This is a genomic window from Myxococcus sp. NMCA1 (genome assembly GCF_026810205.1).
Lineage (GTDB): Bacteria > Myxococcota > Myxococcia > Myxococcales > Myxococcaceae > Myxococcus > Myxococcus xanthus_A.
On record NZ_CP113950.1, the window covers coordinates 518,851 to 573,261 of the forward strand.

A 54,411-nucleotide genomic window follows, 5' to 3' on the forward strand; every position below is an offset into this window, starting at 1 on the left:
TGTCCGCGCTTCTGGAGGATGCGGGCTTCGCGGTCGTCACCGCCGGCTCCTATTCGGAGGCCGCGGGATTATTGAACCGGCCTCGCGCGTATGACGCCGTGCTGTTGGACCAGAGCCTGGGTGACGGCTTTGGGACGGGGCTGATTCCGCTGGTGCGCCACCACATGCCGAAGACCAAGGTCGTCTTCGTCACCGGTCATGACGGGAAGATAGACATGCCGGTGGACGCCGTCTTCCGCAAGGGCGGCCACTTCGACGACCTGCTGGCCTTCCTTTTCAAGCTGTTGCCCCAGCGCCCGCTGGGTGCCTGAACGCGAGGTTCCAGAATGCTGCTCCCTTCCGTTTCCGAGCGCTCCGCTCTCACCCGACGGCGGGAGCAGCTGGCGAAAGTCCTGGGGAGCGCAGCCGCGCTGCTGGCATCGAGCCGCCCCCGCCCGCGCAACTACGCCGCCGACCAGTTCCCCTTTCGCGCGTCGAGCCACTTCCTCTACCTCTTCGGGCTCGCGGCGCCGGACGGCGTGGGCCTGTATGACGGCCAGGGCTGGACGCTGTACCTGCCCGAGCCCGGTCCCGACGACGCGCTGTGGGACGGCGCGGTGCCCGGCTTTGCTGAAATCGCGGAGCGGACGGGCTGCCCCGTGCGCTCGCGCGCCGAGCTGCCCGCGGCGCTGAAGGGCCGCGACGTGGCGGCGCTGCCCACGCCGGACCTGGAGACGTGCCTGGACGTGGCCGCGCTGCTGGGCCGCGAGGTGCGTCCCGGCCACCTGGCGGCGGTGGACGTGCCGCTGGCGGACGCGATGATTGCGCTGCGGCTTCGCCATGACGACGCCGCGCAGGCGCAGTTGCGTCAGGCCGCGGAAGTCACGGTGCTGGCCCACGTGGCGGGCATGCGCGCCACGCGGCCGGGCATCCTGGAGGCCGCGGTGCGCGCCGCGATGGAGGCGGAGTTCGTCTCACGCGACGTGCGGCCGGCGTATCAGCCCATCGTCACCGTGCACGGCGAGGTGCTGCACAACCTGCGCTATGACCACACGCTGCGCGAGGGAGACCTGTTGCTGGCGGACGTGGGCGGTGAGAGCCCCGCCGGCTTCGCCTGTGACGTGACGCGCACGTGGCCGGTGACGGGGCGCTTCAGCACGACGCAGCGCGAGCTGTACGACGTCGTGCTGCGCATGCAGAAGGCCAGCATCGACGTCGTCCGCCCGGGGACGCGCTACCGCGACGTGCACCTGGCCGCGCACCGGGAGATGGCGCGAGGCCTTGTGGCGCTGGGCATCCTCCGTGGAGACCCGGAGGAGCTGGTGGTGGACGGCGTCACCGCGCTCTTCTTCCCGCACGGCGTGGGCCACCTGCTGGGCCTGGACGTGCATGACATGGAGGATTTGGGAGACCGGGCGGGCTATGCGCCGGGACGCACGCGCTCGCCGGAGTTCGGCCACCGCTCGCTGCGGTTGGACAGGGATTTGGAGCCCGGCATGGCGGTGACGATTGAGCCGGGCATGTACCAGGTGCCCGCCATCCTGTCGGACGCGCGGCTCATGGCGCGCGCGAAGGACAGGCTCCAGCGCGACGTGCTGGCGCGCTACGCGGACGTGCGCGGCATCCGCATCGAGGACGACGTGCTCGTCACGCCGGATGGCCACGAAGTGCTCACCGCCGCCATCCCCAGGGAGGCCTCGGACATCGAGGCCGTCATGACCAGCTCTGCCCGTCCAGCTCCGGGAAGGTGACCTGGCACTGGCCGGGATTCACGCCGTCCACGCGCGCGTAGCCATTCTTGTTGAGGGTGCCTTCGCGCGTGCTCCCATCCGGGAGCGTCACCAGGTAGCGCGCGTGGGGGATGGGGTTGCCCTCCTCGTCCTTCAGCTCGATGGCCAGCCACGTCTGTTCCTCGACGGGGGATTCCTCGGACGTCTGCGGCGGTGGTTCCGGCCAGGGCGTGGGGAGCAACACCGGACGCGCCATGGGGAGGGCCACCAGCTCGCCATGCACGAAGGCCTCGGTGAGCCGCTGCTGGAGGCGTTGCTCGTACCGGCCGCGCTCCAGGCCGGACAGCCCCAGCGGGCGGCTGCCTCCGAGCGCTTCGTACATCGCATACAGCGTGTGCGCGGCGGGGGTGGCAAGCCAGCGCTTCAAGGCGGCGCTGACGAAGACGTCGGGGACGGGCGCGTGCGGATGTTTCAGCCGCTCCAGGTCGACCGACGGTACGACGAGCCAGTCTTCCCCCTGGGCCGGCAGTCGCCACCGGCGCTCACCGTGCAAGAGCTGCATCATGACGGCCTCCCTGTCTCGGAGTGTATCAGGATGCGCGCTCTGAGTAGGAGGCGCTGCGATGTGGGGTGCGCGGCGCCTGACGTCGCGCATCGGGGTGTGGAGTGTGGAACGTCCCGATGGGACGCAGGGGCAGGGTTACTGCGGCGATGCGGTTTCCGAGGTCTGGACGTCGTTCGGCGGAACCGGGCTGCTGTGCGCGAACACCATGAGCCACTTTCCGTCGCGGCGCTGCCACACGTCGGTGAAGTACACCCTGTCGGTGACCTCGCTGCCGTCCGTCATGCGCAGGTGCGAGCGCTGGATGCCGGCCAGCACGCCCGTGTCACCGAAGACGTGGGCCTTCATTTTTTCGGCTTCGACGGACGTGATGTGACCGGGGATTTCGGCGATGCCCACGACGAACGCGTCACGGTTCATCTCCGCGCCGTCCGCGCCGCGATAGATGAAGTCTTCGGTCGTGAGCGACTTGATGGCCTCCAGGTCCTTCGTCTGGATGGCGCGCATGACGTGGCCTTCGAGCTCCGTCAGCGTGCGCGTGTCGTCGGTGGACGTCGTGCTCATGGGTGACTGACTCCGGGTGGAAACATGGCCGCACGCAGAGGCGGCCAGCAGGGTGGATGCAGGAGTGCTTGATACATGAGGTGTCGTGAGTACAACGCGCATGCACGCGTGCGGAATGAATTTCCAGAGCGCGAAGTTGCGGGGCCGCGTGCGCCATCCGCCGTGAGTTGACCCGGTGAAGCTGTGGACAGGCGCGGTGCCTCCAGGGGGCACAGCGTTCAAGGACGAACAGTGGGGGGTGGCGCGACGAGGACCGGTTCCTACGTTGCACGCCCAGTCGAAGTCAGGGCCGGTGAGTGCAGCGCGGGCGAGGGAGGGCGTGTGGACGAGCTTCTTTCCGGAGCTGAAGGGCAGTTCCGTACTCAGGGCAAAGGCACTCCAGGTGCGTTGGAGCCGCGCGGCACGGTGAGCGTGAGCGAGGCGCTTGAGGGAGACCTCGACGCGTATCTCGACCGTGAGCTTCTCGAGGCGTGTGAAGACGACGCGGTCGTGGAAGACACTGCACCCGTGACGGATGTTTCCGCGAGCATGCGCGCGCTGCTCGCACTCGCGGAGGAGGAGACGGAGTGGCTGGAGCACCTGCCGCCGTCCATCTCGCACGCGCTGGACGTGTTGCCTGAGCCCACGGTGGAGATTCCCGAGTGGATGCGCACTTCGCCTGGTGCGAAGACTGTGACGTCCCTGGGCGCCTTGTTGCCGCCGCGTGCGGAGAATGTGCTGGCGCGTGCGCCGGATGCGTCCATGTGGGGTGATGCGCCGACGCATGCGCACCTGGAATCCGCGCGGTGGCGCGGTGCGAGCGCGACCGAGACAGGCCATGTCCTGGGACTTCGCCCCGGGGCGTTGATGGGCGCGGCGGCCGTGGGTGCGCTGACGGCGAGCCTGCTGCTGGTCGCGGGACTCTCCGTGCGCGGAGATTTCACGAGGACGCAGGCGAGCGTCGATGATGCCATCCGGCGCACGGCGCACGGCGCTGTCCTTGGCGCGAGCGGTGACACCCAGGCGGGCCTGTCCTCGGCTGGCGCTGGCGCCGCGATGAGCGCCGCCGCCCCGTCAGGGGACGCCATTGGAGCGAGCACGTCCACGGAGACCGCCGTGAGCGGTTCATCGCCGGACGCGGCGCTCGCTGCCTCATCGCACGTCTCCAGTGCTGCGTCGTCCGTGGCTGTCTCCAGCACGCAGCCGGGCCTTGGCTCGGCGCTTCGTCTTCAGGACGCGGCGAAGGGACTGCACGCCTCCGTGCATTCCTCGGAGCCGGCGCGAACCCCGGGCACGCCCGTGGCGGAGTCGCTCGCGGTGGTGAGCCCCGCGCCCATCAAGCGCATTGCCCTCGCGAAGACGGACGCGGCGTCGGCCCTACCGCCTGCTCCCGTCGAACTCGACTTTGGAGACACGGGTGCGGAAGGCACCGCGTCCCAGGACGCCATCGCGACTTCACCGGGTGATGTCGCCGCGGAGGCCGTGGAGGAGGACACGTCGGAGAAGGGGCCGTACGCGGACCTCGATGAGGCCTTCGCGCGCGAGCTGGGCTTCACGGAAGACGCGGACGCGGAGGTCGCGAAGGCGGAGGCGCCCGCGCGCACCGTCTACGTGCCGCCCGCGGTGGACGTGAAGGAGCACCTCACGCCGGAGGACGTGAAGCAGGTGGTGCTGACGAACCAGCCCGCCATCACCGCGTGCCTGCGCTCACACGCGCAGGGCTCGCCGATGGAGGCCGGTGGCCGCTTCGTGGTGCAGTGGTCGGTGCTCCCCAGCGGTGAGACGCTCAACGTGTCCATGGACACCGCCGCGCTGCGCGCCACGCCGCTGTCGCGCTGCATCGAGGACGTGGTGCGCCGTTGGAAGTTCCCGGTGCACCAGGTGCGGATGCAGGAGCCCATCCGCTTCCCCTTCATCTTCTGAGGCGCGGGCGGACCGCTGGCTTCTATGCTTCCTCTTGGAATGCCAGCGCCCAAGCCGCCGGAGCCCACGGAGTTGCACGTCTGCCACCGCTGCCTCGTGCGGCTGGAGGCAAGCGCCGGTGGCGTGGACCTGCCACGCCGGCTGCGGGAGGCCCTGGCGGGACGGGGCCTCGCCGAGCGGACGCGGGTGATTGCGTCAGGCTGCCTGGGGGAGTGTCCCCGGGGCCTCGTGAGTGTGCTGGTGCTCCCGGACAGTGGCTCCGGGGCGCACGTTCAGCTCATCGACCCCGCGAAGGACGGAGCGGACCTGGCCGAGCACGTCGACCGGTTGCCTGGTGTGCAAGACGGGCCCCCGCGAGTTGGGCGGCCTTGAGCAGCGCTTCCACCATGGGCGCGCAGCTCGCCTCGCCCTTGCCGGCGATGGCGTAGGCCGTGCCGTGGTCGGGAGACGTGCGCGGCACGGGCAGGCCCAGCGTCACGTTCACCGTGCGCTCGAAGTCCAGCGCCTTGGCCGGGATGAGCCCCTGGTCGTGGTACATGGCCAGCACCGCGTCGTAGCGCGCGCCTACCTGGTCTGGCTTCGCGAAGAGCCCGTCCGCGGGGATGGGCCCATGCGCGTCCACCCGGGCCGCGCGGGCCTTGCGGATGGCGGGGCCAATCACCTCCACCTCTTCGCGTCCCAGCAGTCCACCTTCGCCCGCGTGCGGGTTGAGCCCCAGCACGGCGATGCGCGGCTTGTGGCCCACCACCGGCTCCAGGCCGCGCGACAGCAGCTTGAGCTGCGCCGTCAGTCCGTCCACGGTGAGCAGGCGCGGCAGGTCCGCCAGGGGAACGTGGTTGGTGGCGAGCGCCACGCGCACGCGAGGCCCATCCATCAGCATCATCACGTCCACGCCGAAGGCCTCCGCCAGCACCTCGGTGTGGCCCATGAAGGGGATGCCCGCGCGGGAAATCTGCTCCTTCGACACGGGCGCGGTGCACAGCGCGTCCACGCGTCCGGCCCGCATCGCGTCGATGGCCGCCGTCACGAAGGCGTACTGCGCGCGGCCGCCCTCGCGCGAGGGCTTTCCGGGCACGCGGTCCTTCTCCGCGAGCCGCGTCACCTCCACCACGGTGGGGCCTTCCACGCGGCCCAGGGCGGAGGGCTCCACGCGGGCATAGCGGCGGAGGGCGGGGAAGCGCGCCAGCGTGGGCCCGTCCCCGAAGATGACGGGGACGAGCACCTTGCGCACGGAGGGCTTCGTCAGGGCCGCGGCCGTCACCTCCGGCCCGATGCCCGACACGTCCCCCAGGGAGATTCCGACGAGCGGAAGGCCCACGGCGGCTACAGCTTCACGTCGACGTTGGCCTTCTGCCGCAGTTCCTGCACGTACTGGTCGAGGAACTTCTCCGTCTTCTCCTGGAGCAGCTTGCCCTCCAGCTTGGAGCGCATCTCCTCGTAGGACTCGGCGGCCACCGAGCGGCGCTCCTCCACCTTCAGCACGTGCCAGCCGAAGTTGGTGCGCACCGGCTCACTGACGCCGCCCTCGGGGAGGCCGAACGCGGCCTTCTCGAAGGCCGCGACCATGACGCCACGCTTGAACCAGCCCAGGTCACCGCCGTCCGCGGCGCTGGGGCCTTCGCTGCGGGCGCGGGCCAACGAGGCGAAGTCCATGCCCGGCCGGCGCGCTTCCGTGGCGATGGCCTCCGCCCGCTTCTTGGCGGCTTCCACCTGCTCCGCCGTGGCCTTGGCGTCCACCTGCACCAGGATGTGGCGCGCGTGGACCTCCGAGTCACCGCTCTCCATGCGCGTGTACTGCGTGTACGCGGCCTTGAGGTCCTCCTCGGTGATTTTCACCTGGGGACCCACCTTCATGCGCAGCAGGCGGTCACGCAGGATGCGCTTGCGCATCATGTCCCGGTAGGTGGCCATGGTGAGGCCTTCACCCAGCAGGAGCTGCTCGAACTGCGCGGGGTCGGTGATGTTGTTCTGCTGGCGCACGTCCGCCACCAGCTCATCCACCTCCGCCTCGGTGGCGGTGATGCCCAGCTGCGCGATTTCGGACTCCATCAGCTTCTCGCCGATGAGGGTGTCCAGGGCCGTCTTCATCAACTGCAGCCGCTGCTCGCCGCGCTTGCGCGGATCCGGGTCGTTGACGCGGGCCATCTCCGGCGCCGCGCGCTGCTGCACCTCGGACAGCGCGATGATGTCGCGGTTCACCACCGCGGCCACCTTGTCCACCAGCTCCGCGTGCGCCACGCCGCCGCTGCCCAGGAGCGCCACCGCCGCGATTGCCGCCACCAGCTTCTTCATTCCCGCCATCCTTCCGTACCGCCCCGGGCGCGTCCAACCGCCGCCCCGGTCTTCGATTCCGTCGTCACTCCGCCGTCGCCTGCTGGGGCGCTGGACGCCCGCGGATGGCCTGCAACGTGGCCTCGTTCACCTGGACCTGCGCCTTCTGCCGCAGCTCCTGTTCGAACGTCTCCTGCGCCTGCGACCGCTTCTGCTCCAGCAGCTTGCCCTCCACCAGCGCACGTACTTCCGCGAACTCCCGCTTGCGCGCCGGCTTGCGCTCCAGCACGCGGAACAGGTGGAAGCCGTACTCGGTGGACACCACGTCCGAAACCTGCCCCACCCCCAGCTTGAATACCACCTCGTCGAAGGCGGGCGGCATCTGCCCCCGGGGGAAGAACCCCAGGTCGCCTCCCACCTTGGCGTCCGCGCTGAGCGAATACCTGCGCGCCAGGTCCGCGAACTTCTTGCCGGACTTGAGCTGGGTTTGCAGCCGCCGTGCCTCGTCCAGGCCCTTCACCACGATTTGCGCGGCGTGCACCTGCTCGGGCTCGTGGAAGTCCTTCTCATGCGCGCCGTACCAGGCCCGCAGTTCTTCTTCAGTCACCGCCACGCGCGAATAGACATGGCTGGCGAACAGCTTTTCGATGGTCAGCCGGCTTGCTTCCCGCGAGCGCAGCTCCGCCATGGAGAGCTGCCCTTGGGCCAGGACCTCGTTGAAGTTGCCCGCCGGATAGTCCCCGGACAGCCGCAGCACCCCCCGGTCCACCTCCTCCGGGGTGACGGTGACGTTGTGCTTGCGCGCCTCCTGCAGCAGCAGCATCCGGTGGATGTACGTGTCGAGGAGCGCGCGCTTGAAGGGCTCCACGTCCTCCAAGGTGCGCTGGGACACGTCCGTCAGCGCCAGCTCGCGCCACAGCTCCTGTTCGAAGTCCGCCCGGCTGAGCACCTCGCCGTTGACGCTGGCGACCACCAGGGCCTCCGGCGTCTCCATCACGGGCTTGGTGCAGGCGGGCATGCCCACCCCCGCGGCCAGGGCGATGGCGAGTGGGACCAGGAAGGCGCGGGTGGGAGAAAAGCGCATGCGCGGGGCCTCGTGAGGGGGAGGGCTCCAGATTGGCAAGCCGTCAGTCATGGCGCGAGGCCCGTTCCGGTAGCACGCCGGGCAGGGCCGGACAACCTCACCGGGCCTACGGCTGCGTCGCGTGTGCGGAGAGGAACGCCTCCACCAGGGGGAAGATTTCGTCCGGGGCCCGGCGGCCCAGGACCAGGTCCGCGTGCCCGTAGTCCGCCCCGAAGCCGTGGGCCTTGCCGGCGACGAGGACCTTCACCGGCCCGCCCAGGTACTCCTTGGCGCGCGCCACCGCCATGGGCGGGGCCAGCAGGTCCTTGCTGCCCGCCAGCAGCAGGAAGGGGATGGTCACCCGGGGCAGGGACTCGCGGTAGTCGAACTCGCCGTTGTAGGACGTGAAGCGATTGGTGGTGATCCACCGCGCGAACTGGCGCCCCACGCCGCCGGCGATGTCGGCGGGCACGTTGGCCAGCGCGCGCCGCACCACCTCCGTCTCCATGTTCTCCGCCAGCATCATGTAGCGGCTCATGGGCCCCGGCGGCGCGCCGAACAGGGCGATGCTGGTGACGCGGCTGGTGGGGATGACTCGCAGCTTCAGCACCGGCTCCACCTTCTGGATGAAGGTGCGCAGGCCGGGCTGCACCGCGAAGGTGAAGGGGCTGCCCAGGGTCACGGCCGCCCGCACGGGCGCCTGCGGCGTCTTCGCCAGGTGGGCGTAGAGCATCAGCCCGCCCTTGGAATGACCAACCCAGAGCACTTCCTTCGCACCTGTGGACAAGACGGTACGCACCGCGGTGCGCACGTCATGCTCGGCCTGGTCGTCGAAGTTGAAATCCGGGCAGTCGCCCGCCAGCCCCCGGCCCCGCAGCTCCAGCACCCAGGTCTCGAAGCCGGCGCGGGCAAGGTAGCGGGCCAGGCTGTACTGCTCGTCGAAGTCCATGTGGAAGCGGTTGGCCCCCAGCCCGTGGCAGAGGATGACGGGCTGGGCGAAGCGCTTCTCGCCTCGGGCGTGGTAGCGGCCCAGGGCAATGGAGGCCCCGTCGTCCGTGGGCACCCGGTACAGCTCGTCCGGGCGGAAGGTGAGCGTCAGCAGCCCCTCCTTCCCGCGCACCATCGTTCGCGAAAAGAGGTCCGCCATCCGGCCCAACCGTGCCACCTGTCGACGAGTCACGTCGCCAGTCTAAGCCGGACCGCGGGGCCATGCCGTGTTCATTGGTGAGCAAGCACCTGCCCGGCAGGACTGTTGCAGGGAGATGTAGGCAACGACTCGGAGGAGGTGGCAATGCGGCGGAAACAGGCTTGGAAGGAAGTGTGGTCCTCCCTTTTCGCCACCGTTTTTCCCACGGATACCCTTCTGGCGGCCCTTCGGAAGATGGAGCGGCACCAGGTGCGGTTGTTGGGCGTGGTGGGGGAAGGGGGAGGCTTGTTGGGGTTGGTCAGCGAGGAGCACATCCTCGCGGCCTGGAGGGGAGATCCGCTGGCGCCGGTGTCCGGCGTCATGGCGCGGGCGGGGGCTCCCGGAGAGGCGCGGGCGGGGGGGCGGCGGTTGCGGCTCCAGGGCGCCCAGCCTCACGGCGCGGGGTGAGACGGCGGTCCCCGGGGGCGGTAGAGTGCGGCACGCCGTGCCGGACGAATCGCCCTCGTGGACTGTCTACATCCTGCGCTGCCGTGACGGCACGCTGTACACCGGCGCCACCAACAACCTGGAGCGCCGGCTGGCCACCCATGGCCGGGGGCGCGGGGCGGCGTACACGCGGGCGCGGCTGCCCGTCACCCTGGTGTGGAGCGAGGCCGCGGGGGACCGCGGCGCGGCGCTCCGGCGGGAGGCCGCCATCAAGCGGCTGTCTCGAGCGGAGAAGCTGCGCATGTTGGGGCGCCCCTGAGCGCTGGTGGCACGCCAGTGGGGCAATACCTCTCCCGATACAGGCGCGTTACTCTGGCGCCACAATCCAAAGGGGCCGGTTCATGTCTCACTCGTACTCGAAAGTGTTCGGGGCGCTGGTGCTGTTGGGGCTTGGTGTGTCCTGCCGGGCCAATCACGCTCCCAAGGTCTCCACGGGGCCTCGGCCTTCGCCGCAGGTCGTCGCGGCGGGAGGCGTGGTGTCCTTCGTCTTCGAGGTCGAAGACCCGGACGGGGATTCCATGACCTTCCAATGGCAGCAGCTCCCCGCGGAGCCCGCGGGCACCTTCAGCGACGCGACTGCGCGCAACCCAACGTGGGTGGCGCCCGAGGTGTCGGAGACGACGACCTTCGCCATCATGGTCACCGTGGAGGACAGCGAGGGCGATGGCATCCTGGCCCAGGGGCCGGGCGTCATCGTCCACGCGGCGGCGTCCCAGGCGCCCTGAGCGCCGCGGGCCGCGCGTCAGGCGGTGGCGCGCGGCTCCGTGGGGGGCGGCGTCTGGCCGGCCTGTATCCGGGCCTTCCGGTGTGAGCGGCGCACGACGACCACGCCCAGGATGAGGAAGAGGCCGGCGCCCACGCCCCCGCCGATGACCTGGTACGAAATCAGGTCCGCGGACGTCTTGCGGACGACCTCGGGCAGGTTGCACATCGTCTGGGTGGCGTAGGGCGTCTCGTTGTACCAGCCCAGGTAGTTGGGCCCCAACCAGGAGGCGACCACGAAGCCCAGCAGGGCGCCCGCGAGGATGAAGTTGAGCAGCGTCTTGGCGGCGTTCATCGGCAGGCACCTCGGCTGGTTGACGTCGGGGCGTGCTTAATATGTGCACGCCAGCGCTGCAAAGCGTGGAACGTGTTAAGGGGGTGGACGTGCCGCTGCTCCCGCTCGCCATCCTGTTCGCCGCTCTCGCGCTGGGCTGCGCCGCTACCCTGCTCGTCCACGCCTTCCGGCGGAGTGTGGGCACGGGGGTGATGGTGCTGCTGATTCCCTGCTACATGCTCTTCTACGCCTTCAGCCAGTTCGAGCACCGGCGCAAGGGCCTCATCGTCGCGGGCTTCATGGCCAGCACCGTGCTGGCCGCCGTGTTCCTGGGACTGGGCCTGCACAGCCTTTCGGCGCTGGCCTCGCGCTCCCCGCCCGCGGGCTTCTGACGGCGGGGTGCCCGGCGTGGAAGGCCGCGTGCGGACACCCGTCGGCGCCGTCTGCGCCACCCACCCGGACGAGGCCGCAGTGGCCACGTGCGCGCGCTGCGGTGGTTTCCTGTGCGGGGACTGCACGGAGCTGGCGGGCGAAACGCCCTACTGCGCGCCCTGCGTGGCGGTGCTGCGCAGGGAGGCGCGTCCGTCGCGGGTGATTCAAGTGGCGCTGGTGCTCAACGTGGCGGGGCTGGCGTGTCTGCCATGCTCGCTGGCGTTGCCGCTGCCCACGCTGGTGGCGGGGCTGGCCGGCGTGGTGCTGGGTCTGCGGGAGCTGCGGCGCATTGCCCGGGGCGAGGGCGCCGAGCGCGGACGGACCCTGGCGCGGGTGACCACGGGGCTCGGCTGGGTGAACCTGGGGCTGGCCTCGAGCTGGCTGGCCGTCGTGTTCTGGGGCTTCGGACCTTGAGGGCCGGGCGCCGCGCTCACACGCCGCGCGCGTTCGGGTCCCACATGTACTTGTGCATCTGCAACTGGAAGCGCACGGCGAGCCTGTCCTCGATGACCCATTCGGCGAGTTCGCGCGGGTGGAGCTTGTCGAACACGGTGGAGAACAGGCTGCCGTAGGGCTTCTGGAGCAGTTGGTGCTCGGCGATGAGCGCCTTGGCCCAGTCGTAGTCCTCGCGCGAGCCGATGACGAACTTCAGCTCGTCGTTGGCGTTCATCGACGTGAAGTTGCGGTAGTCGTTGCGCAGGTGCTCGCCCGAGGAGGGCGTCTTCATGTCGACGATTTTGTGCACCGCCGGAGGCACCAGCCGCACGTCGATGGCGCCGCTCGTCTCCAGCAGCACCTTGAAGCCGGCGTCGAGCAGCGCCTCCATCAGCGGGTAGACGCCGGGCTGGAGCAGGGGCTCGCCGCCGGTGACCTCCACCATGGGCGTGCGCAGGTCCCGCACCTCGCTGACGATGTCCGCGATTTTCCGGCGCGCGCCGCCGCGGAAGGCGAACTCGCTGTCGCAGTAGGTGCAGCGCAGGTGGCAGCCCGTGAGGCGGATGAAGGCGCACAGCAGCCCGGCGTGGGAGGACTCCCCCTGGACGCTGAGGTAGATTTCCTTCACCACCACGGAGTCCGCGGTGGGGACGCGTCGGGGCTCGATATGTGGGCGCGCTGCGGGCATGGCTTCTTCGTTGATTCGGGGGAGGGGCGCTTCAACCCCAACCTACCGCGCCAGGTCAAGCGCGGCCTGTTGCCTCGCCTGAGGAGGGGTCAAGGGGCGGCGGGGCCCTTCACGCGCTCGACGAAGGCGTCGATGAGCTTCCGGGCAATGCTGAGCTTCGGGGGGATGCGCGGCAGGTTGTCCGGGCTGAACCAGTGGGCCTCGGAGATTTCCTTCTGGTCCACGGTGATTTCGCCGCCCGCGTATTCGGCGGTGAAGCCCACCATGAGCGAGCGGCCGAAGGGCCACGGCTGCGAGCCGAAGTAGCGGATGTTCTTCACGTCGATGCCGACTTCCTCCTTCACCTCGCGCGCCACGCACTCCTCCAGCGACTCCCCCGGCTCCACGAAGCCGGCGAGCGTGCTGAACATGGGCTCTGGGAATTGGGCGTTGTGCGCCAGCAGCATCGTGTCGCCGCGGGTGATGAGGACGATGATGGCGGGGGCGAGGCGGGGATAGAAGGGCGTCTTGTCCACCGGGCAGCGGCGGGCGCGCTCACCCGGAACCAACAGGGTGGGTTCGCCGCAGCGGCCGCAGAAGCGGTGGGTGAGGTCCCACTCGACAATCGCGAGCGCGCGGCCCGCCACGGCGAAGCGCGCGTCATCCACTCGCTTGAAGAGCGAGCGGGCGGCGACGGCCTTGTAGCCTTCCGGCGGGACGAAGTCCTGGGTGAACCCCGCCGCGTAGCAGTCCAAGCCGTCCAATGCTCCCAGGTAGTGCGCGGCGGCGGCGAGCTCCGGGAAGGCCGCGCCGGTGGGAATGGTGACGCCGTCCGCATGCTCGTGGACGAGCACGTCCATGCCCCGGGCGAGGAAGAGCAGGGCGCCCTCGCGGGGCCGGTCGGGCGGGGTGTGGTCGGGGACGAAGAGGGGGGCGGAGCTCACGGGGCCACACTAACGGGCCCGGGCCGGGTGTGCAGGCGTTGCGTGAGCTTCGGGCCTGGGATGGCGGTGGGCTCAGCTGTCCTTCTGGATGAGCTCGACCTTGTAGCCGTCCGGGTCCTCGACGAAGGCGATGACGGTGGTGCCGTGCTTCATGGGGCCGGGCTCGCGGACCACCTTGCCACCGGCCTGCCGGATGGCCTCGCACGTGCCGTGGATGTCACTGACGCCCAACGCGATGTGCCCGTAGGCCGTGCCGAGCTCGTACTTCTCGACGCCCCAGTTGTGCGTGAGCTCCAGGGCGGGGTGGGTGTCCTCGGGGCCGAAGCCCACGAAGGCCAGGGTGAACTTGCCGTCGGGATAGTCGTGACGGCGCAGCAACTTCATGCCGATGACCCGGGTGTAGAAGTCGAGCGAGCGCTCGAGGTCACCGACGCGGAGCATGGTGTGCAGGATTCGCATGCGGGCTTCATAACGCCATCATCGCGTCGCGTCATGCGTCCCCGCCGCCCGCTGTCTGATGGACTCAGGGCTTTTCCTCGGACTGTGCCTTGGGCGGCACCACGAGTGTGCCCACCTCGACATGGGACGACGTCAGCGGCTTGCCGTCCGCGCCCCGTCCGCCGATGCGTGAGCTATCACCCCCGGCGTGCCACAGGCCCACCAGGACCTTTCGCTCGCCCGCGTCCCAGTCCTTCGTGGACACCGAGAAGGCGTCCCGCAGGAGCGTGTCCCGGGGCGCCTCGGCGAAGAAGTAGGTGCCGCCCAGCACCGGGTGGTCCGCGTTCTTCCGCTTGCTGCCGGGCGGGCCAGGGAAGTGGACGAAGATACCCGCGGAGCGAGGCACCGGCCCGGTGACACGCCAGTAGAGCACCAGGTGGAGCAGCCCTTCCGCGTCCGGCGCCGACGGTATCTCCGCGCTCACCAGCTCCACCGGCACGTCGAACCGCGCGCCCACGGGCTTCGCGGTGGGCGGCAGCGCCGCCACGCGCATCGGCGAGCCATCCGCGTTGAGGGGCACCGCGCGCGCCAGCGGCTCGGGTGACGTCGCCAGCAGCACGCCCCAGGCCACCAGCGGCACACACGCCACGCCGGTGGCCGCGGGCCCCAGCCGCCCGCGCAGCCGCCAGGCCACGAAGCCCAGGCCCAGCCATGCGAGCGCGGAGACCAGCGCTCCGCCCAGCCCGGAGCGCGGCAGGAAGCGCAGCACCACGCGGTGCGTCCCTTCCGCCACGCGTACGCCGAGGAGCCCGTCCTGGGACACCACCTCGCCCTCCGAGGACTTCCAGCCCGGGTGCCAGTTCTGGTTCACCAGCAGCACCGTGGGGCGCGTGGCCGTCACGTCCACCGTGACGCGGTTGGGGGTCCACTCCACGCGGCGCGCGGTGCCCGCGGAGGCGTCCTCCAGGTACTCCTCCTGGGGCAGGTCGCCGCGCAGGCGCTCGGACATGGGCACCGGCCACGCTTCGCCACAGGCGATGGAGCCCCGGTTGAGCGCCAGGAAGTAACCCTGTGCCCAGCGGTTGCCGCGGGCCTGGGCGAAGGGGCGCTCCGCCTCCTCGGGAACGGGGCCGGGCGCGGGTACCATCTGCGACCAGCGGCTGAGCCTGTCGAAGGCGCGCACCTGGAAGCCCCAGCCCACGGCGATGACGACGCAGGCCACCACCGCGGCGGTGGGCCACCAGGACGTCGCCGTGCGCGCGGCCGGCACGCGCCACACGCGGACCAGCAGCACGGCGAGCCCCAGCGCCACCAGCTCCGCCAGGAAGAGCCCCGCGGGCATGAGGAAGCGCTCCGGATAGCGCAGCGTTCCGAAGACGGGCAGCAGCCGCAGCGCGCCGAACAGCGAGGGCACCGCGGAGTAGCCGGCCGCCATCCACACGCACAGCGCCGCCAGCACCGCCGGGTACAGCGCGCGGCGCCAGGCCCACGCGGCCAGCGGAATCAGCGCGAGCACCGCGGGCGCGAGGAAGAAGTTGCCCGGGTCGCTGTAGCCGGAGCTCGCCGGCATCTGGAGCAGCATGCGCGCCAGCTCCTCCGCGGAGTTGCCCGGCGTGCCCGCCATGATGCGCGGCGCCGAGCGCATGGTCTCCACCAACGGCCACAGCCGGAACGCGCAGGCGCCCAGGGTGAACACGGCGGTGGCGCCCAGGGCCCACAGCGCGGACTTGCGCCGAGGCGTCCCGCGCAGCCCGTACAGCGTGCGCCCGGCCTCCAGCGCGACGAAGAGCGCGCCCATGGGCACCGGGTACGTGCCGCCGAAGCCCAGCAGCACCGCGAAGGTGCCGGCCACCACCGCGGCGCCCCGGAGATGGCCCTCCGCCGCGCGGCGCGTGCCCCACAGCAGCCAGGGCAGCAGCAGGAAGCCCGCGAAGTTGAGCCAGCCAATGGACCACGACAGCGCGGTGAAGCCCGCCAGGCCGAACAGCGGCGCCGCGCCGAGCGCCCCCAGCGCGGAGCCCACGCGCCGCCGCGCGTAGTGGAAGAAGCCCTCCATGCCGAGCACGAGGAAGGCCCAGAGCAGCAGCGGCTCCGCCGGCCGCGCGCCCATGAGCGCGGACACGAGCAGCGTGGGAGACGCCACGCGCGTCTGCGGACTGCCCAGCGCGTACTGTCCGCCGCAGGCCCACGGGTTCCACAGCGGGAGCTGCCCGTAGTGCGTCACCGTGCGCGTTCCCGCGTCCTCGTACGAGTGCAGCAGGTGCGCGTCGCGGAAGTCGTTCATGCCTCCGGCCTGCTGCAGCGGACGCCAGGCGGCGGCCAGCGCCAGCGCGGCGAACAGGGCCAGCCGCACGCTGGTAAGGGTGGCGGCACGGTGAGCGAAGCGGAGCAGCCTGCGGGGGGAAGGCATCATGGGCGGAGGGCGCCGGGACTCAGTCGTAGAAGGGGCGGGGCTTGCAGGGGCTGGCGGTGGCCTTGCGCGGGGGCAGCACGGGCTGGCCGTGCAGCTCCTCGTCGATGGCGCCCAGGACGTCCGTCACCGGCACGCGGCGGCGGCGGGCCTCGTCCAACGCCCACTGGCGCTCGGACGCGCCGAAGTCATCGTCCTGGGACCAGCGGTCGCCGGGAAAGGACTGGCGCGACTTGCGGCGCCACTCCGGCTCCTGGCTCGCGGCGGCGCGGCCCACCAGCTTGCGCTCGGCCGCGTTCAGGGTGCGTTCGCGCGGCGGCAGCTCGGCCGTGGAGGCGCGCACCACTGCGGCGGCACCGCACAGCGCGAAAGCCAGCCATCCGACCTGTGCCGTTCGACGCCACCTTGCACCCATGAGGGCGCTCTACTCCAATTCAGCCCCGGCCGTCCTCATCCGCGTCGGTGTCCAGGCCATGTGGATCGGCGAGCACCCGGCGCGCTCGCTCCATCAGCTCCACCACGATTTGTCCGGCGGGTAGCACGCTCTCGATGCGCGCCATGCTGGCGCCGCTGGCCGGCATGGCCATCTCTTCCAGGTCCCCTTCGGTGTCCGGGGTGGGCACGAAGGCGCTGTGCCGTGGCACGTCGACAAGGGGGCCGCCGCCTGGGGTGCCGGGGAACAGCCGGGTGGTGCCGACGCGCTCCGGTGTCGCCATGGGCATGGGCACGCGGCCCTCACGTCCCGTCCACTCGCGCACCACGCGGTTGCGCAGCACGCGCATGCGATGACCCGGCCACTCCCGTCCGAAGACGGTGGTGACGTCCGTGTCCCCCGCGTCCCCGTCGACGATGCGCTGCTTGTAGGCCGGGTGGGCATGCGCTTCCACGGAGGCCACCATGCGCGTGCCCACCCAGACGCCGTCCGCGCCATGGAAGAGGGCGCGTGCAGCGCTGAGCCCGTCGGCGATGCCGCCCGCGGCCAGCACCGGCACCGAGTCCGTCAGAGCGCGCAGCTCGCGCACCAGCGCCAGGGTGGGCGTGGTGCTCTGGTTGAGGCCGGACGCCTGCCGGCCCTGGGCGATGAGCCCGTCCACGCCGAGCAACAGGGCCAGCCGAGCCACCTCTCCCGAGGGGGCCTGGGCCCAGACCCGGACGCCCGCGGTCCGCAGCGCCGCCACCCACTCCTCGGGTGGCAGTCCACCGTGGAAGGAGACGATGGGCACGCGCCGGGCGATGCACGTCTCGATGTGCTCGCGCGTGGTGGAATGCCGGCCGTCCCGCTGGGCCATGAGGAAGTTCACGCCGAAGGGGCGCCGCGTGCCTGCCTGGATGGTCTGGAGCCGGACATCCAGGACGTCCGCTGGTTCCGGCGCGGCGCCGAGCATGCCCACGCCGCCGGCTTCCGACACGGCGATGACCAGCGGCGGCAGCGACACGAAGGCCATGCCGTCGCTGACGAACGGATAGTTCACCCCCAACTCACGCGTCAGCCGTGTGTGCAGGGTGTTGCCTTCCAGGACATAAATCGGAGGCCGCCGGGGCTCAGGACTCGAGTCACTGCGCTCGTCGTCGGGCTCGGATTCACGGGAAGAGGGCGGGGAACGTCCGTCATTCGCTCCGTTCATCGGGTCTCCTGAAGCTGGCGGGCTCTTCGGCTTCTCCAAGGTTACCAGCAACCCTCTCGACCGAGAGGCGGGGAGCGGAAGAGGGCCTTCCAGGCTGGTTGCCGGGTAACAGCCGCGCGCCGGGCTTGGTGAGAGTACGGGACTTGAACCCGGGGGTAGGGCAATAGCAAACCCCAGGCAGGATGCGCTGTTACCCGCTATCGCCTTGATCTCACGTCGGTTCGTTGTGCCGCCCTATCCTGTCTCGCCCCGTCTTGTCCCGTTCTCAGCCCCGCTGGAGGGGCACACTGGGGGCACATGCGGCCCACCAGGGGCAACCCGCTCACGGACGCGAGCGGCCCGAATTCCCCAGTCTCGCAGGGCTCACGAGAAGCCCGTGGGAGGCTGACGGTAGCGTGTGCCCTGGCGAGGTGGCGCTGGCGCGGTGCTTCGTGGCGTTTTCTTCGCAAGGACGGCGCAGCGGCCGAGGTGACGCCGGAGGTGTCACCCGCGACGGAGAAGATGCTGCTGACGCATCATCCATGGCCGGACAACGTGCGGAAGCTGCGCAACGCGGTGGAGCGGGCGCTCAATAAGTTGCTGCTGGCGCATCATCCATGACCGGGCAACGTGCGGGAGCTGCGCAACGCGGTGGAGCGAGCGCTCCTCGTGTGGCCGGCGGAGGTGTTGGAGCCGCAGGCGTTCCCGGACCGCATCGCCTCTGCGGCGGGCTCGGTGGTGGCGCTGGGCGGGCCGCACACGCTGGAGGAGGTGGAGCGCGAGCACACGCTGCGCGTCATGGCCTCCGCGCCCACGCTGGACGAGGCCGCCAGGGTGCTCGGCATCGACGCGCCCACACTGTGGTGCAAGCGCAAGAAGTACGAGTCCGGAGGCAAGGGCGAGGGCTGAGCGCACCGCATGGCGCGAGCAGCCCTCGCCGCGGACCGGTCTCAGCTGGCGATTCCGGCGGACCAGCGCTGCGTGAGGTACAGCTCCACGAGCTGCGCGGCGGTGAGCTCGTGCTCCTCGCCCACCGTGGTGCGCTCGGTGGTGACCCCCACCTCGGCGCCGACCACACCGGCGTGGACCCCGACGCCGATGTCACCGTTCACCGTGGTCTTGTCCTGCACGGTGGCCTTGATGTCGACCTTGTCGCCAAGCTGCGTCACCGCCTGCCCCACGTCGCCGTTGGCGATGCTGGTGAACGCGCCGCTGTTCGCGATGTCCTGGAGGTTGCCGGTGATTTCCACATTCACCTCGCGGCCCGCGCTCCCGCCCAGGCCGAGCGCCTGCGCGGTGCCCTGGCGCGAGTCGGTGAGCGTCAGCTTCGCCTCGCTCGCCTGGAGGACCGTCTGGCCCAGCTCGTGCGCGGCGCTCTTCGGGTCCCGCAGGAAGTCGTCCAGGTTGAAGTTCTCCGTCAGGTCGATGCTCTGCTCCAGCTCCACCTTGAGCGACCCCTCGGCTCCGGCCGAGGCATTCGTCGGCAGCGACGCGCTGGCGCCGCCCTTGCCCTGGCTCGGAACCCCCAGGCCCACGCTCGCGCCCGCGTTGGCCGAAACCTCCTGCGACTGGGTGAGCGTCAGCGACGTCGGCTTGCCTCCCTCCATCTCGATGCGCGCCGTGGTGGCCTGGTTCAGGTCCACGCCCGCGCTCGCGCCCGCGCCGAGCACGTCCTGCAGGCCCTTCATGCCCAGGTCGCCCGCGATGTTCCCCTCCGCGCCCAGCTCGAACTCCACCGCGCTCACCTTGTCGCGCAGGCCCGCCAGCTCCGACCGCGGGTCGCCCAGCACGACGTTCAAGCCCAGGCCCAGCAGCGGGTTGCTCCCCGAGGCGCCCGACACGGCGGCCGTGGCCGCGATGAGGCCGGCGGCGTGCTGGGCCTCCTCCAGGGTGTCGAACTGGTACTCCACCTTGGCGCCCGCGGTACCGAACGCGCTGGCGCTCGCGTCCGCCGCCCCCTTGCCGCCCATCTTCCCGACAATGCCCGCCCCCACATCTCCGCTGGCGGAGACGGTGTAGCCCCCACCCGCCTCGTCGCTACGGCTGACGGTCAGGTCTCCCTTGCCGGTGATGCCGACGGCGTAGATATCCGCCTCGGCATTGAGGCCCACGGAGATGCTCTCGCCGGGCTTGAGCTGTTCCATCTGCGTGTTGAAGTCGAGCGCATCCTTGACCGCGCCCACGGTCTTCGCCGAGTCGCGCACCACGCCGGCCGCGCCCTGGAGGGCGCCCCCGACGAGGTCCTGGGCGAAGTCCTGCAGCGGATTGCGCGCCGGCGCGCCCTGGATGGCCTGCCCCAGCTGGTCCAGCCCGTTGGCCACGACGTCCGTCGCCTGGTCCAGTTCCTCGCCCACCTTCTGGGCCGTGTCCTTCAGCGCGTCGCCCGCCTTGGTCCGCAGGTCCTCGAAGAAGTCGCCCACCGTGTCGCGGTCCTGCTGTTTCACGTCGCGCCCGCCGTCGCCCGGCGCCGCGTGTCGCTCGAAGACGTCCTGCGTGTGCTTCTTGGCGACCGGCTCAATCTGCTCCTTGGCCTTCGTCGCCGTCGCCGCCGCCTCCGCGGCCTTCTTCGCGGCTGCCTCCGCGGCCTTCTTCGCGGCCGCCTCCGCCGCGCGCTTCGCCGCTTCCGCCGCGCGTCGAGCGGCATCCGCCGCGCCACCGATGATTCCGCCGATTCCCATGGGATGTCCTGGTTGGGGCGGGCGTCCGCGTCCTCCTGCTCCTCACGGAGTGACGCGGGCACCGCCGGTTCACTGGGGTTGGGGTGGGAGCGCGAGGGGCGTCATGAAGCGCGTCGCCGTTCGCGCGGGAGTGCGAGGCATGCCGCCCCGACACGCCCTCCTCAAGCTTCAGCAACGGCCTTCGTCCTCTGGACGCATGCGGGTTCAGCACCATGGACTGAGGCCCCCCGCGGGATGCGAGGACGTGGACCACGACATGGAAGGCTCCTGCCCGGGGGATGGGCATTCGCATCGAGGAACTTCCGTCATTTTCCTGAGGCTGCGGCGAAAGTTTCGTCGGTTCTTGAGAATTCGGCGGCGGGCCCTGTGGCTCTTTGAGCCCCCCGCCGCGGCAGGGGCGCATGCGGACCGTTGGGGAGCGACCCCATTGAAAGGAGCGCACCCGTGGACGTCATCGACCTGTTGATTCAGCAGCACCGCGAAGTCGACGCGCTGTTCCTGGCGTTCCGCAACGCCTCGGACGACACGAGCCGCAGGGAACTGTGCATCCAGCTCGCGGAGGCGCTCATGCTGCACTCCACCATCGAGGCGCGCTGGGTCTCCCCGAAGGCCTCGCGGGTGGTGGGCGACGAGAAAATCGAGCACGCGGAGTAGGAGCACCAGGAGATGACGAAGCTCCTGGGTGACATCGTGCGGATGCGCGACGACATGAACGCGGTGAAGGCCAAGGTCGGCGCGCTGGAGAAGGTGGTCAAGCGACACATCGCGGACGAGGAGAAGAACATCCTCCCGCAGGTGGCCAGGAACATCACCGAGAAGGATCTCGGCATGTCCTGCAAGGACCTGGTCCGCGAGGCCTCCCGGATTCGGCGTGAGGAGATGAGAGACTGGGGCGGCGCGTCCCTCTGACGCCAGCCTTCGCGGCGCACCCCGGGGGGGCGCCGCGTCCTGCTCCGACACCACCGGGCCTCTTCGTCTCACGCCTCGCGACGGCGCCCCCGCCGACGGCTCCCGGAGGGGTGAACCAGAACGTGCTGCCCCGACCTGGCGCGCTGACCACGGCCACATTGCCGCGAGCCAATCCAGCCCGAGTCTTCGCGACCTGGTCCGATGTGGAGACCAATGCCCAGTGGTTCATCGGGCCGCACGAGCGGTGGGCGCCCGTGAAGCGCGAGCGTCCCTCAAGCAGGTGAGCAGGAGGCGAGCGCGGGGCATGAGGCAGCGGCGAGGAAGGAGCGGGTGAAGGAGAGGACACCGCGAGTGGACTTTCGCCGAGTTGCTCAGGAGGACGTTCGACTTCGACGTGTTCGTATCCGTCCGGCCAAGGACGTGCTGAGAGACGTTGAGTAAGGAGTCGGCGCCGTGGACCCTGGCGTGCATGTCAAAGCCGGAATGGTGGCGGGTTGCTGAGGCCTTCGAGGCGAGCGGACTGACGCAGAAGGATTTCTCCGCGCAGCGAGGCGTGCGGCTGAGCACGCTGCAGTCGTGGGTGTATCGGCGGCGACGTCAGCAGACTGGGAAAGCTGAGACGGTGCGCCTGCTGCCGGTGGAGGTGGCTGGCGTGTCGCAGCCGAGCACGGCGCTGCTGGAGGTGGAGCTGGCCAGCGGTGCGCGCCTGCGATTCGCCTCCGGCACCGACGTGGAGTACGTGGCCCGCCTCGTCGCGGCGCTGGGGCGGTGAGGAATGTTTGCCCTGCCTGCCTCGGTGCGCGTGGTGCTGGCGACTGGGCCGGTGGACATGCGCAAGTCGATAGACGGCCTCATGGCGCTGGTGCGCGCCGAGTGGGGCGAGGACGTCTACTCGGGCCACCTCTTCGCCTTCGTCTCGCGCAAGGGCGACAGAGTCAAAGTGCTGACGTGGAGCCGGGGCGGCTTCGTGCTGCTGTACAAGCGACTGGAGACGGGGAGATTCCGGCTGCCGCCGGTGGACGCTGGCGCGCAGACGGTGCACCTGGACGCGACGCAGTTGGCGATGCTGCTGGACGGCATTGACCTGGCCCAGGTGCGGCGTCAGCCCGCCTGGATGCCTCCCGGGCGCACGGGCACCTGACAGGCCTGGCCCGGGACGAGGTGCGGCGGCGGCGTGTTGAGGCGGAGTGCCGCGCCAGTTACCTCAAGACCACTTCTGCCCCTGGCGCGAGGAGGCGGAGGAACTCAAGGAGCGCCTGACGTCGCTGGAAGCGAAGATGGCGACGCCGCGAAGAAGAAGCGCCAGCAGCGGGCGGCCCGGAACGCCGAGGAGGCGCCCGTGTGAGAGATTCGCCACGCCGTCCCCACGGAGGAGCGCCACTGCCCGGCGTGCGGCGGCGAGGACTTACGGCCGCTGGGCAAGGGCTGTGCTTCGGTGCTGTACGAATACGTGCCGGCGCGCTTCGAGAAGCAGGTGCACGTGCAGGAGGTGCTGGCGTGCGCGTGCGGCCGGGGCGTCGTCACCGCCCCACCTCCGGCGCGGGTGGTGGACAGGGGCGAGTACGGCCCGGGCTTCATTGCCCACGTGGTGACATCGAAGTGCGCGGACGCCATGCCACTGCACCGGCTGGCCCAGCGGGTGGAGATAAGCGGCGTGCCCATGAGCCGAAGCACGCTGACGGACCTCTACCACCAGGCCGCCTCGGTGCTGCTGCCTCTCTCCCAGCACCTCTTGCAATGCATTGCCGCCGCGGACGTGGTGTGGGCCGACGAGACGCCGCTGCGCGTGCTGGACGTGAAGAAGACGAAGCTGGGCTACCTCTGGACTTTCCTCACCCTGAATGACGCGGGCGAGTGGCTCATCGGCTACCGCTTCAGCATGGGCCGCACCAGCAAGACGCCCAAGGAAGTCCTGGGCGGCACCGAGGGCGCGCTCGTGGTGGACGCATACACCGGCTACAACGCGGTGACGCTGCCAAAGGGCCGGGTACGCGTCGGGTGCTGGGCCCACGTGCGTCGCCGCTTCTTCGACGCGCTGGCCACCGCGCCCGAGGCGCGTGAGGCCTTGGACTTCATCCTCGAGCTCTACCGGGTGGAGGCCCAGGCGAGAGGCGCGGACGTGGTTCGTACCGCTGCCCACCGCGAGCTGCGCCAGCAGCACAGCGCTCCCGTCCTCACGCGACTGCACGTCTGGCTTGAAATGCAGGCGCCGCGTCACCCGCCCAAGAGTCCGCTGGGCCAGGCCATTTCCTACGCGGTGAAGCAGTGGGAGGCCCTCACGCGCTTCGTGGAGAATGAGCGACTTCCTCTCGACAACAACCGCTCGGAATCGGCGCTGCGGAAGGCGGCTCTGGGCCGTAAGAACTTTCTCTTCGTCGGCCACGAGGTCGCGGGTGAAAACCTCGCGGGCCTCTACGCACTGGTGGCCACCTGCGAGGCCAACCAGGTCAACCCCGAGGAGTATCTGGCCGACGTGCTGCTGCGGGTGCAGACGCATCCCAACTCCCGCATCGGTGAGCTGCTACCCCACGAGTGGAAACGTCGACGCGTCGCCGAGCCACCTGACTCAGCCCTGCAGTCCAGTCCCTGAACTCCTCGCTCCTCGCGGCGCTCGCCGAACACGGCCTACGGCCGCCTGCAACCGTGCGCGCCACGTCCTTGGCCGGACGGTTACGAACTGACGCACCTGGTCCTGGTAGGCGTCACCCTTGGTTGGCCTCGCAGTAGTCGCGGAGCGCCTCGGCGTCCGCCAGCGCGTTGTGCGGCACCCGGCTGGTGCTCGCCGTGTTGAAGCCCGGCAGGCGCTGGAACTTCATGTCGAAGTCTGGCACCGGCTGCATGCGCCCCGGGCCGGTGATGAGCAACGCCAAGAGGTGCTCGAAATCGGTCGGCCAGTCCGCGACGACGACCATGTGCCCCACCGCTCGTTCCCGCATGAACGTCGCCAGCTTCCGCGACGCAAGCTCGCGCGAGACGACCTCGCTGCCGAGGCGGGGGACAACGTGCGTCTCCACCCACGGGTCGGTCTGTCCCACCCACTCGACCGCGACGTAGAACGACTCCAGGGCGGGGTCGGCCGGCACGAGCGCGAGGGACATCAGCTCGCCGCCGAAGCGGGTGTACTCGGCGTCCATGTAGTAGCGCATCACGGTTTCCTCGTGTTGGTACTGCGATAACTGGCAGCGGTAGCCAGTGCTCGGACACTGGTGGCGCCGCGACGCTTCTCCGCGCGGACGTCCTGGACGGTGCGCACGACGGTGCCGTCCAGCGCCGCGAGCGCCTCCTCGGGGGTGGTGGCGATGGCGATGGTGAGCCCCGCGGCGCTGAGTTGGGCGTGGAGCTCAACCTGGGCTGGCTTCATCCTCCCGCCTTTCGCCGCCTTCACCTCGATGAACACCACGCGGCCGCCGCGGACACACAGCAGGTCCGGCAGCCCGGCGCCGTTGAGGCGGAGGACGAACCACCCGGCCAGTCGGATGCGCTCGACGATGGGGCCCTCGTTGGCGTCCCGGGCGAGGGCGTAGCGGTTGCACCGACTCACGTCAGCCTCCAGTCGCCGCGTGCGGCCACCACCTGACGCACCCGGGCGCGCAGATCGGCCGGGGGCAGCACCACGCCCCACCAGGGCGGCACCAGCGCCTGGCCGCGCTCCAGCCCCACCTCGTGGAGCACCTGGGCGCCCGGGTATGCGCCCGCGGCGAGTTGGGCCAGGGGCTGGCGAATGTCCGCGTCGCGCAGGCACGTCATGGGCGGCTCCGGTAGAATGCGGACGTGGGCGCTCCAGCCCACAAGCATGGGGGAACACCGCAATGGCCGATAGCAGCGACAGCACCGACTGGACGAAGGTGCTGCTCAAGTGCCCGGAGTGCGGGAAGGAGAAGCCGGTGGTTCCCGACTTCGGCCTCATGACGCTGGACGGGCATCCGCCATCCCCTCAGTCCAGGTGCAACGTGTGTCGCATCGCCATCGTGACCAGCCACCTCTGACGTCACGGCTTCAGTCCTCCTTCGCGGATGCGGTCGTGGAGCAGGCAGGTGCAGCGGCACTGGCCGTGGGTGCGCGAGAAGCGGCAGCCGCGCTCGTGGCGCCCGTACCTGTCCAGGGCCGTGGCCACCTTGAGCAGCATCGCCTCCAACTCGGCGACGCTTCGCTCCAGGCGCCAGACTGCGGCCATTTCTGGTCCCTCAAGCAGGTGCGCAGGAGGCGAGCGCGGGGCATGAGGCAGCGGCGAGGAAGGAGAGGACACCGCGAGTGGACTTTCGCCGAGTTGCTCAGGAGGACGTTCGACTTCGACGTGTTCGCCTGCGTGAGGTGAGGAGGCAGGCTTAAGGGTGTTGGCGTACGTGAAGGGGGCCCCCGGGGTGCGGGCGATTGTGGAGCACCTGGGCTTGCCCACGGCCTGTGCGAGGTTGGCCCCGGCACGAGGGCCACCCCAGGCCGTGTGGTGTTGAGGCTCAAGAGGCGCCAACAGGCCAAGGCTCCTGCCACGCACCTGATGGGAGCGCGGCCTGGGCAGGCGTGTGCCCCAAGGGGGCTCAAGCGGCCTGTCCACCGGCCGGGAGCATCGCTCGGGCGGCCCCGTCAGCGGCCCTCCTCGACCCCTCTGCACCCTCCCTCCCCTCAACAGGGCCCCCATTCCTCTTATGCGCCACGCAGATTCCCTCGCGCACGCGGCCACAGCGCCCCTTGCGCTGGTCGGCGCTGGCCTGGGAGACCGGCTCGATGTGCAGGCGCGTGACGCCCGAGCGCGGGTCATAGCGCGACAGGCGCGCCACCCCCGTGTCCACGACGTACACGATTCCCGGGATGGTGACCGACGTCTCCGCGACGTTGGTGGCGAGGATGACCCGGCGCTCGGGGATGGTGGCGAAGACGCGCGACTGCTCGGCGGCCGACAGGCGCGCATACAGGGGCTGCACCACCGTGCCGCGGAGCTCGCGCGCGTTCAGGGCATTCTCGGCCTCGCGGATTTCCCGCTCCCCTGGGAGGAACACGAGGACGTCCCCGTCCGGGTCGAGCGAGAGCACGTCCGCCACCGCATCGGCGACGGAGTCTGCGAGCTCGGTGTCCTCGGGAGGCGGCTCGTAGAGCACGTCCACCGGAAAGGTGCGGCCCTCCACCTGGATGACCGGCGCCCCTCCGAAGAACTGCGAGAAGCGCTCGGTCTCGATGGTGGCCGCGCTCACCACCACCTTGAGGTCGGGGCGCCTGGGGAGGATGCGCTTGAGCCACCCGAGCAGGAAGTCGATGGTGAGGCTGCGCTCGTGGGCCTCGTCGAGCACGATGGTATCGTAGCGGCTCAGGAGCGGGTCGCTGTGGAGCTGCGCGAGCAGGACACCGTCGGTCATGAACTTCACGGCCGTGCGCCGGGACGAGCGGTCCTCGAAGCGAATCTGGTAGCCGACGTCCGTGCCCAGCTCGGTGCCCAGCTCGCCCGCCACGCGCGCCGCCACGCTCGTCGCGGCGATACGCCGGGGCTGGGTGACGCCAATCTGGCGCGGGCGGCCGCGCCCCATGGCGAGCAGGACCTTCGGCAGCTGCGTCGTCTTCCCCGAGCCGGTGGCCCCCGCGACGATGACCACCTGATGGGCGGTGATGGCCGCGGTGGTGTCCTCCACCTGGCTCGAGATGGGCAGCTCGGGGGGGAAGCGCAGGGTGGGCAGGCCGCCGGGGGTGGGGACGGGTGATTCGCCGGACATGACCTCCTGGCCTGGCACTGAAGCGCGCGCCGCGCCCCTGACGAATCGTGTGGGCGCCTGCCCGCCCGGCGCTCTGGGAGGGGCCCTCCTGCTTGGAGCGCGGCCCCAGCCCGCGGGAGGGCCCTGGGACAGGCCCTCCCGCGAAGCCGAGCGACTACCAGATGCAGGCGAGCCCGTAGGACGAGGTGGGGAGCCCCGAGAGCGCCCCGTCCGGGACCACCCCGTACGCCGTATACGGATAGGTCGTGGCGTACTTGCGCATGCCGGGGGTGCTGGGGTTGATGAAGCCCGTTACGTACACGGTGGAGCTGGAGCGCTCACGCACGACCGCGCCGCACCACGGCTCGCTCGAGATTTCCGCCAGCGTGCCCAGGGGAACCCACTTCACGCTGCCGTAGCCGCCGAAGTAGGCGATGTCCGAGGGGTCGGTGAGGAGGTACTTGGCGCCGGCGACCCAGAGGTAGATGTCGCTCGTCGTGCGCTCCATGACCAGCAGGCTCTGGGCGTAGGTGAAGTCGATGAAGGGGTCGGACCAGTTGCTGTTCGGAATGTCGTAGACGACCCTCCAGTCATCCCAGGCATCCAGCTCCGTGGCGTTGGGAATCCACCAGGGCCGCTGTCCGACGACGACATAGATGCGGGAGCTGCCAATCTGCCGGAAGAGGGTGCCGTCCCTGGGCACCTGGGTATACCCGTCGATGGTGGCCTGGGGCAGGGCCACCGTCGTGCGCCCCGAGTAGAGGCTGTGCTGCGCGGGCGGGATGTAGAAGCGCGCGCCTCCCGCCACGTAGTAGCGGTTCGAGGTCCCGATGCCGAGCAGGACGACGTCATCCGGCGCGTCGACATATCCAGCGAAGGCTTGTGCTCCGAAGAGGCTCAGTCCCAGGACGAGCCAGCGGGTGATGCATGCAAGGGGTGAGGTGACACGCACGGATTTTTCTCCTGTCATGAGGGGCTGCTGCTTGTCTGTGTCGCGCCCGAGAGGCTAGACAGGTGCTCTACGAAGGCAGCTTTCATGTCTGGTCATTCCTCCTGGCATTTCACGGAGGAATCCCAGTGCATGGACAGACTGTCACTCGGAGTGAGGGGGGGGCGGCCGAGAATATGACGATGACAGCGAAATCAGAGACACCCACGGGCGTGCCGCCGCCACGAATCGACCGCGGCGACGTGCACTGGCTCGCGCCCGATGACTCGCGGGGCCCCGCGCCCGAATACGCACATCCCCATGTGGTGGTGCAGGACGACGTCTTCAACCACTCGCGCATCACCACGATGGTGGTGTGCGCGCTCACCTCGAACCTGCACCGCGCCACGGAGCCCGGCAACGTCCTGCTGGAGCCGGGCGAGGGCGACCTGCCCAAGCAGAGCGTCGTGGTGGTGTCGCAGGTCTCCTCGGTGGAGAAGGCGCGCCTCGGAGCGCGCATCGGCTCGCTGTCCGAGGCGAGGGTGGAGCAGATCCTGGCCGGCCTGCGCTTCCAGCAGGCGTCGTTCTTCCGGCGCTAGCGCGGGCTCAGGGCTCGTTGAAGACGAGCAGCCCGCGCGCGGTGTCCACGACGTATACATGGCCGTCGCCCGGCACGCGGATGCCGATGGCGCCCTCAAGCAGGTTGTCGGTGCGCTCCGGGTCGTCCTCGCGGAAGGTGTTGAAGTAGGCAATCTCCTTCGGCTCGGGTGGAATGGACACGTCCAGCACGCGCAGCTACTTCACCCCCAAGGATTGCATCGACGGGACGAAGACCGTGCTCACCGGTCATGATGATTGGTCCAACCTCCGCTTCGATTTCCGCGCCTACAGTGACGGGAACATGGCGGTAGCGGGTGCACTGCCCGTCGGGGAAATGGACCCAGAATCACTCTTTGCCACGGGTGCATCGCTGGACTCCGACGGCGATGGTGTCGCCAATGCGGACGACAACTGCATCGTGACCGCGAACCCGGGACAGGCGGACCTCAATGGCAATGGATTCGGGGATGCCTGCGAGCCTGCCTCCGCCGCGACTGACTTGTCAGCGACGACTTCCGCCTCGCCATCGACGGCACAAGTGGGCTCCAACCTCACGCTGACGCTCACCGTGACAAATGGCGGAACCAGTCCCAAAGGTCAGGTCTTCCTCTCACAGGTCCTGCCCGACGGCGTGACCTTCTTCTCTGTGACGTCCTCGCAGGGAAGCTGCCAACGCAACGGTTCGGCGGTAGGCTGTGATCTGGGGGCATTGGGCGCGAGCGCCAGCTTGACCGTGACGGTGGTCTTGCAGCCGCTGAGCATTGGGAGCATCACCACCTCCGTGGAGGCCACCGGGTCGCTGGTGGACATCAATGATGCGAACAACACCGCGGACCTGAGCATCACCGTCATCCCCTGGGTGCTCCGAAGTAAACGGGTCCATCCGTGGCGAGCGACGGTGGGCCCTCCCCGGTGGACATCGGTCCAAGTCCGATGTCCACCGGGGGCTCCTATTCCCCCGAGTCAGCGAGGCCATCGGTGAGACTGGAATCAAAGGTGCGAAGGGGGTTGAGAACAGCCGCCTTGCTCCTGCTCCTCGCCGGAGGATGCCGGAGCCCATCCCTGCTCACCGACGGGCGAACCCATGAAGCCCTCCCCGGACAGGAAGCCTCGCCCGCCAGGCGCATGGGCGGAGGGCCCTGGCTGCTTCAGGTCCGCAAACAGGACTTGTGGGTCCGCACCCCTGCTGGGGACAGCGAGTACGCACTGACACGGACCGGGCGGGTGGTGGCCACCCGCCCCTACGGAAACGGGCTGGGATGGAGCGGCGTCGCCATCTCTCCCGATGGGCGCCAGGTGGCCTATGTCGAACGCCCGGAAGCGCAGGAGCACGAATCCCCGGGCCGATGGGCCCTCCTGTGGATCGTCAATTCGGATGGCTCGGGTCGACGCATGCTGCTGGACCTTCGCGAGCACGCGCTGACGCCGGGGCCGTTCCGCGCGGGCCCCATCCTCTGGTCCTCGGATGGCGCCCGGATCGCATTCTCCCTGGAGTCCTTCGCGCGAACTGGTCCGGAGTCGCGGCCCTGCCCGCTCGCGGAGGTCCACACGGTGGAGGTGGGTTCAGGCAAGGTGGAGCGGCTCTTCGAGAGTCCAACGCACGGGATGCTCACCCCCCGAGGGTGGAGCGCACAGGGGACCGTCTCCTTCTCGCTGCTCTCCTGTGAGGCAACCGCCGAGGTCGGGAAGGACGGCCGCTTCTTCGAATTCGAGCCAGGAAGAGGCATACGAGACACGCACGCGCGCGGTGCGGTTTCCTCCGACGGGGTGCATACGCTCCTGCTGCCAGCGACACCGGAAGCCGGGGTTCCCACCGCATTGCTGGATGGAAGGAAGGTGGATGCCCCTCCCGAGGTCGACACCCGACTCCTGCGCCACGTGGCCTGGATGCAGCACCAACCCGTGGCCTATCTCACGACCTACTCAGGACAGTCACGCTCCTGCGCCTTCGACCGTGTGCCCGCGCCAGCGCTCTTCCAGGCGAACTTCGACGCGTCGCGACCGGGCATCGAGCCGAGAACGGGACTGGGTGGACTCATGGTCCTCGCGTTCTCACCCGACGACGCACACGTCCTCGCCGCGACGGTCCTGCTGCGCTCCCAGGCAAGCGAGGTGTGCTGGCCGGACACCTTCGATTCGCTCCTGGTGATGGAACGCGTCCAGTTGGAGAACAGCCCCACCCTGACCGCGCTCTCCGCTTCCAGCATCCGGCTCGACGTGCCGGCATCGCAGATGGGACCAGAGCTTCAGGGCTTCGTGGGCTGGGTGCGGTAGCACTCGAACCCACGAAGAACGCAATTTTTCGGCTCGGCCTTGCAAGTAACGCCTCACTACCATGCGCTGGTGCCGGAAGGCGTCTTCGTGCCGGGGGAGGGCGGCGTGCGCTTCGAGGCGTTGCCGCCGCCCACGCAAGGGCCTGCATGCCAACGACAGGCAGGGACTGGAACGGCGATGCCGCTACGGGGCGCGCGGTGCGCTGGCGCTGGAGCGGCTGTCACGAGCGGAGGATGGCCGCATCGCCTATCGGATGAAGCGCCCGCTGCCGGACGGCACCACGCACCTGCTCTTCACCGGGCTGGAACTGTTACGGCGTGTAGCGTCCCTGGTACCTCCGCCTCGGGCAAACCTCACGAGATTCCACGGCGTCTTCGCTCCAGGCGCCAGACTGCGGCCATTTCTGGTCCCTCAAGCAGGTGCGCAGGAGGCAAGCGCGGGGCTTGAGGCAGCGGCCAGGAAGGAGCGGGTGAAGGAGAGGACACCGCGAGTGGACTTACGCCGAGTTGCTCAGGAGGACGTTCGACTTCGACGTGTTCGCCTGCGTGAGGTGTGGAGGCAGGCTCAAGGGTGTTGGCGTACGTGAAGGGGGCCCCGGGGTGCGGGCAATTGTGGAGCACCTGGGCTTGCCCACGGCCTGTGCGAGGTTGGCCCCGGCACGAGGGCCACCCCAGGCCGTGTGGTGTTGAGGCTCAAGAGGCGCCAACAGGCCAAGGCTGCTGCCACGCACCTGATGGGAGCGCGGCCTGGGCAGGCGTGTGCCCCAAGGGGGCTCAAGCGGCCTGTCCACCGGCCGGGAGCATCGCTCGGACGGCCCCGTCAGCGGCCCTCCTCGGCCCCTCTGCACCCTCCCTCCCCCTCAACAGGGCCCCCATTCCTCTTATGCGCGACAGCGGCAACAGCGGTCTTGATGGCGTTCATGGATAATACGCAGTCGAGCGGCCGGTTGATTCCGGCTGCGGCAGGGCATTGCAACGCGCTCGCAAGCCCTTGAGCAGCCCTGACGCCCCTCCCTGCGGTGCATGTCGCACGCATGCCTGCCGCACGACTCCAGGCAACACGCGGCAGCGAATCACTGTCTTATTTTATCAACAAAGCATGAATACACACCCAAGGGGAGGCGCAAACAAGAACCAGCGGCAACACCAATCCATTGGCACGCCAATTCCAGGGGCGGCGCCTGCCCAACCGGAAGAACTCCCCTTCCTTGACGGGGGAGAAGAATGCCCAGTGAGGGCACTCCCCGCGATTCCATGGGCGCTGGCATCGAACCGATGACGCCTGCATGCCATCAATGGATGGAAGCAATCCGGCACGCCCAGGCACTCCGCAACTCATCGCAGCCTTTGTGCAACATTCCCCAAAGGCTGTCCGACCGAAAGGCAACTTGCAATTGAACGGCGCAGTCCACTAAACCCACTCAAAGCAAGAATCTAGACTTCGGAGATCCCCATGAGGTTCATTCCCGTTGTTTGCCTGACGCTCTCGCTGATTGCGTGTGGCTCGCCGGACGCCGTGCAGCGCGAGGACGCCTTGGAGGCGGTCACACACGAGGAAGCAGCGGCATCAGAAGAGGCGCGGAGTCAGGCGGAATGCTCCGGCGCAGAAGACGATGCGTCCGCTCAGGCATGCGTCAAGCGCTGCTCAGGGGGCCTGCAGGCGGGCCAGCACTGCAGCACCGACTCCAACTGTGGCAAGACGTGCTCGGGGGGCCTGCAGGCGGGCCAGCACTGCAGTACCGACTCCAACTGTGGCAAGACGTGCTCGGGGGGCCTGCAGGCGGGCCAGCACTGCAGCACCGACTCCAACTGTGGCAAGACGTGCTCGGGGGGGACCTCCGCGGGCCGGGCCTGTAATACCGACGCCAACTGCCCCAACGGGCTCTGCAATTCGCACCTCTGCAACTCGCACCTCTGCAACTCGCATCTCTGCGTGACGTACTGCTGAGTCACTCGACTCGGCAACACCGCCTCCCCTGAGCCGGTCGCTTTCTCAGGGGGTAGCGGCTTCCGGCGCCGCCTTCGCGAAGAGCACCAGTCCCCCAAGGAGGATGTGGAAGACCGCGATGGCGCTGATGAACAAGGGCCATCTCCGGTGTGGTCACCCCCTGGCCCTCCGGGAAGCTGCGGCGCGGGTCGCTGTGGCCATGGACCACCTGACCTGGATGCGGTCCCCCACGCGCAACCGCTTCCACAGCTCCGAGGAGATGTTCCGCCGGTGTTCCAGCCGCTGGGTGCCGTCCACGGGGGTGAAGGCGTAGATGAGCACGTAGTCGCTGTCATCCGTGCCCGCGAGGAACCTCTTCTTCACCACCGTGCCTTCCGTGCCCCGCCCCTCTCGGACGATGCGCAGGTCGCGCTGGTAGCTCCCCCAGACCGCCACGGTCATGAAGACCCTCACCACCACGAACACCCCACCCAGGACTCGTGCCGCGATACGAGCATAGGAATGACAGGAGCGCTATTGGGGGTAGCTGGCGGGAGCAGAGCGGGAGGTGAGGGACGCTGACGGGGAGCCCATGAGCGGCACGCCGGGCCGGCGCAGAAGCCCTTTATCTCCAGCAGGCACATGCCAGCCCAGCCCAGCCGCCTTCCCAGGCGGGGCGAGGCAGGGGCCTGGCGCTCTTGGCTGGCTGTGGCGGCTTGAGCTTCAACACCACGCGGCCTGGGGAGGCCCGCGCGCTCCCTCAAGCAGGTGCGCAGGAGGCGAGCGCGGGGCATGAGGCAGCGGCCGGGAAGGAGCGGGTGAAGGAGAGGACACCGCGAGTGGACTTTCGCCGAGTTGCTCAGGAGGACGTTCGACTTCGACGTGTACGCCTGCGTGAGGTGTGGAGGCAGGCTTAAGGGTGTTGGCGAACGTGAAGGGGGCCCCCGGGGTGCGGGCGATTGTGGAGCACCTGGGCATGCCCACGGCCTGTGCGAGGTTGGCCCCGGCACGAGGGCCACCCCAGGCCGTGTGGTGTTGAGGCTCAAGAGGCGCCAACAGGCCAAGGCTGCTGCCACGCACCTGATGGGAGCGCGGCCTGGGCAGGCGTGTGCCCCAAGGGGGCTCAAGCGGCTTGTCCACCGGCCGGGAGCATCGCTCGGGCGGCCCCGTCAGCGGCCCTCCTCGGCCCCTCTTCACCCTCCCTCCCCCTCAACAGGGCCCCCATTCCTCTTATGCGCTATGCTCGAACCGCACCTGTCGGTGACCACGGGCAGCGAGAACGCCAGCGTCACCTTCGGCGCGCTGCCCTCGGGAGCCACCGCCTCGAGCGTCACCTTCCAGATCGCGCTGCACCGCCACGGGAGCCAGCGGTGTGCCGGTGGCCATCACCGCGTGCGCCCTGACCGACGGCGACTTCGTGAACAGGTTCCAGCCGCCCGTGGACACCGGCTGCGTGCCGGATGACCTGGGCCCGGGGTTGTGGATCCGCGCGAGCCGATCGCGTGTTGACGGTCGACCTCGACGCAGCTCGCCCTGCATCGCTGCTGGTGGTGCGCGGCATCACCGCCGATGTGGTCGCCGAGCTCTCGGTCGACGGCGAGTCCTGGGCAGGCGTCGGAATGGACGGCATCGTCGGATCGTTCATCCCCGCGACCAGCGCCCGCTACATCCGCCTGCGCAGCAAGACCGACAACGGCGGGCTGTCGCTGAGTCTGACCGAGCTCTTGCTGTGGTGACGCCGTCCCCAAGGCGTCGGTGCGCTGGCTGAGCGATGGCGCATCCCTGCGGTCGACGGTCGAGATACCAAGAGTGCGCTTGCAGGGCGAGCGGGCGGACGAGCGGACGCTGTCAGGGCGCAAGGCAGCTCGAGCGTTGACATCCACGGTCAAGTCTGGTGAATGTTTGACCCCATAGGAATCCGTTCTCGCGCGCTCAGGTATGCGAAACGCTCCTGCGTCGATGGCGCCCTCGCTCGCGTCCGACGTTCCTTGCCCCGGCCTCTGCGCCGCTCGGCATTCCATCCACCCGGAGTCCACTGACTCCGGTGCATGGGGCGCGTGCGCCCACGTGCATGAACCTGCGGGACGGTCGCCGGCGCCCAGGTGCGCCGGGCAGCTCCCCTGCTCGAGGTGTGTCCAGATGGCTCTTCGTGTCGCGATCATCGGAGCTGGCCCCAGCGGCTTGGCCCAGTTGCGTGCGTTTGAATCCGCTGCCCGCAAGGGAGCGGAGATCCCGGAAATCGTCTGCTTCGAGAAGCAGGAGGATTGGGGCGGGCTCTGGAACTACACGTGGAGGACCGGCCTGGGACGCTACGGCGAGCCGGTGCACGGCAGCATGTACCGGCACCTGTGGTCGAACGGTCCGAAGGAGGCGCTCGAGTTCGCCGACTACTCCTTCGACGAGCACTTCGGCCGGCCGATCCCGTCCTATCCGCCGCGCGAGGTGCTCTACGACTACATCCGCGGGCGGGTGGAGAAGTGCGACGTCCGCAAGTACATCCAGTTCAACACCATCGTTCGTTGGCTCTCCTGGTCCGAGGAGACCCGGAAGTTCACCGTGGTGGTCGACGACCTCGCCAAGCGCGAGGTCCGCGAGGAGTCGTTCGACCGGGTGGTGAACGCAACCGGCCACTTCTCCACGCCGAACGTGCCCTTCTTCGAGGGCATCGACTCCTTCCCCGGTCGCGTGCTGCACGCGCACGACTTCCGCGGCGCCGAGGAGTTCGCGGGAAAGAATCTCCTGCTGATCGGGAGCAGCTACTCCGCCGAGGACATCGGCGTGCAGTGCCACAAGCTGGGCGTGAAGTCGGTGACCATCAGCTACCGGTCCGCCCCCATGGGCTTCAGGTGGCCCAAGGGCATGAAGGAGGTACCACTGGTGAAGCGGTTCGAGGGGAACCGCGCGCACTTCGCGGATGGGACCTCCGCGACGCTCGATGCGGTCATCCTGTGCACGGGTTACCAGCACAAGTACCGCTTCCTTCCCAATGCGCTGCGCCTGGAGAGCCACAACCGGCTCTACCCGCCGGGGCTCTACAAGGGCGTGTTCTGGCAAGGCCAGCCGGAGCTCGCCTACCTGGGGATGCAGGACCAGTACTACACCTTCAACATGTTCGACGCCCAGGCATGGCTGGTGCGCGACGTGATCATGGGGCGCACCGCGCTGCCGTCCGCCGAGGAGCGCGAGGCGGACATCGCGGCATGGGTCGAGCGTGAGGAAGGGATCCAGGATTCGTTCGGGGCGGTGGACTTCCAAACCGCCTACATCCGGGACCTGCTCGACCGCACCGACTACCCGGGCTTCAGCGTGGAGAAGGTCGCGGAGCTGCTGAAGCAGTGGCTGCGCGACAAGCAGGAGGACATCCTCGGCTACCGCGACCGCACCTTCACGTCGCTCGTCACCGGCACCCGCGCCACGCCGCACCGTCGCAAGTGGATGGACGAGTTGGACGACTCGGCGGAGAACTTCCTCGCCGAGGCCCCGGAGCGCAGGGCCGGGTGAGGGGCCCCGGAGGGATGGACCCCGGCGCCGGGGCCGCGCGGCCAAGAAGCGTCGCTCGACGATGACCTCCTTAGGCCTTCCGCTGCCGGCATCCCTACAGGCGGCAAAGGGCGTTTCCGTGCAGGCATTGGCGTAGACGGGGCGACAGGTTCGCAGCGGTGGACCCGGCGGCGTGGAGGGCCTCGTCTTCGGCGGAGCGCTCGAGGCCCTCCGCTGCGGAGAGAAGCGCGAAGGCGCAACGGAACGGGGCCTTATGGTTCCCCCACTCCCGGAGCGCTCGCGCCACCTCGCCAACTCCTGCGCGTGCAGTCACCGGGTCCGGATGGAGGACGGCGACGCGTCCGGCCATCGTCTCGTATCGCCCGGAGACCCGAGAAGTCCCCTGCGCAGACGTGGACCTGCTTCACGCATCCCCGCGCGGGCGCCAGCGGAGAGCAGCCCTTCGCGGGGCGAGCTCCCCGCCCGGGAGCACAAGGTTGAAGGCCGAAACGCTCCCTCAAGCAGGTGCGCAGGAGGCGAGCGCGGGGCTTGTTCACCAAGGCCCTGTCAGAAGCGCAGGTGAGGGCTGAGCACCACCGTCGGCCCCGCCCCCGTACAGATGTTGTCATGGGGCCGGGTGTTGATGTCGCAGCTCTGGAAATACCCTGCCAAGGTGAGGCCTAGCGGGCCATGGATTCGGACTTCCAGACCGCCGCCCGCGGCCAGTGCCAGGTGCGAATTGGTGTATCGATAGGGAGCAAACGCGTCCGTTCTGATTTTGGAGGAGGTGCTGCGTCCCACGCGCAGCGCCACCCAGGGCGAGACACGCCGGTCCCGGAAGAAACGGTAGCGTGCCTCTCCGGCAATCCCCCGGAACTCGCCCCACGGGTGCTCCCGGAGTTCGGCTTGCTCGGACAGGGCCGAATCCAAGGCCCAGGTGGTTCTGAATCTGCGACCCCACTGCAACGCGAGCCCGAATTCCAAACCCACAGGTGTCGCCACGAGCAGATGGGCGCTCAGGAGATGGCCTCGCGTATTGGCGTTCTTGCCGGCGAAAAGGCCTCCTCCGCCGGAGAGCAGAAGCCCCCACCCTGGCGACGGCCATGGCTCCGCGCTCGCAGCGACAGGAAGCAACAGGCTGAGAAACAGGGCTAACGGCATCCAGCGCGCAGGCATCGATTCAATCCCCCTTGAACACGCACACCGGCCCGAGTGCGGGGTGAACATACCCCAAGGCGACGCTGGGCGGGCACTGGGACAGCGTGTGCCCAAGGTCGATGGCAACGGGTTGCGCCAGTCGGTGGGGATGTCTCCGTCGACAACGCGCCATGCGACTGGACGTCTCAATGCACCGTCCCCGCAATCACTTTCACCCCATCCGGTGTCAGAAATACACCATTGCAGTACGTGAAGATCCCCATACACAGCGCGCGTCCTTGATTCGGGGACAATTCGCAATGAGGGGGAAGTCATGAAGAGGTTCAATACGTTGGGAGTTGTGGGTCTGCTCTCTCTGGCCGCTGTGGGTTGCGGTGGCGAGTACACGCCAGAGGAAGAGCAGGCGATGCAGCAGCCGGAGTTGGGGGATGTGGAGCAGGCCGCTGAGTCCGCGTATGTCGACGCGGGCCAGACGCGGGACTTCTCTGCGTGGTTGTTTGGCACCACGCCGTTCACCATCGAGAACCCCTCGCCCATTGCAACGCCGTACACCGCCTACTGCGGCGGCAACAGCATCAGTGGCACCGTCCCCGCCAACGGTTCACACAACAACATGAACCTTAACTGCGCGTGGCTCGGTGCGCGGCTGTACGTGCGCAACAATGGCACGTCGGTTGGCGTCCAGAAGCTCCTCGTCCGCACCTGGTAACACGTCGGACCTGGCAGCACCGCCATCCGGATGGCGTCCTCGGGGAACCCTCTGCAGGGGGTTCCCCTTTTCATCGTGCGCGGGTCCTTGACTGAACGTGATTTCAGGCCAACGGCAGGCGTGTGAAGGCACGCCCCATCGACAATCCGCCTAACCCGTGGGCGAGCACCGAGGTGGAGTACCTGGACGAAATCCCACCGTCGAAGCTGGAGGTCCTTGAGGACCACAGCCGGCAGGTGCTGTCGCACAACGACAGCCCGGACGTGGGCTTCAACTGGAGCGTCAATCCGTACCGGGGCTGTCTCCACGCCTGCGCGTACTGCTACGCGCGGCCCACGCACCAGTACCTGGACCTGGGCGCGGACACCGACTTCGAGACGAAGCTGGTGGTGAATCCCCGCGCGCCGGAGCTGCTGCGCGAGGCCTTCGAGAAACCGTCCTGGAAGGGCGAGACGGTCGTCTTCAGTGGTGTCACCGACTGCTACCAGCCCCTGGAAGCGTCCCTACGCCTGACGTGCGGCTGCTCCCTCAAGCAGGTGCGCAGGAGGCGAGCGCGGGGCATGAGGCAGCGGCCAGGAAGGAGCGGGTGAAGGAGAGGACACCGCGAGTGGACTTACGCCGAGTTGCTCAGGAGGACGTTCGACTTCGACGTTGGTGTAGCCCCCTGAAGAGTCGGACAGGCTCGTTCGGCTAGAAAGCGAGTCTGATGATGGAGAAGAAGACGACAGAGGACGCCCCGGAGGCGGATGGTGCCGAGCCAGGAGGACGGCGGCGCCGTTACTCGGCAGAGGAGAAGCTGCGGATGCTCTCCGAGGCAGAGTCGCCCGGCAGCAGTGTGTCGCTGGTGGCGCGCAAGTACGGCGTCAACCCCAGCCAGTTGTTCCGCTGGAGGCAGCTGAAGGAGGCCGGCAGCGTGTCGGGGCTGAAGGCCGGCGAGGCCGTGGTGCCCGAGTCCGAGATGCAGCAACTCAAGGCGCAGGTGCGCGAGTTGCAGCGGATGTTGGGCAAGAAGACGCAGGAGGTGGAAATCCTGCGGGACGCGATTGCCCTGGCGCGCGAAAAAAAACTGCTGTCGCCCGCGGCCTTGTCGAAGCTGGAGGGCATGCTGTGAGTGCGGTGTCTCGGGTGCTGGGCGTCTCTCGCTCCAACCTGATGCGCACTCCGGGACCTCGGCGGCCCCGGGCGACCGACACCGATGCCGACCACCAGGCGCTGGAGGAACTCAAGGCCGTTGTCGGCCAACGCGTCACCTACGGGTACCGCCGAGCCGGCGCCGTCCTCAACCGGCAGCGCCGCCAGGAGGGCAGGCCCGCCCTCAACCACAAGCGCGTCTACCGTCTCATGCGCCAAGGCCGCCTGCTGCTGCAACGGCATACCGGCAAGCCGACGCGTACTCATGAGGGCCAGGTCGTCACCCTCAAGTCCAACCTGCGGTGGTGCAGCGACGGCTTCGAGGTGCGTTGCTGGAATGGCGAAGTCGTTCACGTCGCCTTCAGCCTCGACTGCTGCGACAGGGAGGCCATCGCCTTCCAGGCCGCCGCCCAGCCTCCCACCTCGCTCACCATCCAGGACCTCATGGCCGAGACGCTCGAAGCCCGCTTCGGCCCGGGCATCTCAAAGGCGCCCCACCCGGTGGAGTGGCTGTCTGACAACGGCCCCGTCTACACCGCCAAGGACACCCGTGACTTCGGCCTCAGCCTCGGCCTGCGGGTGTGCACCACGCCCGCCTACTCCCCCCAGAGCAACGGCATGGCCGAGTCCTTCGTGAAGACCTTCAAGCGCGACTACGTGTATGTCGATGAGGTGCCCTCGGCCTCACACGTTCTCGCCCAATTGCCCCTCTGGTTCGACGACTACAACCGCTGCCACCCGCACCGCGGGCTGAAGATGAAGTCACCCCACGAGTTCCGTACTGCTAACTCTCATCCCTGAGCTGTCCGATTTGACGGGGGCAACTCCAGACGTGTTCGCCTGCGTGAGGTGTGGAGGCAGGATTAAGGGTGTTGGCGTACGTGAAGGGGGCCCCGGGGTGCGGGCAATTGTGGAGCACCTGGGCTTGCCCACGGCCTGTGCGAGGTTGGCCCCGGCACGAGGGCCACCCCAGGCCGTGTGGTGTTGAGGCTCAAGAGGCGCCAACAGGCCGGCGGCTCCTGCCACGCACCTGAAGGGAGCGCGGCCTGGGCAGGCGTGTGCCCCAAGGGGGCTCGAGCGGCCTGTCCACCGGCCGGGAGCATCGCTCGGGCGGCCCCGTCAGCGGCCCTCCTCGGCCCCTCTGCACCCTCCCTCCCCCTCAACAGGGCCCCCATTCCTCTTATGCGCGCGTGATGTCGATGACCGGTTGGATGCTCCTGCTGTTGGCGATGCTCGCGCTGATCGGCGTGCAGGCCCAGACCCCCGAGGCCGCGGTGGTCGAGGCGGTTGCCCAGGACGCGCACGCCAGCTTCGCTTCGACGCTCGCCATGCCTCCCGCTGACGGCGAGGCGCAGCGCGCAGGCACCTCGCTCCTGGGCACGGGTGGCTACCTGATCGCCAATCTCGCGATGTGCGAGGGACGGATCCAAGGCTTCTTCTCCTTCGCGGCACTCGTCACGGGCGGCACCATCGGTGCCGGGCTGGGCCTGCTGGGCGGGACCCTGCTGTGGGCCACTGGATGGCGGCGATGGCGCTTGGTGGGGCGTGGCCGTCGGCATGACCGTGGGCACGACGACCATGCAGCTTCTCGATCCCTCTCACGCCGGCACCGTGTTCGGTGCGACGCTCGTGGGCACGGTGCTGCTCGGCGCGCTCGGCTACGAGCTGACCTCCCACCACAGCGCGAAGCAGTTTCGCTCCGCGCGGCTCTCCGTCGCGCCGACGTTGCTCCCGGGCAGCCGCGGCACGGTGGGCATGGGCGTTGCGCTCAACGGCACCTGGAACTGAGCGCGCCCGCGCGGCGAGGTGGTGGGTCAGCGCGGTTCACCCGCGTCCGGTCCGGCGCGTCGGCGTCCCTCAGGGCGCGGCGGCCAGCGCCTGGGCCTTGGCCCTTCGGCCCCGCCACCAGAGCGCCAGGGTGATGGGAGAGACGAGCACCAGCATCATCAGCGAGCCGACCACCGCGCCCGCAGTGATCGCTGCGGCGAAGCGAAGCGTGGCGCCGAGGCCCGCTCGGTGGGGACCCGCTCCGATCCCGAGCTCCGCGCGCAGGTCCTCGACGTTGCGCTCGAGCAGCGCCTCGTAGTCGCGCCCGTAGGTGGACTGCTCGTCGAGCCCGCGGACGAACGCGCGCCAGGTGCGCACCGGGGCCGTCAGCAGCCCCCCGGTCATGCCGAGAGGTTGAGCACCCAGGCCGCGTGGAAGTCGCCGCAGCCCGCGCCGATCTCCCACGCGGAGATCTCGAACTCGCCCGTGAGGTCGGTGCGATAGCCGGTGAGGACGTGGTGCAGATCGTGGAAGCGCACCGCGCGCTTGCGAGCCTCGGTGTTGGGGAGCGGGAAGGGGAGGGGGCCGAGCTTGAAGTCGACCCAATCGGACGCGTACCCGCCGTCCTCTCCGAAGCCGCTCTCGTCGAAGTAGCGTCGCAGCGCCGTGGCCATGGTCTCCATCGCGTGGACTCCCTCGCAGCGGGCGCAGCTGCCCCGCGGGTTCGCAAGGAGTCTGACGCGGAGACCTCCGTGCTGCACGTCGCGTCCGAGGAGAGGCATCAGGCCCGGCGATGCGCGCGGGGACCGGTGCTCATGCTCCGGCCCGCGGGTGTGCCTGGGCTTCAGGCGGGACGCCGTGTGTACGACCGCGTGAACGGCGGCACCGAGCGCGAGCTCCCAACTCGGAACAGCAAGGCCGGCCATGGGGACGTGCCCCACGACCGGCCTTGCTCCTCGGCGTGTCGACGCGGTCCTATTGCAGGGGCACGCGCTTGAGCTTGAAGGGCGAGGGGCTCTCGCTCATCGTGAAGTAGCTCGCGCCGTTGGCCTCGTACTCGATCGCCTCACCCTGGCCCTCGGTGGTGTCGGTCAGCGTGACGGGCGTCGCGAAGACGGCCGACTCGAAGCCAAGTCCCGGCGTCGCACGGAACTCGTAGACGGTGCGGTAGGTGCGAAGGAGGAAGCGATCCGCGCATGGGTGGATCGCCGCCGCGGTCGCGGCCGAGAAGTTGGCGTCTCCGTTCAGCGGCAGCTGGATCGTGTGGACGTGGATCAGCGTGGCCTGCACGCCCGGCGTCAGCGGCTGGGGGAACTTGTACACGCCGCTCTGCCCCGTGCCCCCGTTCTTGGTGACGACGTAGATGTCCCCGGTGGTGGGGTGCACCATCAGCGACTCCGCGTCCTTCGCGCCGTCCGGATAGACGAACGGGAAGGCCTCGGCGACGAGCCCCCCCGAGGTCTGGCCGTTGGCGAGATCCGGCTCGGGCACGCGGTAGATCGTGAACGACGTGGGGGTGCCACCCGCAGGGAAGTTGGCGCTCCACTTCCCGATGTCACCGATGAAGATGCACGAGCCGCTCGGGCAGGGCCCGGTTGCGAGGTCCTCCCAGTCGGCCGGCGTCACGTTGGTCACGTTGAACGTGCCGATCGTGCTCGCGTTGAGCGTGTCGATCGCGACGATCGCGGTGGTGTCTTCGTTGTGCACGTAGAGCGCGTTGCCGACCACGCGGCTCGCGGCCAGGCCCGAGGGCTCCACGATTTCCGGCGCGGTCACGGTGCCCTGGAGCGTGAAGGTGCTCGCGTACGTGTCGCCGACCATGCAGGTGGGGGCGTTGGCGGCGCGCAGGACGATCACGTGCGCGGTGTTGGTCTGCACGAACGCGGAGCTGCCGGAGAGGCCCGCCTGGAGGCCCGGCGCGGTGAGCGACCGGTAGGCCGCATTGAAGAGCAGTCCGTTGGTGTGACCCAGGCACGCGTCGAAGGCCTCGGTGAAGCCGAGCGGCGGCTCGATGCCGGTGGCAGGGCAGGTGGCGTCCGGCCAGACCTGTGAGCCGTACCAGACGGCGAGGCCACCCGCGCTTCCGGTCACCACGTCGGGCACGGTGAACGACGCGGAGTCGCCGTTCTTCTGGCCTGCGTGCACGTCGATTGGCTGAACCGGATCGACGCCGCTGAAGGCCTCCACGCTCCCCGCCATGTGGGTGGTCGCGTCCAGTTCGAACGCGTAGCTCGCAGGCTCGGAGGCGCCCGCGACGCGGTAGAAGATCCAGGTGCGGATGGCCCAGGCGCTCTGCTCCGAGCGCAGGAACGTCCAGCCGGCGGGCGGCGTGACGGTCGCGGAGATGTTGTTGCGCACGGTCACCCGCGCGATGAGCGCGTCGTTGGCCTCGGTCCCCGACGGCTTGGGGATCGACAGCGAAGCGATCGACAGGCCGCTGTGGTGCGAGCTCCCACGCAACGCGACCCCCGAGGACGGCGCGACCTCGGCGCGGCGAAGGGCGACGACCTGCGCGATGTTGGTCTCGGCGAACGTCGAGCTCCCGTTGAACGGTCCCTGGAGGCCGGCACCGGCGAGGGGCATGAAGGCGGCGTTGAAGACGAGGCCCTGGGACGAGGACACCAGGCAGGTGTCGTAGGTCTCGGCGAAGCCCACGGGGGGCTCGATCGCCGGGGTCGGACACGCGGCGCCGGTCCACGCCTGCGCGCCGAACCAGACGGCAGCCCCGCCCGTGGTCGAGGTGCTCAGCTGCGGCGTAGTGAAGGCCGTCGAGCCGCTGTTGCTTTTGCCGGCGTGCGTGTCGATCGGGTTGGCCGGATCGACGCCGGCATACGCCACGAGGTTGCCGACGAGGTAGCTCGCGATGGCGCTCTGGAAAGTGTGGCTCGCGGGCTCGCTGGCGGTGGCGACGCGGACGAAGACCCAGCCGCGGATGCTCCAGGTGCTCATGTCGGTGCGCACCAGCGTCCAACCTGCAGGCGGGGTAATCTCGGCGCCGATCTGGTTCCGGTTCGCAAGGTGCGCCAGCAGCACGTTACCGGCGGCGACGCCCGTAGGGGTCGAGAGGGTCAGGCTGGTGACCGTCTTGCCGCTCGCGTGCGTGGTGCCGACGAGGGTGATCTCCTCGGTGGCCGGCGGCTGGAGGGGACGCAGCACCACCGCGTGCGTGATGTTGGTGTTGGGGAGCGTGGAGCTGCCGGTGAAGGCGGGCTGGGCACCTGCGGCCCCGAGCTCCGAGGTGGCGGCGCTGTGCAGCACGCCGCGCGACGACGCGACGAGGCAGGTGTCGAGCTGCTCGGTGAAGCCCGTCGGAGGGGTGTGGACCGCGGGGCACGCGGCGCCTCCCCAGACCTGGGCCGAGAACCACACTGCGAGGCCGTTCGCGGACGACGTGGTGGCGACGGGCAGCGCGAGGCTCGCGCTGTTGCCATTCTTCTGGCCCACGTGCACGTCGATCGGCCGGAGCGGATCCGCGCCCGACACCGCGACCAGGGTGGCCGCCATGGAGCTGGCGAGGTCGAGGGTGAAGGTGTGACTGCTCGGCTCGGCCGCGCTGGCCACGCGGAGGAAGAGCCAGGACTTGATGGCCGAGGCGCTCTGCTCGGAGCGCAGCAGCGTCCAGCCAGCGGGTGGGGTGGCGACGGCGGCGACGGCCTCGCGATTGCTCAGCTGCATCACCAGCACATCTCCGGCGGCCGTACCGACGGGGGTGGGGATGGAGAGGGCGGTGATGGCCAGGCCGCTCGCGCTGGTGGTTCCTCGCACGGAGAGCGTGGAGAGGCCCTGGGCCGTCGTCGCATCCTGTACGTCGTCGGGCTGCGCGAGCTCAGTCGTTCCACAGGCGGCCATCAGTAGGGCGGCCGCGATCCACAGACTTCGGAATGGGGTCATGGGGTTTCGATCGGGTGTCGACTCACCGGACTGGAGGTCCGGGAATCGGCCATGTGAAGGACCCCGAAGCGAGAAGCGCAATCGACTGTCATGACACGGGAAAGCTGCCGTGAAACGGCTGGGATCGTCGCGTGGGATCGAAAGAAGGTGGCAGTCCTGTCCATGCGGTCACGCGGAGTACTTGGAGAACGCGAAGCCCAAAGACATCTGCGCACGGTGCAAGGGCCGAAGGGCGGTCGGCACCCCGAGGGGTGGGCATCCAGGCAAGCCTCGTGACCGTGGCTGTGACCGGCTCGTGACGTCAGCAGAACGGTGCTGACATCCTGTGATCTGGAGTGTGCCCGAGGGCTTCTTGTCAGCGTCCGAGCACGCGCCGAGCACGGCGCACGCGGCGAGTACGGCGCATAGATGACGAGTCATCGTTCCTCCTCGCGCCTCAGTACTTGACCCAGATTTCCGTGCCCGGATGAATCTCCGTCAGGGCGTCGTGTTGTGAGGTGTGGAGGCAGGCTTAAGGGTGTTGGCGAACGTGAAGGGGGCCCCCGGGGTGCGGGCGATTGTGGAGCACCTGGGCATGCCCACGGCCTGTGCGAGGTTGGCCCCGGCACGAGGGCCACCCCAGGCCGTGTGGTGTTGAGGCTCAAGAGGCGCCAACAGGCCGGCGGCCCCTGCCACGCACCTGATGGGAGCGCGGCCTGGGCAGGCGTGTGCCCCAAGGGGACTCAAGCGGCCTGTCCACCGGCCGGGAGCGTGCGCTTCGTGTACCCGGCGCGTGGGCGTGCAGGGCGCGCAGTTCGCGGCGCTGGACGTGGCCACGGGCGGGCTCGTCGCGGCGTCGGAGTGGATTCCCCTGACGCCGTGAGCCAACATGGGGGTGCAATCCTCGAATGAGCACCCGTTGCTCCTCCCCCTCCGAAGAGGTCGCCCGGAATGACTCTCTTTCGTGCCCATGCAACGCCCCGTCGTCTCGCGCGGCTGCTGCTCTGTCTGGTGACGGCCGCGACAGGCGGATGTCGCTCCGAGGGCGGAGAGGAAAAGCGCCCCGAGCCATCCCGGACGCCGACGGAGGCCCCCGCGGCGGAGCAGCCCGCCGACCTCCATGGCCTCGGAGGGGTCGAAGGCGTGCAGGCCTCGTATGACCAGTCCCGTCAGCCTGCCAGGTTCATCGCCGCGCTGGGAATTGCGCCGGGACAGCGGATTGCCGATGTCGGAGCGGGCCTGGGCTACTTCACGCAGCGACTCTCGGAGGCCGTCGGTCCGGCGGGACAGGTGGTCGCGACCGACATCAACGACGAGGCCCTCAAGCGGCTTCGCGCGCGGATGTCCGAGCGGAAGAACGTCGTGTTGCGCAAGGTGGAACCGGACGATCCAGGCCTCGAACCCGGCGCGTACGACCTCATCCTTCTCTCCGAGGTGGACCACTTCCTCTCGGACCGTGTGGCCTACCTGACCAGGCTGCGTCTCGCCCTCGCCCCGAATGGCCGTATCGCGGTGACGCACCTTCGGGCGATGCGCCCGCCGCTCGTCGCCGCCGCCCAGCAGGCGGGCTACTCCATCGTGTCCGAGTACGACGGCCTTCCGGACCACTACCTGCTGTTCCTGCAGCCCGCGTCCAGTCGATGACCCTGGGGGAGCGGCGGCGCGAGGGCCTCGCCGCGCGCGGGTGACGTTCCACGAGGGCTCGTGCACACGCACGGGCCCTTCGTCGTTTCAGGCGACGGTCCATCCTCGGACGTCGTGGCGAAGAAAGACCTTCGAGGGCTCCGCCTCGACGACGCGGGTGGCCATGGCCCTCAGCCGGAGCTTGTCCCGCTTGCTCAGGTCCCTCCAGGGCAAGAACAGGTGCGAGTTCCGCGAGCGCCAGAGCACCACGCCCCTCCAGCCACCCTTCATCGCCTGGTCGTGAAGGAAGGAATCGAGCTTCTGGGTGAGCGTCACGGGCTTCAGCTCGGGGCTGAGCAGGAAGTCGAGCACGGCAACCTGTCTGGATTCGACGGCCCTCACGATGGCGCTCGCGACGACCACCGAGCGCAGGTTCGGGAAGGCCTGCTTCGAGAGGATGGCCTGGACCTCGCTCACGGCCCCTTCGTCGATGGCGCGGTAGAGCGTCTGGGTGTGCCGCTTCTCGCGCGAGACCGAGAAGCGCCAGAGCAGGACCAGCGCCGTGAACGGCAGGACCGCCAGGAGCCACTCCTTCAGCGTCGTCATGCGTCTGTCATAGCATCGGGTCCTGGCTTGCAGGGGCGTCCCGGGTGGCTTCGAAGATGCTGGCTGAGGGCGTCGCGGCCCGTGCGTGGCGTCCCGCGGACAGCCGACGTCGCAGGGTCAGGGGCTCTCGAGGCTGGAGGCCGTCAACGCGGCGGCCCGGACGAAGGTCTCGAGGAGCTCGGGGCCAAAGTACTGGAGCTGACTCTCACCGCTCCGATTCCGGACGTGCTCGGGCGAATCCAGATAGCCGATGTAGTCACCCGTGAGCGAGATGACGCGGGTTGCGCCGCCCGCTGCCTCGAGCAGGCGGCCCGCTGGAAGCGTCACTTCGGCTGGCACGAACAGCAAGCTCACGGACCCCAGGCTCAGTCGAGAGGCCTCGGCCTGGCGAGGGCCCAGGTGGCACAGGGCGTTCTCGGTGACGCCGTGCAGGCCGACGGGCACGAGTCGGCTTGCATCGGGGCGCGGGAGCTTCACCTGGACCCGCGTGTAGGCCAGTCCCTCCGCCGGGACGGGAGCGGGATGGATGCCGCGAGCCGCGTGCGTCAGGAGCGTTGCGAAGAGCGCATCCCGGGAGGGGGAGTCGCTCTCCTGTGAGGGGAGGGTTGCCCGAGCATTCCCGACCATGCCCTGGAGGAAGAGAACCACTCCACCTTCCTCCTCCAGCGTGCGGCTGTACCGCCCCGGATAGTCTCCCGAGAGGGTCCGGGACTTGTGGGGGGCGAGCGTCGGATGCGCCGAGAAGATGGAGAGCTCCGCGACCTTCCGCTGCTCGTGTCGGAAGACCAGACGTGTCAACCGGGCATCGACATGGGGTTCGGCGCGACCGCGAGAGACGATGAGGTCGGGGACGATGCCCTCACCCAGCTCGACGGAGACCTGGGTGAGTGTGTCCACCGCCCGCCGCAAGGCGCTGCTTGTCGCCGCGATGATGGCTTCTCTCGCGGCTGGGCGGAACCGCCCGACTCCGCCGAGCTGGAAGAGGGAGGACGGTTCGTAGCTCCCCATGGAGGAATGGGTGTGCGTGGCCGTCACGAACAGCTCGGTGACCCTCAACTCCTGGAGGAGGGCCGCCAGGGAGAGTCGCATCGAGGAAGGGGGGGGGCAACAGCTCCGTCGCGACGATGGCCACGCGGACGTCGCCAGACTGGAGCACCAGGGCCCTGACGGCCAGTGGAGTGGTTGCTTCCGTGGCCGTGGGGCGCAGCTGACGGCCACGGCCACGGACCCGGAGCAGGGGACGCTGACCTACGCGTGGAGCCAGAGCGAGGGCCCCGCCGTGACGCTCCAGGATGCGACGCAGGCGCGTGTCCAGTTCACCGCGCCTGAGGTCTCGGCCGCCACGGAGTTCGTCTTCGTGGTGAAGGTCTCCTCGGAGAGTGGCCTGTCCGCCGAGGACCGGGTCACGGTGACGGTGAGCCCGGCGCCCCCGGCGCCGAAGGAGTCCGGCGGTTGCTCGTCCACCGGGACGACTGCCGCGCTCCCGCTGGCGATGGCGTTGCTCTCGCTCCTCGCGTGGAGGCGGCGCGAGGACTGACGCCGTCCTGAGGTTGCCTTGAAGCAGTGAAGAGGGGCGGTGGCACATGCGCCATCGCCCCTCTTGTTGAGTCTCTCTTGAGCGGTGTGCGACCCTTCGGCCCTGTTGGGGAAGGGAGGCCGCGGTGAGTGACCGCGATGATGCTCGGGATGCGCGGCGACTCACGGAGCTGGGACTTCGTCCTGGTGAAGCCGTCTTCAGGGCGCGTGAACCGAGTCGCGCTGGACGCCAACCGTCTGGTGGGGCTCTGCACGCGGCTGGTGAGCGAGGAGCCGCTTCGCGAGCTGGCCATCCAGTTGGACCTGAGCTCTACCTTGGAGCGCGTCGTCATCGACCGCCGAAAGTACTGGGACTCGATTCGCGACGATGTGCTGGAGACTTCTCGCGAGGAGGGAGCCGTCGTCCGGCTCGACCTGTCCCTCGTCGACTTCGAGCGTGCCGACTCGGGGCTCGATTTGCTGGAGCGCGCGTGTGACGCACCTGCTGGACCTGCAACTGCTGGCGCCCGACATCCAGGAGGAGGTGCTGTTTCTCGAAGCCGTCGACGGGAAGGAGCCCCTCAGCGAGCGGGCCCTCCGTGTCATTGCACACGCAGGGGCATGGGAGGCGCAGCGGGCGCGGTGGCATGTCTGGCGCACTTCGCTCTGACTCTGGCCGCGCCGAAGAAGTCGAACATGCGGAGAATGGCCACTCATTCGAGGCCTTCCAGACGTGCAGTCAAGGTGCCACTACGGCACTGTGGCGAGGCTTCTCAGCGTGGCCTGCTTGCTCACGCGCTGCCAGTATTGGAGGCTTTGCTCCAGCGCAGGATAGCGACGCCCCGGTTTCACGACAAAGAACCTGGCGAAGGTCCTGATGAGCGTCTCCTGCCCCTCCCCGTCTCCATCGGAGAAGGCGACGAAGAGATAGGGGCGTCGAGAGCTGAGGTGAGTATAGATGTTGCCAGCAGCAGTAGGCTTCCGAGGAAGCCAGCTCAGTGGTAGGTCCACCTCCACCTGCGCGGGGGACGTCCAGCGTACCGAAGGCAGTGACGTATCCTTTCGTGCGGGAGGGCGGAGCCACATGGCCACGGGAGTACCTGCCTCGGTGCGCGCGACAGCCAACTGCACCTGTGCATCCGAGGGGGCGGTAGGCTCTCGTTCGGCCCACCACAGTTCAAGGTGATCCGCCGCGAGGACGGCCTTGGGGGTGGCGTCCTTGGAAGGCACCATCCTGTCATCTTCCAACTGAGCGATGACCCTGAGCATGTCGCCGCGACGCCGGAGGCGCACCTTCAGGCCCGCATCCCCATTGCCCGTCCATTGCTTCTGGCTCGAGGAAACGTGTCCCGGGGGAAGGGTGGATGAATCCACGTTGGATACAAGCAGAACCGTTGTTTCAGTCACGAAGTCTTCTTTTTCACTCACGAAGTCTTCGTCGTCGAAATCAGGGTCCAAATTGCTGCACCTCATCGTGGCGCGCTGCGTCTGTAGATTCACCGTCTCCGTGCATTGGTGGCCGCTTTCAACGAACTGCATGAGCATGGGGCCATGCTGGTCGAAGCGGAGGCTGAGCTCCGCATAGTTCGTCAGGTTCCGATACTTGAGGACGAGGGCCTTGCTGGAGTCTGGGGCATTGGAGGGAGGAGAAGGGATGTCGAACGCGTCCGTGGTCTCTGTTCCACCCAGAGCGAAGCGCTCACCGCGAGCCAGCCCCACCAAGACGACCGAGTTCCCAATAAAGCCGTCCGCTCCCTTGAAGGCGTAACAGACCACCTCGTCATCCCGACCATCTCCGTCGAGATCCACCTGGTACCGAGTGAAAACCTCGGGCTTCTCCTCCTTGACGCGAGCATCGAACCAAGTCGCGAAGGGGCTGGGTCGAGGTGCGAGCGGCGCAGATGAGGGCGGCGCGGCCAGCAGGGTGAGCAAGGGAAGCCAGTGCGAAAAGACCATGGATGAAACTCAACCCCAGGAGCTTCTCGCAAACAAGGTCGTCCTCCTCGCGCAGTATCACTGCGCTTCTCGCCTCCACTCTGCCGCCGAGGTGGCAGTGCCCGCAACCGAGTAAGAGCTCGCCGTCCCCCGTCGTGACCAGCGCAACCGAGTCGTGAGACGTCCTGTCACCTCACACGAGGAGGTGGACATGGACGCGGAGTTGGAGCGGTTCCGACAAGGCTGCGAGACAGGCAGGTGCTGGGGCCTCTGGAATGGGGCGACGGCGTCCAGGTGCGAGGGGTGGCCGTACGCCGCTACCGGTGCACCCGGTGCGAGGCCCCGTGCACCGTCTGCCCTCGGGAGGTACTGATGTGGCGACCGAAGTTGGGGCAGGCTCAGATGGCTGTCGTCGGAGCTGGCTTGGCACTCCCTTCGTCACGAGCGCACAGCCCTTTGCGTACGCGCTAGACTGAAGCGATGTGGCGCCGTTATCCCCAGTGGCTCGATGCGGGCGAACCCGACGGAGATCCGCTCGGGGCGCCGATGCTGTGGCCCGACGGGCGTCACATCGCCGCGAACGGGCGCGGGCGCATCTTCCTCTGGAGTCTGGCGACCGGTGAGTGCACGCGGGTCCTGAAGACGGGCGCCATCTGTCGGAATGGAGAGCCCTCGTTCCGGCTGGCGGGTGAAGCCGAGCTGGGCCGCGTGCTCGAGGCGCACTAGAGCCGCGGCCTGGCCGTCTGGGACTCCAAGGACTGGCGACGCGTTCAGACCTTCGAGGGCCACGGAGAGGAGGTCCAGGCCGCCGCGGTCGTCAGCGAGGACCGCGTCGTCTCCATCAGCGGTGACCGCAGCGCGCAGCTGTGGGACGCATGGACGGGCGAGAACCTGCGCACGCTGGAGATCGGACCGCTCTACGCGCTCGCGCATGCGCCCGCCCAGGGCCTCGTCGCCGTGGGCGGAAGCAACGGCGCCGTGCACCTGCTCGAAGGCCTCACGCTCAACGTCCGCGCCCTCTTCCACCTGCGCATGGCCACCGCGCGCCATGAGCCCCTCGGCGCCGAGCGCAAGAATCAGATCGGCATCGTGTGGAACCGCCCGTCGAACACCCTCCGGGCGCTGGCCTGGCACCCCGACGGAGAGCACCTCCTCTGCGGGTCCTGGGACTTCGTGGCCCGCATGTTCCACAGCCGCACCGGCCGCGTCGTGCGGCAATGGCAGGGCCATGCGCACTGGGTGGACTTCGTCGCGGTGAAGCCCTCGCGCGGGCTGCTGTGCACCGAGAGCTCCAATGGCACCGTGCGCGTCTGGTCGCTCGACTCCACCGAGTGCCTCGCCGTGCACGACGTCGGCCACGCCGACCTGGGCGGCCTGCTGGTGCACGACCGGACGCTCTACGTGACGTGTCAGTGGGAGCTGTTGTCGATGCCTCTGGACCAGCACAGCGCCATCCCATTGGCGGTCGAAGAGGAGTGGTTCTCGGTGCGCATCCTGAAATGGCTCGTTGGTGGCGTGCTGGTCGTGGCCTTGTTGTCGGGCCTGTTGCGGCGAGAGGAAGCTGCGGCGTTCCAGCAGCCAGTGCTCGTTGTGGCCTTCATGATGTCAGACCTGTCGGTGGCAATCGTACCATCGTGGTGGAGAGAGGGCCCATCACTCGGTGGGCTCTGCCTCATTCCAGGAGCCTGCCTCGCGAGTCGCCGGCCAGACTGAACGACGACCGCGCGCCTCGCTCACTGGCCTTGACGCACTGTCGAACGTGCCGCGGCGCTCCGATGATGCAACGACCGAGTTTGGCTGACTGGGGCGAAGGTGAGTGCGATGCGAGAGGCACTGGCAACCGTGCGGCCACAGGACGCAGCAGCATGGTTCGCCTGCGATGGCTACTGACCTCAACCGCCGTGAGCACCTTGTGGCTCATTCGATGTAATGTCATATGCGAAATGTCTGGCGTTGAGCGCCTCGATGTCCTTGGGGGTGGGGCGCTCGCGGGCGGCACCGAGGTCGCGGGAGCGCTCGACTCTCTGCCATCCGAGGGGCGACGGCCCATTCGCCGTGGCTGGTCCCCGCCACCCTCACCCGCCACGGTGCAACACCGGCATGGAGGCGGCCGCCAGCACGGCCGCCTCCTCAACTCCAGCTGGACTGTCGTCTTCCCTTCGGAGCCTGCCCATATTCACCCGCGTTCTTTACACCCATGGGGGAAGGCGCGATGGCCAGGAAGATGAAAGCGGTGCAGGTGATGCAGGCGAAGGGCCCGCTCGAAGTCGTGGAGCGGGACGTCCCCGAGCCCGGCCCCGGACAGGTGCTCATCGCCGTGGATGCGTGTGGTGTCTGCCACAGCGATGCGATTACCAAGGAGGGGTGGATGCCCGTGCAGTACCCGCGGGTGCCCGGTCATGAAGTGGTGGGCCGCATCGACAAGGTGGGGCCCGGGGTGACGGCGTGGAAGGCGGGTCAGCACGTGGGCGTGGGCTGGCACGGGGGCCACTGCGGCCAGTGCCCCGCGTGCCGCGTGGGCGACTTCGTCACCTGCGACTTCCAGCAAATCTGCGGCATCACCTACGACGGCGGCTACGCCGAATACATGCTCGCGCCCCAGGAGGCCCTGGCCCGAGTCCCGGACGGCATGAAGTCCGAGGACGCCGCGCCGCTCTTGTGCGCGGGCGTGACGACGTTCAACTCCCTGCGGAACATGGGCGCGAAGCCGGGCTCCCTGGTGGCGGTGCAAGGCATTGGCGGCCTGGGGCACCTGGCCATCCAGTTCGCGCGCAAGCTGGGCTACCGCACCGTGGCCATCTCGCGCGGGGCGGACAAGCGGAAGCTGGCGACGGAGCTGGGCGCCCATGAATACATCGACACAGAGAAGGGCGAGGTGGGCAAGGCGCTCCAGGCCCTGGGCGGCGCGCGCGTCATCATGATGACCGCGTCGAGCAACAGCCTGGTGGCGGACATGATTGGCGGCCTGGGCCGCGACGGCGTCCTGCTCTTACTGGGCGCGGGCGCGGAGCCCATTCCCGTCACCAGCCTGCAACTCATCATGAAGCGCCAGCGCGTCCAGGGCTGGCCCAGCGGCATTCCCCAGGACTCGCAGGACACCATGGACTTCAGCGCGCTCACGGGCGTGCGCTCCCAGAATGAGGTGTTTCCCCTGGAGCGCGCTGGCGAGGCCTTCGAGCGAATGATGAGCAACCACGCCCGCTTTCGAGTGGTGCTCAAGATGCGATGAGCAGTGCTCCCATCCCTCATGCTGGCCGTCAGCATTGAAAGCCCGGGATTGTCAGAATCGGCTGCCCTGGGTGGTTAACAAAACTGTTAACCATTTTCGGTCTCTCTCCCCAAAACGAGCGAAAGAGCGTTCCAGAGAGCCCGTTTGGCGGCGGCGAAGGGCGGGCATCTCGCTCTGGGGGCAGAGGGCAGAGAGCGCCCTCTTCATCACCGCGAGGCAAAATCCCTTGTGATTCAGGGACTTATGCACGAAGGCCAACAACCGGCCTTGCTGAATTCATCAGACAGAGCCTAGCGCGTCATTCCGCGGGCGCAGAGCCCTCGCGGTCATTCACCGGGGAAAACTGACTGGCGCTCCGTTCTTGCTCTTGCTGGGCCTCGACCCAGGGCTTGATACAGGAGGCCGGGGCGGCGTGCTCCACGCAGCCTTTCGGAGGCGCTTGCCCATAGAAGCCTCCACACTGCGTGAGATTGAAGACAATGGCCTTCGCTGTCTCTGGGGCCCACTGCTCACGGAGTACCACCTCTGCGGCCTTGCGGCAGCGGGGCGTGTGTCGCAGGTAGAGCACCCGGTCCGACCACGCCCATTGAGTGTCCAGGTCCAATCCCCCGTCCTTCGGCTCCGGGAAGAACTCATCCACCAGGTCCGCCGCGCTCAGAGGTGCCTGTTGCGCTCGGTACACCGTCTCCGCGATGAACTTTCGGCGAGCCGTATGCTTCAGCTTC

59 protein-coding genes and 4 pseudogenes (2 of these 63 cut by a window edge) are annotated in these 54,411 nt (G+C 68.9%); 33 read left to right on the top strand and 30 right to left on the bottom strand.

The genetic code is table 11. The features are described 5' to 3' along the window. Nucleotides 1-311, top strand: partial view of a response regulator gene (locus OZ403_RS02300; protein ID WP_013936365.1) — the 3' portion only. 70 nt of this gene lie to the left of the window's left edge; only the last 311 of its 381 coding nucleotides appear in the window; its start codon lies off the left edge, out of view; the stop codon is at nt 309-311. A gap of 15 nt (nt 312-326) precedes the next feature. Then, on the top strand, nt 327-1,730 hold the full coding sequence (locus OZ403_RS02305) for an aminopeptidase P family protein (protein ID WP_268783363.1): 1,404 nt from the start codon (nt 327-329) through the stop codon (nt 1,728-1,730). Here OZ403_RS02305 and OZ403_RS02310 read toward each other — a convergent pair. Both OZ403_RS02310 and OZ403_RS02315 read right to left on the bottom strand, forming a co-directional pair. Beyond that, the gene (locus OZ403_RS02310; RefSeq protein WP_237080144.1) at nt 1,693-2,274 is read right to left on the bottom strand and encodes a carboxypeptidase-like regulatory domain-containing protein; all 582 of its coding nucleotides are present in this window, start codon (nt 2,272-2,274) and stop codon (nt 1,693-1,695) included. The two genes, OZ403_RS02305 and OZ403_RS02310, sit on opposite strands and share 38 nt — an antisense overlap. Nucleotides 2,275-2,409: 135 nt before the next feature. Then, on the bottom strand, nt 2,410-2,835 hold the full coding sequence (locus OZ403_RS02315) for a nuclear transport factor 2 family protein (RefSeq protein ID WP_268783364.1): 426 nt from the start codon (nt 2,833-2,835) through the stop codon (nt 2,410-2,412). Between the two features lie 321 nt (nt 2,836-3,156). Here OZ403_RS02315 and OZ403_RS02320 point away from each other — a divergent pair, with 321 nt between their 5' ends. Continuing rightward, on the top strand, nt 3,157-4,737 hold the full coding sequence (locus tag OZ403_RS02320) for an AgmX/PglI C-terminal domain-containing protein (RefSeq protein ID WP_268783365.1): 1,581 nt from the start codon (nt 3,157-3,159) through the stop codon (nt 4,735-4,737). A gap of 277 nt (nt 4,738-5,014) precedes the next feature. On the opposite strand, the gene pdxA is transcribed toward OZ403_RS02320, so the two are convergent. The 4 genes from pdxA to OZ403_RS02340 form a co-directional block, all read right to left on the bottom strand. Then, the gene (pdxA, locus tag OZ403_RS02325) at nt 5,015-6,055 is read right to left on the bottom strand and encodes a 4-hydroxythreonine-4-phosphate dehydrogenase PdxA (protein WP_268783366.1); all 1,041 of its coding nucleotides are present in this window, start codon (nt 6,053-6,055) and stop codon (nt 5,015-5,017) included. A 5-nt stretch (nt 6,056-6,060) separates the two neighbouring features. Then, nucleotides 6,061-7,029, bottom strand: coding sequence for a peptidylprolyl isomerase (locus OZ403_RS02330; protein WP_174258612.1), 969 nt, complete (start codon nt 7,027-7,029; stop codon nt 6,061-6,063). A 64-nt stretch (nt 7,030-7,093) separates the two neighbouring features. After that, entirely contained in the window at nt 7,094-8,092 is a 999-nt protein-coding gene (locus OZ403_RS02335; protein WP_174258613.1) for a peptidylprolyl isomerase, read from the bottom strand. A gap of 106 nt (nt 8,093-8,198) precedes the next feature. Continuing rightward, complete coding sequence (locus OZ403_RS02340; protein WP_140796316.1) at nt 8,199-9,218, bottom strand: alpha/beta fold hydrolase; 1,020 nt, start codon at nt 9,216-9,218, stop codon at nt 8,199-8,201. A gap of 144 nt (nt 9,219-9,362) precedes the next feature. Here OZ403_RS02340 and OZ403_RS02345 point away from each other — a divergent pair, with 144 nt between their 5' ends. From OZ403_RS02345 to OZ403_RS02355, 3 genes are all read left to right on the top strand, one after another. Further along, complete coding sequence (locus OZ403_RS02345; RefSeq protein ID WP_237077966.1) at nt 9,363-9,665, top strand: CBS domain-containing protein; 303 nt, start codon at nt 9,363-9,365, stop codon at nt 9,663-9,665. A gap of 25 nt (nt 9,666-9,690) precedes the next feature. Then, entirely contained in the window at nt 9,691-9,963 is a 273-nt protein-coding gene (locus tag OZ403_RS02350) for a GIY-YIG nuclease family protein (RefSeq protein ID WP_174258614.1), read from the top strand. Between the two features lie 82 nt (nt 9,964-10,045). Then, a complete protein-coding gene (locus OZ403_RS02355; RefSeq protein WP_268783367.1) occupies nt 10,046-10,429 on the top strand; it encodes a PKD domain-containing protein in 384 nt (127 codons plus the stop codon). 17 nt (nt 10,430-10,446) lie between these two features. Here the strand turns inward: OZ403_RS02355 and OZ403_RS02360 are convergent, their stop codons facing one another. Beyond that, nucleotides 10,447-10,761 (bottom strand): hypothetical protein, encoded by a 315-nt coding sequence (locus tag OZ403_RS02360; RefSeq protein ID WP_268783368.1) that lies wholly within the window; start codon nt 10,759-10,761, stop codon nt 10,447-10,449. Nucleotides 10,762-10,793: 32 nt separating this feature from the next. On the opposite strand from OZ403_RS02360, the gene OZ403_RS02365 reads away from it, so the two are divergent. Continuing rightward, nucleotides 10,794-11,132 carry a hypothetical protein gene (locus tag OZ403_RS02365; protein ID WP_140860259.1) on the top strand — a complete coding sequence of 113 codons (339 nt, stop codon included), beginning with the start codon at nt 10,794-10,796 and terminating at the stop codon, nt 11,130-11,132. A gap of 28 nt (nt 11,133-11,160) precedes the next feature. Then, nucleotides 11,161-11,586, top strand: coding sequence for a hypothetical protein (locus OZ403_RS02370; RefSeq protein WP_237079110.1), 426 nt, complete (start codon nt 11,161-11,163; stop codon nt 11,584-11,586). A 16-nt stretch (nt 11,587-11,602) separates the two neighbouring features. On the opposite strand, the gene OZ403_RS02375 is transcribed toward OZ403_RS02370, so the two are convergent. The 6 genes from OZ403_RS02375 to OZ403_RS02400 all read right to left on the bottom strand — a co-directional run bounded on the left by OZ403_RS02375 (nt 11,603) and on the right by OZ403_RS02400 (nt 17,691). Continuing rightward, nucleotides 11,603-12,295, bottom strand: coding sequence for a radical SAM protein (locus tag OZ403_RS02375; protein ID WP_268783369.1), 693 nt, complete (start codon nt 12,293-12,295; stop codon nt 11,603-11,605). A gap of 89 nt (nt 12,296-12,384) precedes the next feature. Beyond that, complete coding sequence (gene nudC, locus OZ403_RS02380; protein WP_140786885.1) at nt 12,385-13,218, bottom strand: NAD(+) diphosphatase; 834 nt, start codon at nt 13,216-13,218, stop codon at nt 12,385-12,387. Nucleotides 13,219-13,290: 72 nt separating this feature from the next. Then, entirely contained in the window at nt 13,291-13,677 is a 387-nt protein-coding gene (gloA, locus tag OZ403_RS02385; RefSeq protein ID WP_140786886.1) for a lactoylglutathione lyase, read from the bottom strand. Between the two features lie 64 nt (nt 13,678-13,741). Beyond that, entirely contained in the window at nt 13,742-16,069 is a 2,328-nt protein-coding gene (locus tag OZ403_RS02390; RefSeq protein ID WP_268783370.1) for a hypothetical protein, read from the bottom strand. Between the two features lie 19 nt (nt 16,070-16,088). Then, on the bottom strand, nt 16,089-16,481 hold the full coding sequence (locus OZ403_RS02395; RefSeq protein WP_268783371.1) for a hypothetical protein: 393 nt from the start codon (nt 16,479-16,481) through the stop codon (nt 16,089-16,091). A gap of 19 nt (nt 16,482-16,500) precedes the next feature. Next, entirely contained in the window at nt 16,501-17,691 is a 1,191-nt protein-coding gene (locus OZ403_RS02400) for an NAD(P)H-dependent flavin oxidoreductase (RefSeq protein WP_268783372.1), read from the bottom strand. A 480-nt stretch (nt 17,692-18,171) separates the two neighbouring features. On the opposite strand from OZ403_RS02400, the pseudogene OZ403_RS39600 reads away from it, so the two are divergent. Further along, a pseudogene (locus OZ403_RS39600) lies at nt 18,172-18,339 on the top strand (hypothetical protein); the annotation flags it as partial. A 129-nt stretch (nt 18,340-18,468) separates the two neighbouring features. Further along, nucleotides 18,469-18,579 carry a helix-turn-helix domain-containing protein gene (locus OZ403_RS39605; protein WP_442929800.1) on the top strand — a complete coding sequence of 37 codons (111 nt, stop codon included), beginning with the start codon at nt 18,469-18,471 and terminating at the stop codon, nt 18,577-18,579. A gap of 41 nt (nt 18,580-18,620) precedes the next feature. Here OZ403_RS39605 and OZ403_RS02410 read toward each other — a convergent pair whose 3' ends face one another. Further along, nucleotides 18,621-20,348, bottom strand: coding sequence for a hypothetical protein (locus OZ403_RS02410; RefSeq protein WP_268783374.1), 1,728 nt, complete (start codon nt 20,346-20,348; stop codon nt 18,621-18,623). 444 nt (nt 20,349-20,792) lie between these two features. Between OZ403_RS02410 and OZ403_RS02415 the strand changes: the two genes are divergently transcribed. The 5 genes and pseudogenes from OZ403_RS02415 (at nt 20,793) to tnpC (ending at nt 23,847) form a co-directional block, all read left to right on the top strand. Beyond that, complete coding sequence (locus OZ403_RS02415; RefSeq protein WP_237077970.1) at nt 20,793-21,002, top strand: hypothetical protein; 210 nt, start codon at nt 20,793-20,795, stop codon at nt 21,000-21,002. A 12-nt stretch (nt 21,003-21,014) separates the two neighbouring features. After that, on the top strand, nt 21,015-21,257 hold the full coding sequence (locus OZ403_RS02420) for a hypothetical protein (protein ID WP_237077971.1): 243 nt from the start codon (nt 21,015-21,017) through the stop codon (nt 21,255-21,257). A 469-nt stretch (nt 21,258-21,726) separates the two neighbouring features. After that, nucleotides 21,727-22,029 (top strand): IS66 family insertion sequence element accessory protein TnpA, encoded by a 303-nt coding sequence (gene tnpA / locus OZ403_RS02425; protein ID WP_140786896.1) that lies wholly within the window; start codon nt 21,727-21,729, stop codon nt 22,027-22,029. Between the two features lie 3 nt (nt 22,030-22,032). After that, entirely contained in the window at nt 22,033-22,398 is a 366-nt protein-coding gene (gene tnpB, locus OZ403_RS02430) for an IS66 family insertion sequence element accessory protein TnpB (protein ID WP_140786897.1), read from the top strand. Nucleotides 22,399-22,444: 46 nt separating this feature from the next. Next, nucleotides 22,445-23,847 (top strand): annotated as a pseudogene (gene tnpC / locus OZ403_RS02435) (IS66 family transposase). Between the two features lie 112 nt (nt 23,848-23,959). On the opposite strand, the gene OZ403_RS02440 reads toward tnpC, so the two are convergent. Genes OZ403_RS02440 through OZ403_RS02450 form a run of 3 tightly spaced genes read right to left on the bottom strand, consistent with a single transcriptional unit; the run spans nt 23,960 to nt 25,004 of the window. After that, complete coding sequence (locus tag OZ403_RS02440; RefSeq protein WP_268783375.1) at nt 23,960-24,403, bottom strand: hypothetical protein; 444 nt, start codon at nt 24,401-24,403, stop codon at nt 23,960-23,962. Then, a complete protein-coding gene (locus tag OZ403_RS02445) occupies nt 24,403-24,798 on the bottom strand; it encodes a VRR-NUC domain-containing protein (protein ID WP_140786899.1) in 396 nt (131 codons plus the stop codon). The genes OZ403_RS02440 and OZ403_RS02445 overlap by 1 nt, the downstream gene beginning before the upstream one ends. Beyond that, nucleotides 24,795-25,004: a hypothetical protein gene (locus tag OZ403_RS02450; protein WP_268783376.1), complete on the bottom strand. Its 210-nt coding sequence runs from the start codon at nt 25,002-25,004 to the stop codon at nt 24,795-24,797. The genes OZ403_RS02445 and OZ403_RS02450 overlap by 4 nt, the downstream gene beginning before the upstream one ends. Before the next feature lie 62 nt (nt 25,005-25,066). Here OZ403_RS02450 and OZ403_RS02455 point away from each other — a divergent pair, with 62 nt between their 5' ends. Beyond that, a complete protein-coding gene (locus OZ403_RS02455; protein ID WP_174258615.1) occupies nt 25,067-25,243 on the top strand; it encodes a hypothetical protein in 177 nt (58 codons plus the stop codon). Between the two features lie 2 nt (nt 25,244-25,245). Here OZ403_RS02455 and OZ403_RS02460 read toward each other — a convergent pair whose 3' ends face one another. The 3 genes from OZ403_RS02460 to OZ403_RS02470 all read right to left on the bottom strand — a co-directional run bounded on the left by OZ403_RS02460 (nt 25,246) and on the right by OZ403_RS02470 (nt 27,887). Further along, nucleotides 25,246-25,431 carry a hypothetical protein gene (locus OZ403_RS02460; RefSeq protein WP_140852914.1) on the bottom strand — a complete coding sequence of 62 codons (186 nt, stop codon included), beginning with the start codon at nt 25,429-25,431 and terminating at the stop codon, nt 25,246-25,248. Nucleotides 25,432-25,792: 361 nt separating this feature from the next. Then, on the bottom strand, nt 25,793-26,956 hold the full coding sequence (locus tag OZ403_RS02465) for a helicase-related protein (RefSeq protein WP_268783377.1): 1,164 nt from the start codon (nt 26,954-26,956) through the stop codon (nt 25,793-25,795). A 154-nt stretch (nt 26,957-27,110) separates the two neighbouring features. Further along, nucleotides 27,111-27,887: a hypothetical protein gene (locus tag OZ403_RS02470; protein ID WP_140786903.1), complete on the bottom strand. Its 777-nt coding sequence runs from the start codon at nt 27,885-27,887 to the stop codon at nt 27,111-27,113. A gap of 179 nt (nt 27,888-28,066) precedes the next feature. Between OZ403_RS02470 and OZ403_RS02475 the strand changes: the two genes are divergently transcribed. Continuing rightward, nucleotides 28,067-28,462, top strand: coding sequence for a type II toxin-antitoxin system PemK/MazF family toxin (locus OZ403_RS02475; protein WP_268783378.1), 396 nt, complete (start codon nt 28,067-28,069; stop codon nt 28,460-28,462). Nucleotides 28,463-28,469: 7 nt separating this feature from the next. Here the strand turns inward: OZ403_RS02475 and OZ403_RS02480 are convergent. Continuing rightward, nucleotides 28,470-28,658, bottom strand: a pseudogene (locus OZ403_RS02480) (LVIVD repeat-containing protein); the annotation flags it as partial. 139 nt (nt 28,659-28,797) lie between these two features. Between OZ403_RS02480 and OZ403_RS02485 the strand changes: the two are divergent. From OZ403_RS02485 to OZ403_RS02500, 4 genes are all read left to right on the top strand, one after another. Further along, complete coding sequence (locus OZ403_RS02485; RefSeq protein ID WP_268784846.1) at nt 28,798-29,445, top strand: DUF11 domain-containing protein; 648 nt, start codon at nt 28,798-28,800, stop codon at nt 29,443-29,445. A 41-nt stretch (nt 29,446-29,486) separates the two neighbouring features. Next, complete coding sequence (locus tag OZ403_RS02490; protein WP_268783379.1) at nt 29,487-30,737, top strand: TolB family protein; 1,251 nt, start codon at nt 29,487-29,489, stop codon at nt 30,735-30,737. 61 nt (nt 30,738-30,798) lie between these two features. Further along, entirely contained in the window at nt 30,799-31,323 is a 525-nt protein-coding gene (locus tag OZ403_RS02495) for a transposase (protein WP_268783380.1), read from the top strand. Nucleotides 31,324-32,189: 866 nt separating this feature from the next. Next, nucleotides 32,190-32,684 (top strand): hypothetical protein, encoded by a 495-nt coding sequence (locus OZ403_RS02500; protein WP_268783381.1) that lies wholly within the window; start codon nt 32,190-32,192, stop codon nt 32,682-32,684. A 153-nt stretch (nt 32,685-32,837) separates the two neighbouring features. On the opposite strand, the gene OZ403_RS02505 is transcribed toward OZ403_RS02500, so the two are convergent. Beyond that, nucleotides 32,838-33,125 carry a hypothetical protein gene (locus OZ403_RS02505; RefSeq protein ID WP_268783382.1) on the bottom strand — a complete coding sequence of 96 codons (288 nt, stop codon included), beginning with the start codon at nt 33,123-33,125 and terminating at the stop codon, nt 32,838-32,840. Nucleotides 33,126-34,165: 1,040 nt separating this feature from the next. Here OZ403_RS02505 and OZ403_RS02510 point away from each other — a divergent pair. Both OZ403_RS02510 and OZ403_RS02515 read left to right on the top strand, forming a co-directional pair. Continuing rightward, nucleotides 34,166-34,399, top strand: coding sequence for a hypothetical protein (locus OZ403_RS02510; RefSeq protein ID WP_268783383.1), 234 nt, complete (start codon nt 34,166-34,168; stop codon nt 34,397-34,399). Between the two features lie 403 nt (nt 34,400-34,802). Further along, nucleotides 34,803-36,164: a flavin-containing monooxygenase gene (locus OZ403_RS02515; protein WP_268783384.1), complete on the top strand. Its 1,362-nt coding sequence runs from the start codon at nt 34,803-34,805 to the stop codon at nt 36,162-36,164. Nucleotides 36,165-36,710: 546 nt separating this feature from the next. Here OZ403_RS02515 and OZ403_RS02520 read toward each other — a convergent pair. Then, complete coding sequence (locus OZ403_RS02520) at nt 36,711-37,319, bottom strand: hypothetical protein (protein WP_268783385.1); 609 nt, start codon at nt 37,317-37,319, stop codon at nt 36,711-36,713. Nucleotides 37,320-37,614: 295 nt separating this feature from the next. On the opposite strand from OZ403_RS02520, the gene OZ403_RS02525 reads away from it, so the two are divergent. The 4 genes and pseudogenes from OZ403_RS02525 (at nt 37,615) to OZ403_RS02540 (ending at nt 40,929) form a co-directional block, all read left to right on the top strand. Beyond that, nucleotides 37,615-38,010: a hypothetical protein gene (locus OZ403_RS02525; protein WP_268783386.1), complete on the top strand. Its 396-nt coding sequence runs from the start codon at nt 37,615-37,617 to the stop codon at nt 38,008-38,010. Between the two features lie 122 nt (nt 38,011-38,132). Next, nucleotides 38,133-38,534, top strand: a pseudogene (locus OZ403_RS02530) (PA0069 family radical SAM protein); the annotation flags it as partial. Nucleotides 38,535-38,719: 185 nt separating this feature from the next. Next, nucleotides 38,720-39,942, top strand: a protein-coding gene (locus OZ403_RS02535) for an IS3 family transposase (protein WP_442929801.1) whose coding sequence is annotated in 2 segments (ribosomal slippage) — nt 38,720-39,094 and nt 39,097-39,942 — 1,221 coding nt in all. Because the reading frame shifts where the segments join, the coding sequence is not laid out codon by codon here. Nucleotides 39,943-40,686: 744 nt separating this feature from the next. Continuing rightward, a complete protein-coding gene (locus OZ403_RS02540; protein WP_268783387.1) occupies nt 40,687-40,929 on the top strand; it encodes a hypothetical protein in 243 nt (80 codons plus the stop codon). Nucleotides 40,930-40,998: 69 nt separating this feature from the next. Here the strand turns inward: OZ403_RS02540 and OZ403_RS02545 are convergent, their stop codons facing one another. The 3 genes from OZ403_RS02545 to OZ403_RS02555 all read right to left on the bottom strand — a co-directional run bounded on the left by OZ403_RS02545 (nt 40,999) and on the right by OZ403_RS02555 (nt 44,799). After that, nucleotides 40,999-41,313, bottom strand: coding sequence for a hypothetical protein (locus tag OZ403_RS02545; protein ID WP_268783388.1), 315 nt, complete (start codon nt 41,311-41,313; stop codon nt 40,999-41,001). Beyond that, complete coding sequence (locus OZ403_RS02550; protein ID WP_268783389.1) at nt 41,310-41,591, bottom strand: hypothetical protein; 282 nt, start codon at nt 41,589-41,591, stop codon at nt 41,310-41,312. Before OZ403_RS02550 ends, OZ403_RS02545 begins: the two co-directional genes overlap by 4 nt. A gap of 292 nt (nt 41,592-41,883) precedes the next feature. Next, nucleotides 41,884-44,799: a cell wall anchor protein gene (locus tag OZ403_RS02555; RefSeq protein ID WP_268783390.1), complete on the bottom strand. Its 2,916-nt coding sequence runs from the start codon at nt 44,797-44,799 to the stop codon at nt 41,884-41,886. Between the two features lie 930 nt (nt 44,800-45,729). Between OZ403_RS02555 and OZ403_RS02560 the strand changes: the two genes are divergently transcribed. Continuing rightward, complete coding sequence (locus OZ403_RS02560; protein WP_268783391.1) at nt 45,730-46,422, top strand: class I SAM-dependent methyltransferase; 693 nt, start codon at nt 45,730-45,732, stop codon at nt 46,420-46,422. Between the two features lie 87 nt (nt 46,423-46,509). Here the strand turns inward: OZ403_RS02560 and OZ403_RS02565 are convergent, their stop codons facing one another. Then, nucleotides 46,510-47,007, bottom strand: a complete 498-nt coding sequence (locus tag OZ403_RS02565; protein WP_140786915.1) for a hypothetical protein — start codon at nt 47,005-47,007, stop codon at nt 46,510-46,512. 117 nt (nt 47,008-47,124) lie between these two features. After that, nucleotides 47,125-48,042, bottom strand: a complete 918-nt coding sequence (locus tag OZ403_RS02570; protein ID WP_268783392.1) for a neutral/alkaline non-lysosomal ceramidase N-terminal domain-containing protein — start codon at nt 48,040-48,042, stop codon at nt 47,125-47,127. Between OZ403_RS02570 and OZ403_RS02575 the strand changes: the two genes are divergently transcribed. Next, nucleotides 48,032-48,544: a PKD domain-containing protein gene (locus OZ403_RS02575; protein ID WP_268783393.1), complete on the top strand. Its 513-nt coding sequence runs from the start codon at nt 48,032-48,034 to the stop codon at nt 48,542-48,544. The genes OZ403_RS02570 and OZ403_RS02575 overlap by 11 nt on opposite strands. 471 nt (nt 48,545-49,015) lie before the next feature. Then, complete coding sequence (locus tag OZ403_RS02580; RefSeq protein WP_237077978.1) at nt 49,016-49,192, top strand: hypothetical protein; 177 nt, start codon at nt 49,016-49,018, stop codon at nt 49,190-49,192. A gap of 80 nt (nt 49,193-49,272) precedes the next feature. On the opposite strand, the gene OZ403_RS02585 is transcribed toward OZ403_RS02580, so the two are convergent. Further along, nucleotides 49,273-50,478, bottom strand: a complete 1,206-nt coding sequence (locus tag OZ403_RS02585; protein WP_268783394.1) for a hypothetical protein — start codon at nt 50,476-50,478, stop codon at nt 49,273-49,275. 459 nt (nt 50,479-50,937) lie between these two features. Between OZ403_RS02585 and OZ403_RS02590 the strand changes: the two genes are divergently transcribed. The 3 genes from OZ403_RS02590 to OZ403_RS02600 all read left to right on the top strand — a co-directional run bounded on the left by OZ403_RS02590 (nt 50,938) and on the right by OZ403_RS02600 (nt 53,686). Then, nucleotides 50,938-51,183: a hypothetical protein gene (locus OZ403_RS02590; protein ID WP_237077980.1), complete on the top strand. Its 246-nt coding sequence runs from the start codon at nt 50,938-50,940 to the stop codon at nt 51,181-51,183. Between the two features lie 231 nt (nt 51,184-51,414). Beyond that, nucleotides 51,415-52,170: a WD40 repeat domain-containing protein gene (locus OZ403_RS02595; RefSeq protein ID WP_237077981.1), complete on the top strand. Its 756-nt coding sequence runs from the start codon at nt 51,415-51,417 to the stop codon at nt 52,168-52,170. A gap of 499 nt (nt 52,171-52,669) precedes the next feature. After that, nucleotides 52,670-53,686, top strand: a complete 1,017-nt coding sequence (locus tag OZ403_RS02600) for an alcohol dehydrogenase (RefSeq protein WP_140786918.1) — start codon at nt 52,670-52,672, stop codon at nt 53,684-53,686. Between the two features lie 298 nt (nt 53,687-53,984). On the opposite strand, the gene OZ403_RS02605 is transcribed toward OZ403_RS02600, so the two are convergent. Further along, a protein-coding gene (locus tag OZ403_RS02605) for a hypothetical protein (protein WP_268783395.1) crosses the window boundary here: on the bottom strand, nt 53,985-54,411 show its end. The gene runs 749 nt beyond the window's last position; 427 of the gene's 1,176 nt are visible here — the last part of the coding sequence; its start codon lies off the right edge, out of view; the stop codon is at nt 53,985-53,987.

Coding starts and splice junctions, on each gene's coding strand:
- OZ403_RS02305 (WP_268783363.1), top strand. CDS start 327: ATGCTGCTCCCTTCCGTTTCCGAGCGCTCCGCTCTCACCCGACGGCGG.
- OZ403_RS02310 (WP_237080144.1), bottom strand. CDS start 2,274: ATGATGCAGCTCTTGCACGGTGAGCGCCGGTGGCGACTGCCGGCCCAG.
- OZ403_RS02315 (WP_268783364.1), bottom strand. CDS start 2,835: ATGAGCACGACGTCCACCGACGACACGCGCACGCTGACGGAGCTCGAA.
- OZ403_RS02330 (WP_174258612.1), bottom strand. CDS start 7,029: ATGAAGAAGCTGGTGGCGGCAATCGCGGCGGTGGCGCTCCTGGGCAGC.
- OZ403_RS02335 (WP_174258613.1), bottom strand. CDS start 8,092: ATGCGCTTTTCTCCCACCCGCGCCTTCCTGGTCCCACTCGCCATCGCC.
- OZ403_RS02340 (WP_140796316.1), bottom strand. CDS start 9,218: ATGGCGGACCTCTTTTCGCGAACGATGGTGCGCGGGAAGGAGGGGCTG.
- OZ403_RS02345 (WP_237077966.1), top strand. CDS start 9,363: ATGCGGCGGAAACAGGCTTGGAAGGAAGTGTGGTCCTCCCTTTTCGCC.
- OZ403_RS02355 (WP_268783367.1), top strand. CDS start 10,046: ATGTCTCACTCGTACTCGAAAGTGTTCGGGGCGCTGGTGCTGTTGGGG.
- OZ403_RS02360 (WP_268783368.1), bottom strand. CDS start 10,761: ATGAACGCCGCCAAGACGCTGCTCAACTTCATCCTCGCGGGCGCCCTG.
- OZ403_RS02375 (WP_268783369.1), bottom strand. CDS start 12,295: ATGCCCGCAGCGCGCCCACATATCGAGCCCCGACGCGTCCCCACCGCG.
- gloA (WP_140786886.1), bottom strand. CDS start 13,677: ATGCGAATCCTGCACACCATGCTCCGCGTCGGTGACCTCGAGCGCTCG.
- OZ403_RS02390 (WP_268783370.1), bottom strand. CDS start 16,069: ATGATGCCTTCCCCCCGCAGGCTGCTCCGCTTCGCTCACCGTGCCGCC.
- OZ403_RS02395 (WP_268783371.1), bottom strand. CDS start 16,481: ATGGGTGCAAGGTGGCGTCGAACGGCACAGGTCGGATGGCTGGCTTTC.
- OZ403_RS02400 (WP_268783372.1), bottom strand. CDS start 17,691: ATGAACGGAGCGAATGACGGACGTTCCCCGCCCTCTTCCCGTGAATCC.
- OZ403_RS39605 (WP_442929800.1), top strand. CDS start 18,469: ATGGCCTCCGCGCCCACGCTGGACGAGGCCGCCAGGGTGCTCGGCATC.
- OZ403_RS02410 (WP_268783374.1), bottom strand. CDS start 20,348: ATGGGAATCGGCGGAATCATCGGTGGCGCGGCGGATGCCGCTCGACGC.
- OZ403_RS02420 (WP_237077971.1), top strand. CDS start 21,015: ATGACGAAGCTCCTGGGTGACATCGTGCGGATGCGCGACGACATGAAC.
- tnpA (WP_140786896.1), top strand. CDS start 21,727: ATGTCAAAGCCGGAATGGTGGCGGGTTGCTGAGGCCTTCGAGGCGAGC.
- tnpB (WP_140786897.1), top strand. CDS start 22,033: ATGTTTGCCCTGCCTGCCTCGGTGCGCGTGGTGCTGGCGACTGGGCCG.
- OZ403_RS02440 (WP_268783375.1), bottom strand. CDS start 24,403: ATGCGCTACTACATGGACGCCGAGTACACCCGCTTCGGCGGCGAGCTG.
- OZ403_RS02450 (WP_268783376.1), bottom strand. CDS start 25,004: ATGACGTGCCTGCGCGACGCGGACATTCGCCAGCCCCTGGCCCAACTC.
- OZ403_RS02455 (WP_174258615.1), top strand. CDS start 25,067: ATGGCCGATAGCAGCGACAGCACCGACTGGACGAAGGTGCTGCTCAAG.
- OZ403_RS02460 (WP_140852914.1), bottom strand. CDS start 25,431: ATGGCCGCAGTCTGGCGCCTGGAGCGAAGCGTCGCCGAGTTGGAGGCG.
- OZ403_RS02465 (WP_268783377.1), bottom strand. CDS start 26,956: ATGTCCGGCGAATCACCCGTCCCCACCCCCGGCGGCCTGCCCACCCTG.
- OZ403_RS02475 (WP_268783378.1), top strand. CDS start 28,067: ATGACAGCGAAATCAGAGACACCCACGGGCGTGCCGCCGCCACGAATC.
- OZ403_RS02485 (WP_268784846.1), top strand. CDS start 28,798: ATGGACCCAGAATCACTCTTTGCCACGGGTGCATCGCTGGACTCCGAC.
- OZ403_RS02495 (WP_268783380.1), top strand. CDS start 30,799: ATGCGCTGGTGCCGGAAGGCGTCTTCGTGCCGGGGGAGGGCGGCGTGC.
- OZ403_RS02500 (WP_268783381.1), top strand. CDS start 32,190: ATGAGGTTCATTCCCGTTGTTTGCCTGACGCTCTCGCTGATTGCGTGT.
- OZ403_RS02505 (WP_268783382.1), bottom strand. CDS start 33,125: ATGACCGTGGCGGTCTGGGGGAGCTACCAGCGCGACCTGCGCATCGTC.
- OZ403_RS02515 (WP_268783384.1), top strand. CDS start 34,803: ATGGCTCTTCGTGTCGCGATCATCGGAGCTGGCCCCAGCGGCTTGGCC.
- OZ403_RS02520 (WP_268783385.1), bottom strand. CDS start 37,319: ATGCCTGCGCGCTGGATGCCGTTAGCCCTGTTTCTCAGCCTGTTGCTT.
- OZ403_RS02525 (WP_268783386.1), top strand. CDS start 37,615: ATGAAGAGGTTCAATACGTTGGGAGTTGTGGGTCTGCTCTCTCTGGCC.
- OZ403_RS02545 (WP_268783388.1), bottom strand. CDS start 41,313: ATGACCGGGGGGCTGCTGACGGCCCCGGTGCGCACCTGGCGCGCGTTC.
- OZ403_RS02550 (WP_268783389.1), bottom strand. CDS start 41,591: ATGGAGACCATGGCCACGGCGCTGCGACGCTACTTCGACGAGAGCGGC.
- OZ403_RS02555 (WP_268783390.1), bottom strand. CDS start 44,799: ATGACCCCATTCCGAAGTCTGTGGATCGCGGCCGCCCTACTGATGGCC.
- OZ403_RS02560 (WP_268783391.1), top strand. CDS start 45,730: ATGACTCTCTTTCGTGCCCATGCAACGCCCCGTCGTCTCGCGCGGCTG.
- OZ403_RS02565 (WP_140786915.1), bottom strand. CDS start 47,007: ATGACGACGCTGAAGGAGTGGCTCCTGGCGGTCCTGCCGTTCACGGCG.
- OZ403_RS02585 (WP_268783394.1), bottom strand. CDS start 50,478: ATGGTCTTTTCGCACTGGCTTCCCTTGCTCACCCTGCTGGCCGCGCCG.
- OZ403_RS02590 (WP_237077980.1), top strand. CDS start 50,938: ATGTGGCGCCGTTATCCCCAGTGGCTCGATGCGGGCGAACCCGACGGA.
- OZ403_RS02600 (WP_140786918.1), top strand. CDS start 52,670: ATGGCCAGGAAGATGAAAGCGGTGCAGGTGATGCAGGCGAAGGGCCCG.